General features: G+C 46.8%; 46 protein-coding genes (1 of these 46 running past the window's edge). 18 read left to right on the top strand and 28 right to left on the bottom strand.

The window, feature by feature from the left end:
• The 6 genes from mnmE to rpmH form a co-directional block, all read right to left on the bottom strand.
• Nucleotides 1-1,301, bottom strand: a 1,301-nt coding sequence (mnmE, locus tag Q0Z62_RS01085; protein WP_298050247.1) for a tRNA uridine-5-carboxymethylaminomethyl(34) synthesis GTPase MnmE, incomplete at its 3' end; no start/stop codon positions are given.
• 45 nt (nt 1,302-1,346) lie between these two features.
• Nucleotides 1,347-2,792, bottom strand: coding sequence for a catalase (locus Q0Z62_RS01090; protein ID WP_298050248.1), 1,446 nt, complete (start codon nt 2,790-2,792; stop codon nt 1,347-1,349).
• 171 nt (nt 2,793-2,963) lie between these two features.
• Complete coding sequence (yidC, locus tag Q0Z62_RS01095; protein ID WP_298050249.1) at nt 2,964-4,634, bottom strand: membrane protein insertase YidC; 1,671 nt, start codon at nt 4,632-4,634, stop codon at nt 2,964-2,966.
• A gap of 91 nt (nt 4,635-4,725) precedes the next feature.
• The gene (yidD, locus tag Q0Z62_RS01100) at nt 4,726-4,947 is read right to left on the bottom strand and encodes a membrane protein insertion efficiency factor YidD (RefSeq protein ID WP_269900948.1); all 222 of its coding nucleotides are present in this window, start codon (nt 4,945-4,947) and stop codon (nt 4,726-4,728) included.
• A complete protein-coding gene (gene rnpA / locus Q0Z62_RS01105; RefSeq protein WP_298050250.1) occupies nt 4,947-5,309 on the bottom strand; it encodes a ribonuclease P protein component in 363 nt (120 codons plus the stop codon). Before rnpA ends, yidD begins: the two co-directional genes overlap by 1 nt.
• Nucleotides 5,310-5,357: 48 nt before the next feature.
• Complete coding sequence (rpmH, locus tag Q0Z62_RS01110) at nt 5,358-5,492, bottom strand: 50S ribosomal protein L34 (protein WP_269900946.1); 135 nt, start codon at nt 5,490-5,492, stop codon at nt 5,358-5,360.
• Nucleotides 5,493-5,870: 378 nt separating this feature from the next.
• Between rpmH and dnaA the strand changes: the two genes are divergently transcribed.
• The 5 genes from dnaA to panD all read left to right on the top strand — a co-directional run bounded on the left by dnaA (nt 5,871) and on the right by panD (nt 12,283).
• On the top strand, nt 5,871-7,310 hold the full coding sequence (dnaA, locus tag Q0Z62_RS01115) for a chromosomal replication initiator protein DnaA (protein ID WP_269900945.1): 1,440 nt from the start codon (nt 5,871-5,873) through the stop codon (nt 7,308-7,310).
• Nucleotides 7,311-7,312: 2 nt separating this feature from the next.
• Nucleotides 7,313-8,422 (top strand): DNA polymerase III subunit beta, encoded by a 1,110-nt coding sequence (dnaN, locus tag Q0Z62_RS01120; RefSeq protein ID WP_269900944.1) that lies wholly within the window; start codon nt 7,313-7,315, stop codon nt 8,420-8,422.
• An 80-nt stretch (nt 8,423-8,502) separates the two neighbouring features.
• Complete coding sequence (gyrB, locus tag Q0Z62_RS01125) at nt 8,503-10,950, top strand: DNA topoisomerase (ATP-hydrolyzing) subunit B (RefSeq protein WP_269900943.1); 2,448 nt, start codon at nt 8,503-8,505, stop codon at nt 10,948-10,950.
• A gap of 17 nt (nt 10,951-10,967) precedes the next feature.
• Entirely contained in the window at nt 10,968-11,678 is a 711-nt protein-coding gene (locus Q0Z62_RS01130; RefSeq protein ID WP_269900942.1) for a pseudouridine synthase, read from the top strand.
• A gap of 56 nt (nt 11,679-11,734) precedes the next feature.
• Nucleotides 11,735-12,283, top strand: a complete 549-nt coding sequence (panD, locus tag Q0Z62_RS01135) for an aspartate 1-decarboxylase (protein ID WP_269900941.1) — start codon at nt 11,735-11,737, stop codon at nt 12,281-12,283.
• 64 nt (nt 12,284-12,347) lie between these two features.
• Here the strand turns inward: panD and Q0Z62_RS01140 are convergent, their stop codons facing one another.
• From Q0Z62_RS01140 to Q0Z62_RS01160, 5 genes are read right to left on the bottom strand one after another with little or no spacing between them, the layout of a single operon-like run.
• Nucleotides 12,348-13,337 (bottom strand): ABC transporter ATP-binding protein, encoded by a 990-nt coding sequence (locus tag Q0Z62_RS01140; protein ID WP_298050251.1) that lies wholly within the window; start codon nt 13,335-13,337, stop codon nt 12,348-12,350.
• A complete protein-coding gene (locus Q0Z62_RS01145) occupies nt 13,334-14,305 on the bottom strand; it encodes an ABC transporter ATP-binding protein (protein ID WP_298050252.1) in 972 nt (323 codons plus the stop codon). The genes Q0Z62_RS01140 and Q0Z62_RS01145 overlap by 4 nt, the downstream gene beginning before the upstream one ends.
• A 1-nt stretch (nt 14,306) precedes the next feature.
• The gene (locus Q0Z62_RS01150; RefSeq protein WP_298050253.1) at nt 14,307-15,218 is read right to left on the bottom strand and encodes an ABC transporter permease; all 912 of its coding nucleotides are present in this window, start codon (nt 15,216-15,218) and stop codon (nt 14,307-14,309) included.
• A complete protein-coding gene (locus Q0Z62_RS01155; RefSeq protein ID WP_298050254.1) occupies nt 15,218-16,204 on the bottom strand; it encodes an ABC transporter permease in 987 nt (328 codons plus the stop codon). Before Q0Z62_RS01155 ends, Q0Z62_RS01150 begins: the two co-directional genes overlap by 1 nt.
• A 56-nt stretch (nt 16,205-16,260) precedes the next feature.
• Nucleotides 16,261-17,835, bottom strand: coding sequence for an ABC transporter substrate-binding protein (locus tag Q0Z62_RS01160; RefSeq protein WP_298050255.1), 1,575 nt, complete (start codon nt 17,833-17,835; stop codon nt 16,261-16,263).
• A 119-nt stretch (nt 17,836-17,954) separates the two neighbouring features.
• On the opposite strand from Q0Z62_RS01160, the gene dinB reads away from it, so the two are divergent.
• The 4 genes from dinB to Q0Z62_RS01180 all read left to right on the top strand — a co-directional run bounded on the left by dinB (nt 17,955) and on the right by Q0Z62_RS01180 (nt 22,488).
• A complete protein-coding gene (dinB, locus tag Q0Z62_RS01165) occupies nt 17,955-19,115 on the top strand; it encodes a DNA polymerase IV (RefSeq protein WP_298050256.1) in 1,161 nt (386 codons plus the stop codon).
• A gap of 90 nt (nt 19,116-19,205) precedes the next feature.
• Nucleotides 19,206-20,396, top strand: coding sequence for an acetylornithine transaminase (locus Q0Z62_RS01170; RefSeq protein ID WP_269900934.1), 1,191 nt, complete (start codon nt 19,206-19,208; stop codon nt 20,394-20,396).
• 229 nt (nt 20,397-20,625) lie between these two features.
• On the top strand, nt 20,626-21,573 hold the full coding sequence (locus Q0Z62_RS01175) for a 3-carboxyethylcatechol 2,3-dioxygenase (RefSeq protein ID WP_298050257.1): 948 nt from the start codon (nt 20,626-20,628) through the stop codon (nt 21,571-21,573).
• Nucleotides 21,574-21,624: 51 nt separating this feature from the next.
• Nucleotides 21,625-22,488, top strand: a complete 864-nt coding sequence (locus Q0Z62_RS01180; RefSeq protein ID WP_298050258.1) for an alpha/beta fold hydrolase — start codon at nt 21,625-21,627, stop codon at nt 22,486-22,488.
• A 77-nt stretch (nt 22,489-22,565) separates the two neighbouring features.
• Here the strand turns inward: Q0Z62_RS01180 and Q0Z62_RS01185 are convergent, their stop codons facing one another.
• Nucleotides 22,566-24,725 carry a malate synthase G gene (locus Q0Z62_RS01185; protein WP_298050259.1) on the bottom strand — a complete coding sequence of 720 codons (2,160 nt, stop codon included), beginning with the start codon at nt 24,723-24,725 and terminating at the stop codon, nt 22,566-22,568.
• Nucleotides 24,726-24,972: 247 nt separating this feature from the next.
• On the opposite strand from Q0Z62_RS01185, the gene Q0Z62_RS01190 reads away from it, so the two are divergent.
• Nucleotides 24,973-26,466: an AMP nucleosidase gene (locus Q0Z62_RS01190; RefSeq protein WP_298050260.1), complete on the top strand. Its 1,494-nt coding sequence runs from the start codon at nt 24,973-24,975 to the stop codon at nt 26,464-26,466.
• A gap of 92 nt (nt 26,467-26,558) precedes the next feature.
• Here the strand turns inward: Q0Z62_RS01190 and Q0Z62_RS01195 are convergent, their stop codons facing one another.
• Nucleotides 26,559-27,140: an SET domain-containing protein-lysine N-methyltransferase gene (locus Q0Z62_RS01195; protein ID WP_298050261.1), complete on the bottom strand. Its 582-nt coding sequence runs from the start codon at nt 27,138-27,140 to the stop codon at nt 26,559-26,561.
• A gap of 9 nt (nt 27,141-27,149) precedes the next feature.
• Complete coding sequence (locus Q0Z62_RS01200; RefSeq protein WP_298050262.1) at nt 27,150-29,759, bottom strand: DNA topoisomerase III; 2,610 nt, start codon at nt 29,757-29,759, stop codon at nt 27,150-27,152.
• A gap of 63 nt (nt 29,760-29,822) precedes the next feature.
• Here Q0Z62_RS01200 and Q0Z62_RS01205 point away from each other — a divergent pair, with 63 nt between their 5' ends.
• A complete protein-coding gene (locus Q0Z62_RS01205; RefSeq protein WP_298050263.1) occupies nt 29,823-32,387 on the top strand; it encodes a GDYXXLXY domain-containing protein in 2,565 nt (854 codons plus the stop codon).
• Nucleotides 32,388-32,391: 4 nt separating this feature from the next.
• Here Q0Z62_RS01205 and Q0Z62_RS01210 read toward each other — a convergent pair whose 3' ends face one another.
• The 7 genes from Q0Z62_RS01210 to Q0Z62_RS01240 form a co-directional block, all read right to left on the bottom strand.
• Nucleotides 32,392-32,853, bottom strand: coding sequence for a DUF494 family protein (locus Q0Z62_RS01210; RefSeq protein ID WP_298050264.1), 462 nt, complete (start codon nt 32,851-32,853; stop codon nt 32,392-32,394).
• 90 nt (nt 32,854-32,943) lie between these two features.
• A complete protein-coding gene (locus Q0Z62_RS01215) occupies nt 32,944-34,962 on the bottom strand; it encodes an acetyl/propionyl/methylcrotonyl-CoA carboxylase subunit alpha (RefSeq protein ID WP_298050265.1) in 2,019 nt (672 codons plus the stop codon).
• Between the two features lie 17 nt (nt 34,963-34,979).
• Nucleotides 34,980-36,587 carry a carboxyl transferase domain-containing protein gene (locus Q0Z62_RS01220; RefSeq protein ID WP_298050266.1) on the bottom strand — a complete coding sequence of 536 codons (1,608 nt, stop codon included), beginning with the start codon at nt 36,585-36,587 and terminating at the stop codon, nt 34,980-34,982.
• Nucleotides 36,588-36,675: 88 nt separating this feature from the next.
• A complete protein-coding gene (locus Q0Z62_RS01225) occupies nt 36,676-37,857 on the bottom strand; it encodes an acetyl-CoA C-acyltransferase (RefSeq protein ID WP_298050267.1) in 1,182 nt (393 codons plus the stop codon).
• A 10-nt stretch (nt 37,858-37,867) separates the two neighbouring features.
• Nucleotides 37,868-39,718, bottom strand: a complete 1,851-nt coding sequence (gene aceK / locus Q0Z62_RS01230) for a bifunctional isocitrate dehydrogenase kinase/phosphatase (protein ID WP_298050294.1) — start codon at nt 39,716-39,718, stop codon at nt 37,868-37,870.
• Between the two features lie 26 nt (nt 39,719-39,744).
• Nucleotides 39,745-40,923: an isovaleryl-CoA dehydrogenase gene (locus Q0Z62_RS01235; RefSeq protein WP_269900922.1), complete on the bottom strand. Its 1,179-nt coding sequence runs from the start codon at nt 40,921-40,923 to the stop codon at nt 39,745-39,747.
• Between the two features lie 72 nt (nt 40,924-40,995).
• Nucleotides 40,996-41,382, bottom strand: coding sequence for a MerR family DNA-binding transcriptional regulator (locus Q0Z62_RS01240; RefSeq protein WP_269900921.1), 387 nt, complete (start codon nt 41,380-41,382; stop codon nt 40,996-40,998).
• 74 nt (nt 41,383-41,456) lie between these two features.
• Here Q0Z62_RS01240 and Q0Z62_RS01245 point away from each other — a divergent pair, with 74 nt between their 5' ends.
• From Q0Z62_RS01245 to Q0Z62_RS01255, 3 genes are all read left to right on the top strand, one after another.
• Nucleotides 41,457-42,539, top strand: a complete 1,083-nt coding sequence (locus Q0Z62_RS01245; protein ID WP_298050268.1) for an MBL fold metallo-hydrolase — start codon at nt 41,457-41,459, stop codon at nt 42,537-42,539.
• Complete coding sequence (locus tag Q0Z62_RS01250) at nt 42,539-43,732, top strand: PLP-dependent aspartate aminotransferase family protein (protein ID WP_298050269.1); 1,194 nt, start codon at nt 42,539-42,541, stop codon at nt 43,730-43,732. Before Q0Z62_RS01245 ends, Q0Z62_RS01250 begins: the two co-directional genes overlap by 1 nt.
• A gap of 87 nt (nt 43,733-43,819) precedes the next feature.
• Nucleotides 43,820-45,856 (top strand): LTA synthase family protein, encoded by a 2,037-nt coding sequence (locus tag Q0Z62_RS01255; protein WP_298050270.1) that lies wholly within the window; start codon nt 43,820-43,822, stop codon nt 45,854-45,856.
• An 85-nt stretch (nt 45,857-45,941) separates the two neighbouring features.
• Here the strand turns inward: Q0Z62_RS01255 and Q0Z62_RS01260 are convergent, their stop codons facing one another.
• The 4 genes from Q0Z62_RS01260 to Q0Z62_RS01275 form a co-directional block, all read right to left on the bottom strand.
• A complete protein-coding gene (locus tag Q0Z62_RS01260; protein WP_269900917.1) occupies nt 45,942-46,577 on the bottom strand; it encodes a thiol:disulfide interchange protein DsbA/DsbL in 636 nt (211 codons plus the stop codon).
• Nucleotides 46,578-46,613: 36 nt separating this feature from the next.
• A complete protein-coding gene (locus Q0Z62_RS01265; protein ID WP_298050271.1) occupies nt 46,614-47,330 on the bottom strand; it encodes an SPOR domain-containing protein in 717 nt (238 codons plus the stop codon).
• A 17-nt stretch (nt 47,331-47,347) separates the two neighbouring features.
• Nucleotides 47,348-49,033 (bottom strand): arginine--tRNA ligase, encoded by a 1,686-nt coding sequence (gene argS, locus Q0Z62_RS01270; RefSeq protein WP_298050272.1) that lies wholly within the window; start codon nt 49,031-49,033, stop codon nt 47,348-47,350.
• Nucleotides 49,034-49,124: 91 nt separating this feature from the next.
• The gene (locus Q0Z62_RS01275; RefSeq protein ID WP_298050273.1) at nt 49,125-52,706 is read right to left on the bottom strand and encodes an RHS repeat-associated core domain-containing protein; all 3,582 of its coding nucleotides are present in this window, start codon (nt 52,704-52,706) and stop codon (nt 49,125-49,127) included.
• Nucleotides 52,707-52,805: 99 nt separating this feature from the next.
• On the opposite strand from Q0Z62_RS01275, the gene Q0Z62_RS01280 reads away from it, so the two are divergent.
• Together Q0Z62_RS01280 and Q0Z62_RS01285 are read left to right on the top strand one after the other, a co-directional pair.
• Nucleotides 52,806-53,159 carry a DUF1840 domain-containing protein gene (locus Q0Z62_RS01280; protein ID WP_269900913.1) on the top strand — a complete coding sequence of 118 codons (354 nt, stop codon included), beginning with the start codon at nt 52,806-52,808 and terminating at the stop codon, nt 53,157-53,159.
• 142 nt (nt 53,160-53,301) lie between these two features.
• Entirely contained in the window at nt 53,302-53,841 is a 540-nt protein-coding gene (locus Q0Z62_RS01285; protein WP_298050274.1) for a TetR/AcrR family transcriptional regulator, read from the top strand.
• Nucleotides 53,842-53,884: 43 nt separating this feature from the next.
• Here the strand turns inward: Q0Z62_RS01285 and leuA are convergent, their stop codons facing one another.
• Nucleotides 53,885-55,576 carry a 2-isopropylmalate synthase gene (leuA, locus tag Q0Z62_RS01290; protein ID WP_298050275.1) on the bottom strand — a complete coding sequence of 564 codons (1,692 nt, stop codon included), beginning with the start codon at nt 55,574-55,576 and terminating at the stop codon, nt 53,885-53,887.
• A gap of 282 nt (nt 55,577-55,858) precedes the next feature.
• Nucleotides 55,859-56,446 carry a hypothetical protein gene (locus Q0Z62_RS01295; RefSeq protein WP_298050276.1) on the bottom strand — a complete coding sequence of 196 codons (588 nt, stop codon included), beginning with the start codon at nt 56,444-56,446 and terminating at the stop codon, nt 55,859-55,861.
• A 203-nt stretch (nt 56,447-56,649) separates the two neighbouring features.
• Between Q0Z62_RS01295 and Q0Z62_RS01300 the strand changes: the two genes are divergently transcribed.
• Both Q0Z62_RS01300 and bfr read left to right on the top strand, forming a co-directional pair.
• Nucleotides 56,650-56,907 (top strand): (2Fe-2S)-binding protein, encoded by a 258-nt coding sequence (locus Q0Z62_RS01300; RefSeq protein WP_269900909.1) that lies wholly within the window; start codon nt 56,650-56,652, stop codon nt 56,905-56,907.
• An 81-nt stretch (nt 56,908-56,988) separates the two neighbouring features.
• Nucleotides 56,989-57,468, top strand: a complete 480-nt coding sequence (gene bfr, locus Q0Z62_RS01305) for a bacterioferritin (protein WP_269900908.1) — start codon at nt 56,989-56,991, stop codon at nt 57,466-57,468.
• A 79-nt stretch (nt 57,469-57,547) separates the two neighbouring features.
• On the opposite strand, the gene Q0Z62_RS01310 is transcribed toward bfr, so the two are convergent.
• Nucleotides 57,548-57,671, bottom strand: partial view of a hypothetical protein gene (locus tag Q0Z62_RS01310; RefSeq protein WP_298050277.1) — the 3' portion only. Its footprint extends 593 nt past the window's final position; the window shows 124 of its 717 coding nt (coding positions 594-717); its start codon lies off the right edge, out of view; it ends in the stop codon at nt 57,548-57,550.

The following is a 57,671-nucleotide window of genomic DNA, read 5'->3' on the forward strand; positions in this document are numbered from 1 at the left end:
CAAAGCTCATTATGAGCAAGTCGTAGTTCTTCGGCGAATAGATCTAAAATCTGATCATCATGTTTAGCGTGGAACTGTGCCATTTTAAGGTGATCGTTACAACGCTCGAGTGCGTGCAAGTGTCGTTCACGAGCAAGCCACGGAGACTCTGCATTAGCTGACCAACCTGCTATCTGGAGTAGGCGTTGACGTAATTCATCTAAACCCATCCCTGTTTGCGCTGATATTTGTAAATGATTCTTATTATCGTTTGGTAGTGCGTTTTGTTGGTCTGCACTTAATAGGTCACATTTATTAAATATCTGCAGAGTAGGAGTGTGTTTAGGCAAACGTTCCATAATGTCATGGTCTGAGTTGTCATTAGGTTGCCGTCCATCCAATAAATGCAAGATCACGTTTGCTTTAGCAATCTCTTGCCAGCTACGTTGTATACCAATACTTTCGACGGTGTCGTCGGTTTCACGCAAACCTGCCGTATCCACGATATGAATAGGAATGCCTTCGATATGAATTAATTGTGTGACTCGGTCTCTAGTGGTCCCCGCGATGTCTGTCACAATTGCAATATCATCCCCGGCTAAAGCATTAAGTAAGCTGGATTTACCTACATTCGGTTGTCCTGCTAAGACCACATGCAGTCCGTCACGCATGACTTGGCCTTGTTTAGCTAAAAGGCGTAACTGCTGAAGTTGTCCATCAATATGACGTAATTGATCTGCCGCTTGGTATTTTTCTAGGAAATCAATTTCCTCTTCGGGAAAATCAAGCGTTGCCTCTACTAGCATCCGTAAATGAATAATTTTATCTGCTAAGTTATTGATTTGTTGAGAAAAAGCACCGCTTAATGAAGCCATAGCCCCTTTGGCAGCAGCCTCTGAGGAGGCATCAATTAAGTCAGCAACGGCCTCTGCCTGAGCTAAGTCAAGACGGTCATTGAGAAAGGCGCGCTGTGTGAATTCACCGGGAGCGGCGTGGCGTAGGTCAAATGCGGCTCCGACCTCAAAGCATCGGTTTAAAACACGTCGTAGAACGGCTGTGCCTCCGTGACCTTGTAGTTCTAGAATGTCTTCGCCGGTATAAGAATTTGGCCCTTTAAAATACAGCGCAATCCCCTCGTCGATGGCTTGGCCGTCAGCATCAAGAAAGGCTAAAAAATGGGCATGGCGGGGACGTAGTTCTTGGGCAAAGAAAGAGTGGATAAAGCCGCTGAGATCTGGGCCAGAAATACGAACTATACCAATACCACCGCGACCAGGGGCGGTGGTAATGGCAGCGATAGGATAAGACGTGATTGCGCTCATAGGGTAGTATCAGTGCAGAAACGACATAGTCCTATGGAAATACGGTTAGGCGTTGCGTTTAGCAAGCGCGTGGCGTACCCCTTGGGCGTAGGCAGGATCTGCTAGGTGAAAGTGTTGGAGTTGACGCTCAATAATAGCATCTGCTACCCCTTCCATGGCTGCAGCAATATTATTAAATAGTTGCTGTTGCTGATCTGCGTTCATGAGTCGAAATAGATCCCCTGGTTGTGAATAATAGTCACTGTCTTCTCTGTGATCCCAGTGCTCTGCGGCTTTGCCATCTAAAGCTAAAGGAGGCTCTTGGTAATGAGATTCTTGCCATGTGTTTTCGCTATTAGGCTCATAGTTAGGCTTGTTGCTCTGATTGTCATCAACACGCATGGCCCCATCACGATGGAAGCTATTATGGAAAGGGCAGCGGGGGGCATTGACTGGAATTTGATTGTGATTGATACCCAAACGGTAGCGTTGTGTATCGCCATAAGCAAACAAACGACCTTGTAGCATTCGGTCCGGAGAATAGCCGATACCAGGTACGATATTTGCAGGCGAGAAGGCGGCTTGTTCGACTTGAGCAAAGTAGTTATCAGGGTTTTGGTTGAGCTCCACAACCCCTACATCAATTAAAGGAAAGTCGCCATGAGGCCATACTTTGGTTAAGTCAAAGGGGTTTAGATGGTAGTTCAAGGCTTGCTCTTCGCTCATGACCTGAATGCGTAGATTCCAACGTGGGAAATTGTTGGCTTCGATGTTTTCATATAAGTCACGAATAGCACTTTCTCGGTCTGATCCCACAATTTTTTCAGCTTCTTCGTTGGTGTAATTCGCAATGCCTTGCTGGGATTTAAAGTGAAATTTAACCCAGTGACGTACTCCTTGAGCGTTGATTAGGCTGTATGTGTGTGAGCCAAAACCATGAATTTGGCGGAAGTTTTTGGGTAGACCTCGATCACTCATTAGAATTGTGACTTGGTGTAATGATTCAGGGCTAAGTGACCAAAAATCCCATGCCGCATTCATATTACGTAAATGAGTATGAGGCTCCCGTTTTTGAGTGTGAATAAAGTCAGGGAACTTTAGGGGATCACGGATAAAGAAGACTGGGGTGTTATTTCCCACCATATCCCAGTTGCCTTCGTCAGTATAAAATTTAAAAGAAAAACCACGTACATCACGCTCGGCATCAGCCGCACCCGCCTCGCCTGCAACCGTAGAAAAACGGGCTAATAAAGGAGTTTTTTTGCCCATTTTAAATACGTCAGCACAGCTGTATTGGCTAATGTCATGGGTGACAGTAAATGTTCCAAATGCCCCTGCGCCCTTGGCATGTACGACGCGCTCTGGAATACGCTCACGGTTGAAGTGAGCGAGTTTTTCCAGTAGCCAAGTGTCTTGCATTAACACTGGCCCTCGGGGGCCTGCCGTCATTGAGTTGTTATTGTGGCTTACAGGTCTGCCTGCAGCTGTAGTGATAGTGGATTTTTTTGTCATGTCAGTTCCGAGTAATAAGGGGTGGGTTTTCATCGTTAGTGTAAGTGATTGTTCCTGATAATGAAAATTAAATAAACTAAACAGGCCGATAGTTAATAACTAATGATTAGTCAAAAAAATAGCCTCAGCTGAAGATGGCTGAGGCTATTTTGAGTACGTTAAAACCGGTGATTAACCGACTTTTTTCGCTTGTTCTGAGTTGGCTATTTTACGGTTGATGTATTGCTGTTGAGCAATGGACAACGCGTTGTTGACTACCCAGTAAAGCACCAAACCAGCAGGGAAGAAGAACATCATTCCACCAAAAACAAGTGGCATGATCATCATGACCTTAGCTTGCATTGGATCTGGAGGAGTGGGGTTCAATTTGATCTGCAAGAACATGGTGAGCATCATTATAGCAGGTAGAATCATCCATGGATCACGAGCGGATAAGTCGTGAATCCATAGAGCCCATGGAGCCCCACGCATTTCGACACTACCCAGTAAGACCCAGTACAGAGCAATAAAGACCGGAATTTGAATAACCATAGGTAAACAGCCACCTAATGGATTAATTTTCTCATTGCGGTATAGCTCCATCATGGCTTGGTTTTGTTTGACTTTGTCACCTGCATGCTGTTCTCGAATGGCTTGCATACGAGGAGTCACTTGCTTCATTTTAGCCATTGACTTGTAGCTAGCAGCAGACAAGGGGTAGAAGGCTAATTTGATTAAAACGGTTAGCAATACAATGGCCCAACCCCAGTTACCAATCAAGCTGTGTAGCCATGTCAAGATGGTGAATAGGGGTTTGGAGATAATGGTTAGCCAGCCATAATCAACGACCAAATCAAGGCCTTTGGCAACGGAGCTCATGGCTTTTTGATCTTGAGGACCAACCCATAAGTCAGCGGTTAAGGATTGAGATTGGCCTGCGGCAATAGGGCCTGCTGGCACAATCGTACGAACGGCGTATAAATTATCGGCAACACGTAGAAGTTCGTTTTTACGTTCGACCCCATTTGCTGGCACCCATGCGCTAGCAAAGTAGTGCTGCACCATGCCGACCCAGCCGTTATTCGCGGACTGTGTGTATTTTGCTTTACCTTTGTCTATGTCAGAGAAGTCGACTTTTTGAAATTTATCAGCCTCGGAATAGACGACTGGACCTGTATAGGTACGGTATAGCTTAGACGAGTCCGAGGGGCTGTTTCCATCACGATACAGCTGTAGATAGACAGAAGGAGTAATGGTTTGCTCACCTTGGTTTTCGATGGTGTGCGTTACTTTAATGTCGTAGCTGCCCTTTGTTAGGGTGTAGGTCTTGATGACTCGAACCTGGTCAGCGGTAGCTTCAAACACGACATCTAAGGTATCACCATTCAGTATTGTCTCATTGGAGATCAAACGGAAAGGGGTTAGATGTGTAGGGTAAGATTGACCTGCCGGAGCATTCACTACACCGGTTTGAGCCATATAGGTCGATTGTGCTGAGTTATTCAAAAGCAGCATGTGCTCAGTATTTTCGTCAGGGGAGGCAAATTGAGTTAATTCGGCCTTAACGAGTTGAGCGCCTATGCTATCAAAGCTCAGATTGTATACATCGGTACTGACTGTAGTGATCTCAGAGGCGGTGCTGACTGAACTAGGGTTAGGTAGGTCAGGGGTGCTTGAGGTCGGAGCGATTCCTTGAGGAACAGCCGGGTCAGCTGCAGCTGTTGAAGACGTATTAGCCTGCTCTTCAGCGGCTGGCGTGTTAGCAAACAAAGAGGGTTTGCCGTTGTGCTCTTGCCAGTTGTTCCAAAGTAGCAGGAGCGAAAAGGAAAAGATCATCCAAAGGATGGTGCGTCGAATGTCCATAGCGCCTGTTTATACAAAGAATAAGCCAAAGTCATTATTTAGGTAGTATTGAGTACGACTCATGGGCGGCTTGTAGGGTAGATGAATTGAGTTAGTGCTTTTTGTGTGGGACAGGATCATAGCCGCTGTCGCCCCAAGGGTGGCAACGACTAATGCGTTTAATACCTAACCATACCCCACGCCAAGCACCGTGTGTTTCAATGGCTTCGATAGTATAGGCTGAACAGGTGGGTAAATACCGGCAATTACGACCAAGCCAAGGGCTTATCGCTATTTGGTAAAAACGCACACAGCCTATAAAGAGGATTTTCATTACCGCACCTTTTGCAATAAACCATCGACTTCGTCCCGCACTTGCTTGCGTAGTTGGCGTAAAGATAACTCAGGCACTTTACTGTGCAATCTAAAAACCAGATCTTTGTGGGCTAAATCAGGACGTCGTAACCTAAAGGCTTCGCGGATGACGCGTTTTATGGTGTTGCGTGTAACAGCTTTCGCTGCCAGGCGTTTGGGAATGATTAAGCCAAGCCTTGCCGTGTCTTGTGAACTAGGCGTTGGTTGACGAGGAGTATTAATTACGAACAAAGCCCCTCGTGCTATACGCTTGCCCTTTAGGGCTAAGGCGTATTCGGAGGGGCGATGTAATCGTGCAGAGGCTGGATAATCAGTACGCATTAGATGATGCGACCTTTCCAGTATGTGCCCAAAGGCACCTGCAGCCGATTAAACGGCTAAACGCTTGCGGCCTTTGGAGCGGCGAGCGTTAAGTACGGCACGGCCGCCACGGGTTTTCATGCGGATGCGAAAACCGTGCGTGCGTTTGCGACGGGTAACTGATGGTTGATATGTGCGCTTCATGGTTAGTCCACAAATAAAAGTGCCGCCAGAAAACGCCTTAAAGACCGAACCTAACCCCTGAAAAAACGCTTTTTATTGATGATAAATCATAAATAGGATGGCGTTTTGCAGCAAAAACTAGGTTTCTGGCAACAAAAATTCTACAAAAGACTATTATTTCAGCAAGTTTTAGCTATTTAGTCAATAGTAAAAGTCGCAAAGCTAATAGAGTACCCGGCATTTTACCTTAAAGCGCGACAAAGCCCTATGTATTTTGTTGTTTGTAGGGAAAGGAATTATAAAAAAATCAGCCTGTGGATAAAAGAGCCTTAATCATGACGTGGCTGTGGATAAGTCTGTGGTTAAGCGGTAGAATTAAGGTTTACTATAGTGAAAAAAATGAACGAGTTTTGGCTTTCCTGTGTACAACGTCTAGAGCAAGACCTGCCTCCTCAACAAATCAGCGCTTGGATTAAACCCTTAGAGCCTTTGGGCTTTGATCAGGATCAGTCCGTGCTGCGCATGTCTGCGCCTAATCGTTTTAAGTTAGATTGGGTGCGAAAAAATTTTTCGCACCGCATCCAAGAAATTGCGACCGAGTGGTTTGGTGCGCCAGTAGAGCTTCAACTAGAGCTAGCTCAATCTACGGCTGCGCCACAACCGCTGATAACCGCACAAGGCATACAACAGGCACGTATACAGGCTCAGTCGGCAACCGGTGATATTCCTGCAATACCTACCGTGTTTTCTCCAGAGCAAGCCATTCCCGCTACCACTGTCGCCGCTAGCTCGGCTGTGGGTGGGGGGAATAACAATCAATCACGTCTTAATCCGGATCTTAGTTTTGATAACTTTGTCACGGGTAAAGCCAATCAATTAGCTCGCGCTGCCGCCCTACAGGTCGCTGAAAACCCAGGCACGTCTTATAACCCGCTGTTTTTATATGGTGGGGTTGGCTTAGGCAAAACGCATTTGATTCATGCGGTGGGTAATGCCATGGTAGCTCGGGGCCGAGGCGTAAAAGTACGTTATGTACATGCAGATCAGTATGTGTCGGATGTGGTTAAAGCCTATCAGCGTAAGGCTTTTGATGAGTTCAAACATTATTACCACTCGCTAGACTTATTATTAATTGATGATATTCAATTTTTTGCGGGTAAAAATCGTACCCAAGAGGAATTTTTCTATGCGTTTGAGGCCATGGTGGCTCAACGCAAACAAATTATCATCACGTCGGACACATATCCCAAAGAACTATCGAATATTGAAAGTCGTTTAATTTCGCGTTTCGATTCCGGTTTAACAGTGCATATTGAGCCTCCGGAGCTAGAAATGCGGGTTGCCATATTACTGCGAAAAGCGCAGCACGATGGCGTAGCAATGCCTAAAGAGGTCGCTTTTTTTATCGCTAAACATTTACGTAGTAATGTGCGTGAACTAGAGGGCGCGTTACGCACGGTGGCGGCTTATGCTCGATTTCACGAGCGGGATGTATTAACGGTTGAAATCTGCAAAGAGGCATTGAAAGATTTGCTTTCTGTGTCGAATGGTCAGATAACAGTCGAAAACATTCAGAAAACGGTGGCGGACTTTTATAAAATTAAAGTTTCTGACATGTACTCTAAGCGTCGTCCCGCTAATATTGCCGTACCGCGTCAAATTGCGATGTATTTGGTTAAAGAATTAACCCAAAAAAGCTTGCCGGAAATTGGTGATTTATTTGGTGGAAGAGATCACACCACGGTACTGCATGCAGTACGTAAAATAGGGGATGCTCGTCGCTCAGACAGCGAACTCAATCATTCTTTACACGTTTTAGAACAAACCCTAAAAGGATAACTATGCTACTCGTACAAGCCTCGCGTGATGCGCTGCTCAAGCCTTTAACGACAGTCGTAGGGATTGTCGAGCGTCGTCATACCTTGCCTATTTTGGCAAATATCTTATTGCGCAAAGAGGGCAGTCGTGTGTCCTTTATTGCTACAGACCTAGAGGTACAGATCACTACACACGCTGACTTTGGTGTGGGTGATGAGATGGTTTCTACTACAGTAGCTGCACGTAAATTATTGGATATTTTGCGTGCTTTACCGGGTAGCGGTGACGTCTCCCTCACACTAGAAGACGGTAAATTATTAGTTCAATCAGGACGTAGCCGCTTTGCGCTGCAGACGATGGATGCTGGCGATTTCCCCACATTAGCTCAGCCTGCTCAGTGGGATGTTTCTTTTGCGTTGCAGCAAAAATCCTTTAAGCATTTATTAAACTCTGTGCATTTTGCGATGGCACAACAGGACATCCGTTATTATTTGAATGGCATGCTGTTTGTGTTTGAGCCCGGCGTAGTCCGTACAGTGGCTACCGATGGTCACCGACTTGCACACCATGCCGCAGATGCTCAAGGCATTGATGACCGTCACGATGTCATTGTTCCACGTAAAACAGTGCTAGAGCTACAGCGTCTCTTAGGTGATACCGATGTGCCGGTACAAATCGAAGTCGCTGCAGGTCAAATGCGTTTTTATTTTGATGGGGTAGAGTTAATTACGAAATTAGTCGAAGGTAAATTCCCCGACTATACGCGTGTTATTCCAACCTCCTACACCCGTCATTTCGTGATTAACCGCGAAGCATTGCAAGGTAGTTTGCAGCGGGCTGCGATTTTAACTACGGATAAATTGCGTGGGGTACGTATTCAATTAGGTGAAAACCTAATGAAAATCTCTGCATCTAATGCAGAGCAAGAAGAAGCCCGCGAAGAACTTGAAGTGGATTATGCGTACGAGTCTTTAGACGTAGGTTTTAACGTCAGCTATCTGTTGGACGTATTGGCTAATACTAAAACCCAAGATATTCGTTGGTCGGTACAGCCCGATTCCAATGCATCTGTATTAGTCACCCTACCCGAAGAAGACGCATTTAAATATGTAGTCATGCCGATGCGTATTTGATTGGTTTCATACTGATTAACGCAGCCGTAGCTACGCCTATATAGGCGTAGCGTTATGACTCAAAACAGGTAACTATATTCATGGCAGATCAAACAACGACTAACCAACCCGATTACGGTGCGGATTCTATTAAGATGCTTAAAGGGCTAGAGGCGGTTCGTAAACGCCCTGGCATGTACATAGGGGACACCTCCGACGGTACTGGTTTGCATCACATGGTGTTCGAGGTAGTAGATAACGCCATTGACGAGGCTTTAGCTGGTCATTGTGATGACATTGTGGTCACGATTCACTCTGACAATAGTATTTCAGTCCGTGATAATGGGCGTGGTATTCCTACGGATATTCACCGGGATGATGAAGAGCACCGTAGTGCTGCTGAAATTGTAATGACCGAGCTGCATGCCGGTGGTAAGTTCGACCAAAACTCCTATAAGGTTTCTGGTGGTTTACACGGTGTGGGTGTGTCATGTGTAAACGCCTTATCCGAGTGGTTAGAGCTAACAATTTGGCGTAATGGTCATGAGCATCAATTACGCTTTCAGCGTGGAGAACGTGAAGCTCCATTGCATATTGTGGGTGAAACAGAGCAAAGCGGGACTCTAGTTCGTTATTTGGCTGACGGCGAAATTTTTACAGATATAGACTATCACTACGATATTTTGGCAAAACGCCTACGTGAACTGTCTTTCCTAAATAATGGCGTTAAAGTTCGTTTGGTGGATGAACGTCAGGGCAAAGAGGAAAACTTTGCTTTTTTAGGTGGTGTAAAGGGCTTTGTTGAATACATCAATAATGGCAAAACGGTTTTACATCCGAACGTGTTCTCAGTGACTACCGAGTCTGAGGCGGGCGGTACGCTAGTCGGCGTAGAGATTGCTATGCAATGGAATGATAGCTACGCTGAAAATGTATTGTGTTTTACCAATAATATTCCACAGCGTGATGGGGGTAGCCACCTAACAGGCTTGCGTGCCGCCATGACCCGTGTGTTGAATAAATACATTAATGATAATGATCTGGCTAAACGCGCCAAAGTCGACACCACGGGTGACGACATGCGTGAAGGTTTAGCATGTGTTCTGTCGGTAAAAGTTCCTGAGCCTAAGTTCAGTAGCCAGACCAAAGATAAACTGGTTTCCAGCGAGGTGCGTCCAGCTGTAGAGGATGCGGTCGCCAGAACCTTAGAGACCTGGTTGCTAGAAAATCCGGCTGATGCGCGTGCTGTATGTAGCAAGGTCATTGAGGCAGCTCGAGCCCGTGAGGCGGCCCGTAAAGCCCGTGAGGTAACTCGCCGTAAAAGTGTCCTAGAAGGGGCCGGTTTGCCAGGAAAACTGGCAGACTGTCAGGAAAAAGATCCTGCAAAATCTGAATTGTATATTGTGGAAGGGGACTCGGCGGGTGGCTCTGCCAAACAAGGCCGAGACCGTAAATTCCAAGCTATTTTGCCGTTGCGCGGTAAAGTACTAAACGTAGAAAAAGCGCGTTTTGATCGTTTGATTGCCAGTGAGCAAATTACCACGTTGATTACAGCTCTGGGTACGAGTATTGGGCCCGATTTCGATATTGATAAGCTGCGTTACCATCGCATTATTATCATGACGGATGCGGACGTGGATGGTGCTCACATTCGTACGTTATTGCTGACGTTGCTTTATAGACAAATGCCTGAACTGGTAGAGCGTGGTTACATCTATATTGCTCAGCCTCCTCTTTATAAAGTGAAAGTGGGTCGTACCGAGCGTTATCTGAAAGATGATGCCGAAGAAGCCCAGTTTATGTTGTCTTTAGCGCTGAAAGGTGCCGTGTTAACACCTAAAGCCGGGGCGGAACCGATTACGGGTGATACCTTAGAGGAATTAGTTCGTCAGTACATCTTGGCTGATCAGGTCATCAATCGTCAGGGGCGTTGGTTCGATAGCGAGGCTTTATCTGTGGTGGCTGAGGGCTTGCAAATTGACTTGAGCTCAGAGCAGGCAGCGGTGCAGTCGGCCCAAGCCTTACAGGATATGTTGCAAGACCCCGCTAATCCTCATCACGTGGCGGTGCGAGCCGAGCTAAACGAAGAAAATGACACGTGGCAAGTCATTGTGCGACGTTTGCATCATGGTAACCATCGCGTCAGTGTTTTTGATAAAACCTTTGTGTTGAGTGCTGATTACCTCACCTTAAAGCGTGCCGGTGAAACCTTCTTAGGGTTGATCGGTAAAGGCGCTAAGATCGCTCGTGGAGAGGGCGAAAACCCCAAAGAACAGCCTATCGAGGACTTCCGTGATGCGGTGCAGTGGTTACGTGCCGAAGCAGAACGAGGCGTATCTAAACAGCGATATAAAGGTCTAGGTGAGATGAATCCGGATCAGCTATGGGAAACCACCATGGACCCATCCGCGCGTCGCTTACTACGTGTGCAGATCGAAGACGCTATCTCTGCCGATCAGGTCTTTACGACGTTGATGGGTGATGAGGTTGAACCACGTCGCGCCTTTATTGAAAAGCATGCTTTGCAAGCTGGCAATATTGATATTTAGATTTTAATGGAAATAGAATGCGTCTGGACAGGTTTTTAAGTGAAAGCACCGACCTTAGCCGCTCTGATGCACGTAAAGTGCTCAAGAGCGGTGAAATCACGGTGAATGGAGAGGTCATCACCAAAGGGGCTTATATCCTTAACGAGGATGATGTGGTGATGTGGGATGAGGAACCTTTGGCCTTGGTGGGACTACGTTACCTGATGCTAAATAAACCGGCAGGCTATGAGTGCAGCTTAAAAAATAGCCTGTATCCATCCGTAATGACGCTTTTAGACATCGAAAAACGTGAGCGGTTGCATACCGTAGGTCGACTGGATGTGGACACCACGGGTTTGATTCTAATCACCGATGATGGTCATTGGACGCATCGAATTATTTCCCCCAAACAGGAATGCGACAAGGTCTATGTGGCGACCTTAGCAGAACCCTTGCCCGATCACGCCGAGCGCTTATTTCAGGAGGGGGTGTTGTTAAATGGGGACGATAAACCCACATTACCCGCTGTGCTTGAGCGCATTGATGAGCGTACCGCCCGCTTGACCATTCAAGAGGGGCGTTACCACCAAGTCAAACGGATGTTTGCTTCGCTGGGGAATTTGGTTTTGACTTTGCATCGCGAGCGTATTGGGCCGGTGGCCTTAGATGCGGATTTAGCTCTGGGCGAGTCCCGTTATTTAACTCCCGCAGAGGTTCAAGCCTTAGTAAGCGATGAGTTTTATCCCTAGCTTGCCGTTAAATTCGTATAATTAAGGCCATTCGCTTTCTTCTTAGTGTGATCTTCATGAAAAAAATTGTTCGAGCAAAGCTGCATGGTATTACGATTACGGGTGCAGATTTGAACTACCACGGTTCTATTACCTTGGACCCCGATATGTGCGCAGAGGCGGGCATTCTACCCATGGAATTCGTCGAAATTTGGAATAAAGACAGTGGGGCGCGCATTAGCACCTATGTGATTTATGGCGAACCGGGTTCACGTTGTTGTATTTTGAATGGCGCTGCTGCACGAACCTGTCAGCGTGGTGACCAAGTCATTATTTGTGCTACCGAATATATAGAAACGCCTCAATTGTTTGACATTGAACCAGTGGTGTTAACGTTTGATGCGCAAAATAACATTGATGAGGTTATGCGCTATCAGGTGTATTCCACGCCAGAGCGAGAGTTCAATTTTCGTATTAAACGTGAAGATCGCCCAAGCGGTGCAATCCGACAATTGGTGGATGTGAATGTGGACGCATTAGCTGCTGATTTACGCGCACGAGGTTTAGATGATCGTGCGATTGCAGATGTATTGTCTTGTCATTTGAATACTTTTGCCGATAAATAATAGTCGCTATAAAAATAAAAAAGGCACCATTGAGGTGCCTTTTTTATTGTGTAACGATCTTGAGTTAAGAGCGTCCTTCTTCTACGGCATGACAGGCTATTTGAATGCCATTATGTTGGCGTAGTTCCGGTTTTTGTTGTTTACAACGGTCATTCGCTAAGGGGCAGCGAGGGTGGAAGGTACACCCAGCAGGAGGGTTAAGTGGGTTAGGGACCTCTCCTGCGACAGGGATACGTGCCTTGCCGCTACCACTCATGTCAGGAATGGCACCAAGTAGCATCTGTGTATAAGGGTGCAGTGGGGTTGCAAACAGAGTATCCCTATCTGCGATTTCTACAATCCGGCCTAAATACATAACACCCACTCGGTCTGCGACATGGTGTACAACAGCCAGATTATGCGAGATGAATAAATAGCTAAGGCCCAAGCGTTGTTGTAGGTCTTTCATCAGGTTGAGTACCTGAGCTTGCACCGATACATCTAAGGCTGAGGTTGGCTCGTCACATACAATAAATTCGGGGTTGAGAGCTAGAGCGCGTGCAATGGAAATACGCTGGCGTTGCCCCCCCGAAAATTGATGTGGGTACCGATTCTGATCCGATGGGTTAAGGCCGACTTGTGTGAGCAGTTCGCTGACGCGTTCTGCTTGCTCGGTCGCACTGAGTTTGGTGTGCGTATTTAAGGGTTCTGCAATGATGCGACCTACACGCCAACGTGGATTTAGGCTTGCGTATGGATCTTGAAAAATCATTTGTAAACGGCGACGCATTGCTTGTTTTTGGCTGTGGTTCATGGTGGCTATATTCATGCCATCAAATTGAATAGAGCCATGGCTTAGGCCATATAAACCAGTGAGCAATCGAGCCACCGTGGATTTACCGCAGCCAGATTCGCCAACTAAGGCTAAGGTTTCGCCTTTTTTGAGGGTGAAACTTACCCCATCTACGGCACGTAGTAGAACCTTAGGTTTACGATAAACAGTGCGCTCTAACCACGAAGGCGACACATCAAAATAACGCGCAGCGTCTTTGACCTCGACTAAAGGCGTATTCATAGTAGTTCTCCTTCGTGTAACCAACAGGCCACTTGGCGCCCTGCGACCTCCATGAGCTCTGGGCGCTCCACCTGACAACGTTCCATGACATGTTTACAACGGGGGTTAAATGCACAGCCTTTAGGGATCGCATTTAGGCGAGGCATACTACCTGGGATTTGTTCTAGGCGTTTTACATCAGGCTCTAGGCCGGGTATAGAACGCATTAGGCCCGTGGTATAGGGGTGTAAAGGGCGCTGTATCACGTCTTGCACTGGGCCGATCTCAATGATTCGTCCTGCATACATAACCGCAACACGGTCTGCGGTTTCTGCAATAACACCCATGTCATGGGTAATTAACATCACAGATGTGCCGTGGACTTTACAGAGATTTTTTAATAGATCAATGATCTGGGCTTGAATAGAAACGTCTAGGGCTGTGGTGGGCTCGTCTGCCACAATGAGTTTGGGCTCTGCTGCTAGAGCTAAAGCAATGACGACCCGTTGACGCATACCGCCTGAGAACTGATGTGGGTAATGGTCAATACGCTCACGAGCAGCTGGTATGCCTGTGGACTCTAAAAGCTCTATTGCGCGTTCACGCGCTTGTTTGTGCGTGAAGTCCAAATGCGTTTGGATGGTTTCAGTGAGCTGTTGCCCGACAGTGTATAACGGATTTAATGAGGTGAGTGGGTCTTGGAAAATAGCGCCAATTTCACGCCCGCGTATGCGGCGCATACGTGCCTCAGATAAATTGTCTATACGTCTACCGTTAAAGTGAATTTCACCCCCAGCAATGCGCCCAGGGGGATCAAGGAGTCCAATGATGGAGCTGCCGGTTAAGGATTTGCCCGCACCTGATTCTCCTACTACGCCTAGCACTTCCCCATTGTTAATACTAAAGGAAACGTCATTTAAGGCGGTGAGAACCCCACGACGAGTGGGGAATTCAACGTTTAGATTTTTGACTTCGAGTAAGGCGCTCATATCAGTTCAATCGTGGATTGAGCGCATCGCGCAACCAATCACCTAGTAGGTTCACAGAAAGGACAAGTAAAATTAAGACCAGTCCCGGGAAGATGGTAATCCACCATTCACCTGAAAAAAGGAAGTCATTTCCTATGCGAATTAAGGTTCCTAATGAGGGTGAAGTCGGGGGGACGCCTACGCCTAAAAAGGAGAGCGTTGCCTCGGTAATAATGGCTGTGGCTAAATGCACTGTGGCTAATACTAAAACCGGCCCCATGACGTTTGGTAGCACATGATTAAACATAATGCGTGGGCCAGATACGCCAATGACTTTGGCTGCTTGTACATATTCTCGGTTTTTTTCCACCATGGCAGAACCACGTACTGTACGAGCATATTGAGGCCAGCCAGCTAAGGCAATTGCGCCGACTAAGACGGGAAAGGCAATGATCTCAAGCAGCTCTTGAGGTACAGCAGCCCGAGCTACCCCGTCAATTAAGAGGGCAATTAAAATAGCGGGAAAAGAGAGCTGTACATCGGCGACGCGCATAATAAACGCATCGATACGCCCACCGGCGTAGCCTGCAATAAGCCCAAGTATAATTCCTACCACCATGGCCAGTGCTACTGACGCAATCCCAATTAAAAGTGAAATTCGCGTACCGTAAAGCAAGGACGAGAAGAGATCTCGACCTTGGCTATCTGTGCCTAAAAGGTAGGTGCTGATGCCATCGTCCTCCCAAACCGGAGGCAGTAGAGCATCCATTAGGTTAATCGAGGCGAGATCAAAGGGGTTGTGTGGGGCGACCCAAGGCGCACCAAAGGCGCCTATAAATAAGAGGGCCGTCATTACCGTACCAAAAATGGCAACCGGTGAATGACGCCAAGCCCAAGCTAAATCACTATCCCAAAAACGGTGTAATGCACCCATTAGTGATTCCCCCCACGGTTTAAGCCCACGCGCAGACGGGGATCAACAGCAAAGTAGAGCAAATCTACGATTAAGTTAATACAGACGAACACTAAAGCAATTAAGCACAGATACGCCGCCATAACGGGAACGTCAGCAAACTGGACGGCTTGGATAAAGAGTAAACCCATACCCGGCCATTGGAATACGGTCTCGGTAACGATAGCAAAAGCGATAATGCCACCCAGTTGTAAGCCGGTGATGGTAATGACAGGGACCATGGTGTTTTTTAGGGCATGGCCAAAATGGATGGCACGTTGACTTAGGCCCCGTGCGCGAGCAAATTTAATGTAATCGCTGCGTAAAACCTCTAGCATTTCAGAGCGCACCAATCGCAAAATTAAGGTCAGCTGAAATAGAGAGAGGGTAATGGCGGGTAGGATTAAGTGTTTCCAGCCATCAATGGATAGCATGCCAGTGCTCCACCAACCAAAGTACGAGACGTCTCCGCGACCATAGCTGGGCAACCAGCCTAGCTGTACGGACATCACCAAAATGAGTAGGATTCCGATTAAAAAGGTAGGTAAGGAAATGCCTAGAAGCGAAAAGGCGAGAATGGCTTGTGAGATCATGCCATTACGATTTAACGCGGTGTAAACGCCTAAGGGCAGACCAATGACTAAGGCTAAGATAGCCGCTACTACAGAGAGCTCTACGGTAGCAGGAAGCCGGTCTTTAAGTAATTCTGAAACACTTTGACCTTGACGTAAAGACAGGCCAAACTCGCCATGAATGGCATTTTGTACAAAGTGCCAGAACTGGACTAAGGCGGATTGATCCAATCCCAAACTAGCGCGTAGCGCAATACGATCTGCGTCAGTCGCATCTTGACCGAGCATAGCGGTGACAGGGTCACCAATATATCTAAACAAAATAAACGCCAGCAAGCTAACGGTGAGCATCACCAACACAGCTTGAAACAGGCGTCGAATAATAAATACCAACATACGGGGGCGACTCGTGGGGTGAACGGTAAGCCCACCACCACGATCCTATTCAGTTATTAATCAATGGTCACCCAGTGCGGAGTGAGACGGTTGTCTGCTCGGTGCACTACGTTTACGTTTTTGCCCATCGCCCAAGGGATTACCTGGTCATGTAGCGGGATATGACCGACTTCGTCGGCATGTATTTTAAGCACTTTATGAATTGCTTCGGTACGTTTGGCCTCATCGGTCTCAATTTTAATTTGATCAATGAGTTTATCTACCTCGGCGTTTTCATAGTTACCAAAGTTAAAAGAGCCGTCGGCGCCTTCACCTTTACTGTGTATTAGGCTTTGAATGGTGTAGAGCGCATCAAAAGTGGGTACGCCCCAACCAAACATATAGGCGCTGGAGTCAGCCGATTGTACTTTAGGGAAGTACGTGGCACGAGGCATTGCATTTAAGTTGGCTTTTACACCCGCTTTAGCCCACATTCCCACGACGGCCTGACAAATAGCTTCGTCATTAATATAACGATTATTGGGGCAGTCTAAAGTGAAGCTGAGCTCATTTGGCCCATAGCCTGCCTCTTTGAGCAGGGATTTGGCTTTGTCCAGATCTGGAGCAGGGCGTTTAGCGAGTTCTTCAGTCCAGCCGTTGACCTGAGGGGCGATCATCGTACCGGTTGGTAAGGATGAGCCGCGCATGACGGCTTTTTTAATGGCCTCGGTATCTATGGCTAAATAGAGAGCCTGACGAACTCGCAAATCAGCAAAAGGGTTTGCTCCTTTTACAGAGCTGTATTTTAGTTCTGGACTTTTTTGATCTAAACCAAGGTAAATGGTGCGGTATTCGTTGCCCTCAACGACTTTGGCTTGTTGCTTGATACGATTCAAGTCTTGAGCGGGGGGGTCGAGAACAAAATCGATCTCACCGGATAACAAGGCAGCAGTACGCGTCGCGTTTTGTTTGATCGGGGTGTAGACGATTTTAGTCACATTACCCGGTTTGGCGTCTTTGCCCCACCAGTCTGTGTTTTCTACAAAGGTAGTACGGATATCGACCTCACGGCCCTCAAGTTTGTAGGCCCCTGTGCCATTCGTATTACGAGCAGAAAAGGTTTCTTGTTGATTGGCAAAGTCTTGTGGTGCGGTGGCGTTATTAGCCTCAGACCACGCTTTACTCATAATGAATACGTTGGTTAGCTGACGTAATAACACGGGGTTTGGGCCTTCGGTTTCTAGTTCTACCGTGTGGTCATCAACTTTGCGTACCTCTTTAATGCCATTGACATAGGCTTTAAAGTTAGAGGTGGGGGCTAAGGCGCGCTGGATAGAGAATACAACGTCATCAGCAGTAAAGTCTGAGCCATCGTGAAACTTGACCCCCTCGCGTAGTTTAAAGCGCCAAATGGTGTCTGAAGTGTTCTCCCATTCTGTAGCCAGCGCAGGTGTTATTTTAAATTCTTGATCGTATTCGACTAAGGGTTCATAGACATAGCTGCTAGCAGCAATGGTCATACCCTCGTTTTGGGCATGCGGGTCTAAGGTTAAAATATCACCTTGGCTTGCCCAGCGTAACGTTTTGGCTTGGCCAGCAACAGGTAAAAAGAGTGCTGCAGTTAATGCAGCAACTAAAAGCTTTTTATGCATAGAGGCATCTCCTTGGGTGTATGAATTGATTTTTTCTCATAGTGCCTTAGCCTAATATAAGGCGTCAACGTTAAGCATAGACGATTCACACATATAGCGGGTTAACTAGAGGGTAATTCATGATAAGCATGCGACGCATTGCTCATTTGGATATGGATGCATTTTATGCCTCGGTAGAGTTATTGTATTATCCCGAACTAATAGGAAAAGTGGTGGTAATTGGAGGGCGTAATATTGATAAGCCAAGACAATTATCGGATGGTTCATGGCATTACGCCCGATTAGGTGATTATGTTGGACGCGGTGTAGTGACCACGGCAAGCTACGAAGCCCGAGCTTTAGGGGTTTTTTCAGCGATGGGCTTAATGAAAGCGGCACAATATGCGCCTGATGCTTATTTGTTGCCAGCCAACTTTAATGCCTATAGGCATTATTCTCGATTATTCAAACAGGCTGTTGCTAGAATCTCTGATCGAATTGAAAATAGAGGTATTGATGAGATTTATATTGATTTAAGTCATTTAGATCAAGATTCAGCACAATTAGCTTGCTTGTTGCAGCAGGCTGTATTTAATGCCACGGGATTAACCTGCTCTATAGGTATTAGTCCAAATAAATTATTATCAAAAATTGCTTCTGATTTACATAAACCAAATGGGGTTTGTATATTAGATGAATCAGATGTGTCACGAGTTATCTGGCCTTTGGCGGTGTCTAAGGTCAATGGCATTGGGCCTAAGTCCCAAAGAAAATTAGCCGATCTAGATATACATACGGTGGGAGACATTGCTGCCGCTGATCCGGCTGTTTTACAACAGCATTTTGGATTGAGCTATGCGCAGTGGCTAAAAGAGGCGGCTCAAGGCATTGATTCTCGGCCGGTTGTACTGTCTTCTGAGCCTAAATCCATTAGTAGAGAACGCACGTTTTCTCGGGATTTGCATGTGGGGCGTGATAGAAATGAATTATCGAGAATGCTGCAGGCGATTTGTGAGCAGTTAGAGCAGGATTTGCGACATAAGGGGTATAGAGCGCAAACGATAGGGATTAAATTGCGGTTTGATGATTTCTCCATTCTAACTAGAGATATCACCGTTGATGCTCCGGTGGTGGCTGCGGCAGAGTTGATTCATTATGCGCGACAAAATTTGCGTCGAACGCAGATTCGACATCGTAAGTTGCGTTTGATCGGTGTGCGTGCTGCAAAACTGATGGCAGAGGCGGATTGTGAGGCGATGGATTCTCAGCCGGTGCAATTGGCTCTGGGGGATTTCCTCTAGAATGATACAAAGCGCAGTGCTTGAGCTAAAATTATGGGATGAGCACTTAACTTGCTCTTTCGTTCTCTTTTTTATACAGGGTTTGCCGTTATGCAATTTGATCAGGTTGGTGCTGACGCACTGATGGAAATTACCTCTCGTCCAGATTTGGTTTTTGTGCGTGGCCAAGGCTCTTGGCTCGAGGATCACAACGGTAAACGATACCTGGATATGATCCAAGGGTGGGCGGTCAATGCGTTAGGTCACAGCCCTAAAAATGTCGTTGAAGCCATGTGTAAACAGGCGTCTGAACTCATGAATCCATCGCCTGCATTTTATAACGCTCCGATGATGGATTTGGCTAAGCTCATTACACAAAACTCGTGTTTTGATCGTGTGTTCTTTGCCAATAGTGGTGGAGAGGCTAACGAAGGTGCGATTAAATTAGCCCGTAAATGGGGGCAGCTGCATCGCGCCGGAGCCTACAAAATTATCACCTTTGAACATAGCTTCCATGGTCGTACATTAGCGACGATGTCAGCTTCCGGTAAAGCCGGTTGGGATACGATTTTTGCTCCTCAGGTGGATGGGTTCCCTAAAGCACAGTTAAATGATATTGATTCTGTACGTGCTTTAGTTGATGAAAAAACGGTCGCTATTATGCTCGAACCAGTGCAGGGCGAGGGTGGCGTGATTCCGGCCGATCCCGCTTTTATGCAAGCGCTGCGTGATATTTGTGATGAATTTGGCATGTTGCTGATCGTGGATGAGGTACAAAGTGGTATGGGCCGTACGGGCAAGCTATTTGCTTACCAACACACTGGTGTAGAACCCGATATTATGACTCTAGGCAAAGGGATTGGTGCTGGTGTGCCGTTATCTGCTTTGTGTGCCAAAGAATCCGTATCGTGTTTTTCCCATGGGGATCAAGGTGGTACCTATAACGGTAATCCCGTGGTGACGGCTGCTGGTGTTGCTGTGATGCAAACATTAACGGCTGATGGCTTTATGGATAGCGTTAATGAGCGTGCTCAGCAGTTGTCGGATGGTTTACTGGCCCTTAGTGCAAAATGGGGTTTTAAAGGCGAGCGTGGTCAGGGTTTATTACGTGCATTAATTCTAGATCGAGATGATGGCCCTGCTTTAGTTGCGGCAGCGCGTGACCGTGATCCTGAAGGGATGCTCTTGAACTCTCCGCGCCCTAATTTATTGCGTTTTATGCCTGCTTTAAATATCACCAAAGAAGACCTTGATACAGCACTACAAATTTTAGACGAACTCATCGCTCAAGTTCGCCGATAGGCTTAGATGTTGTTTCACATGAAACCGACCTTATAGGTCGGTTTTTTTATGCGTTTAAATTCACCCCTTTTAGGGACGATCTTGTTTACTGTATGAACAACCTGAAAGACATGAGGTAGGAACTAAAGCGGGCTGTGCTAATCTCTAGCCGGAGTGAAATGCTTCACTATTAGCTAAATCTTTAAAAGAAAAAACGAGAAAGCAATTAGGATATTTGAGGAGTGTTTGTATGACGGTGCGCTTGAAATGTTTGTCTCATACCCCTTTACGAGGATTGTATGATCCAGATGCCACCACTGTTTCTGAGGTTCAGGCGGTATTAGCTGCTGCAAAAAAAGAAGTCGAAGAGTTTGACCCAGAGCTGATTATTCTGTTTGCCCCCGACCATTACAACGGTTTGTTTTATGATTTAATGCCGCCTTTTGTCGTTGCAACAGGAGCTGAATCGGTAGGTGACTACAATACTCCTTTAGGTAATTTATCGATCCCCGCTGATTTAGCTTTAGATTTGGTACGTTTTATTCATGAGCAAGATGTGGATGTGGCCTTGTCACATCGCTTGCAGGTGGATCATGGCTGTACGCAGATTCTGGATGAAACCACAGGTAGCCTAACCCGCTATCCCGTTATTCCTATTATCATTAACTCGGTTGCACCACCCTTTAACCCATACCGTCGTATCCGTAAATTAGGCGAGGCGGTGGGGCAGTTTATTGCAAAGCTTAATAAACGAGTGTTGATTTTAGGGTCAGGTGGTTTATCACATGAACCGCCAGTGCCTTTGCTGAGTGGTGCGGCTTCAGAGGTAGCGGAGTTCTTAATTTCAGGTCGTAATCCGACCCCCGAAGCCCGTGCAGCTCGCGAAGCCCGCACAGTGGCTGCAGCCAAAATTTTTGGTACCCCTGAGTGTGGGTTAACCCCTTTGAATGCTCAGTGGGATCAAGCCTTTATGGATTTATTGGCCAGTAATGAGCTACACAAGGTCGATGACTTTGAAGTAGAGGTAATCTCTAAGGAAGCTGGTCGCTCTACGCATGAGGTGCGTACGTGGGTTGCAGCGTTTGCTGCCTTATCCGCTATGGGTAAATACACGACACGCCAAGATTACTATAAGCCGGTCAATGAATGGATTGCGGGTTATGGCGTGATGAGCGCTGAACTAATTAGAGACGAATAAGTCCACTCAATTAACACGCTTATTTTCAAATTTAATTAAAGGATAGGTAGGATGACAGCTATTGTAATTAGTGAAGAACAAAGCAGCCGTTTTGTGGATATCGCCGAAGGCGATCTAAACGTTAAAGTGCATTACAACGACTTTGGTGCTGGTGATGAAGTTGTGATTATGTTGCACGGGTCTGGTCCAGGAGCTACTAGCTGGGCTAATTTCTCCCAAAACGTTGAGCCTTTAGTTAAGGCAGGCTATCGCGTTATTTTGTTAGATTGCCCGGGTTGGGGTAAGAGCGATCCTATCGTATCCAAAGAATCCCGTTCGCACCTTAATGCGCAGGCGTTAAAAGGTACGATGGATGCCTTAGGTATTCAAAAAGCACACTTGGTTGGTAATTCAATGGGTGGTCATAGTGTGACCGCGTTTACATTGGATAACCCAGAGCGAGTAGGTAAGCTGATCTTGATGGGTGGTGGTACGGGTGGCTTGAGTACATTTACACCGATGCCTACAGAGGGGATTAAACGCCTACAGGCTTTATACCGTCAGCCTACGTTAGAAAACTTGCGTGCAATGATGGATATTTTCGTTTATGACCCAAGCAGCTTGACGGATGAGCTATTACAACTACGCTTGAAAAACATTTTGGCTCGCCAAGATCATTTGGATAACTTTGTTAAAAGCTTAGAAATTAACCCACGCCAGTTCCCTGATTTTGGTGCTCGTTTAAGCACCATTACGGCTCCAACCTTAGTGATGTGGGGGCGTGATGATCGCTTTGTACCGATGGATGCTGCGCTACGTTTGGTTTCTCATATTCCGAATTCTGAACTGCATTTGTTTAACCGTTGTGGTCACTGGGTACAGTGGGAACATAAAGACCGTTTTAATGCCTTAGTTTTAGATTTTTTAGCTGTTTAATAGATAAACATACGTTATAAGAAAAAGCCGGTTCTTTGAACCGGCTTTTTTATGGGCATTCTTAAGACTGACAGGAATTAAGCGCCTTTTAACTCTAAACGCCAGTGATGTAACAAGGGCTCGGTATAACCATTGGGTTGAGCTAATCCTTTAAAGATTAAATCTCTTGCGGCGATATAAGCTTTAGATGTATTGAAGTGGTTGGCCATTGGCTGGTAGGCGGCATCGGCTTGGTTTTGTTGATCCACAATAGCTGCCATACGCTGTAGCGTTTCATCAACCTGCTCGGCACTAACGATGCCGTGCAGCATCCAGTTGGCAATGTGTTGGCTAGAAATACGTAGGGTGGCACGGTCTTCCATTAAGCCGACATTGTGAATGTCTGGAACTTTAGAGCAGCCTACACCCTGATCAATCCAACGAACCACATATCCTAAGATGCCTTGGACGTTATTGTTGAGCTCTTGTTGTATTTCCTCTGGTGTCCAAGTGGGGTTTTTAACAACAGGAATCGTCAAGATATCCTCAAGAACAGCGATATTTTGTCCTTCCATGCCTTTTTGAACGGCTTGTACATCAAGTTGATGGTAGTGCAGGGCATGTAGGGTGGCAGCCGTCGGAGAGGGAACCCACGCGGTATTGCCCCCAGCTTTGAGATGACCAATTTTTTGCTCTAGCATATCTGCCATTAAGTCAGGCATCGCCCACATCCCTTTACCTATTTGCGCACGACCTCGTAAGTGACAGTCTAAACCGACTTGAACGTTATTGCGTTCATACGCAGGTAGCCACGCTAAGGTTTTGATGTCATTTTTGCGAGCAACAGGGCCAGCATGCATACATGTGTGGATTTCGTCGCCTGTGCGGTCTAAGAAGCCCGTGTTAATAAACACAACACGCTCATTCGCGGCTTTGACACATGCTTTAAGGTTTACGGTGGTACGTCGCTCCTCGTCCATAATTCCCATTTTTAAGGTATTGCGTGGGATATGTAGTAGGTCTTCGGTGCGTGCAAATAGTTCGTCGGCAAAAGCCACCTCTTCTGGGCCATGCATTTTAGGTTTAACAATATAGACAGAGCCTTTTTCAGAGTTTTTCTGTAAGGATAAGTCGCGCATGGCAATGAGGTTGGTGATAACCGCATCCATAATGCCTTCGGGGATTTGATTGCCCTCTTTGTCCAAAATAGCCGGGTTGGTCATCAGATGACCTACGTTACGAATGAACATTAACGAGCGACCAGGTAGTTTTTGGTTTGTGCCGTCTAAGTCGGTGTATTCGCGATCCGCATTTAGGCGGCGCGTGATGGTTTTATCACCTTTTTGAATGGTTTCGCTAAGATCACCTGTGATGAGGCCTAGCCAGTTTTTATAGGCTAAGGTTTTGTCCTCGGCATCTACCGTAGCAACGGAGTCCTCACAGTCCATAATAGTAGTGACAGCGGATTCCATTAGGATGTCTTTCACGCCAGCCAAATCGTCTTTGCCAATGGCGTGAGTACGATCGATTTGTAGCTCGAAACGTAATCCGTGACGAGTAAACACAATGGCTTCAGGTTGAGAGGCATCACCCCGGTAACCCAATAGCGTATTCGTGTCTTTTAAGCCCGTCGTTGAGTCATCCTTGAGACGAACCACGAGGCGTTTATTTTCGATGCCATAGTGGGTGGCATCGTGATGGGAGCCGTTTTCTAGGGGAATGGTTTCATCTAAAAAACGACGAGCAAAATCGATGACTTTTTGACCGCGTAGGGGGTTGTAGCCCGCTGTGATGTCGGCGCCGTCAGTGAAAGGGATTGCATCGGTGCCGTATAAGGCGTCATATAGGCTTCCCCAGCGTGCATTGGCTGCATTTAGGGCATAGCGCGCATTGGTGATAGGCACAACCAATTGAGGGCCTGCTTGCTGGGTGATGGCTGTGTCAACCTGAGTGGTGTGTACGGTTGCGTCATCAGGTTGTTCTACTAGGTAGCCAATCTCTTTGAGAAAGGTTTGGTAGGCGGCCATGTCTTTGATGGGGCCGGGGTTCGCTTTGTGCCATGTATCAAGGCTTTCTTGAAGTTGATCACGTTTGGCTAAGAGCGCACGGTTTTTCGGGGCTAAATCATGTACTAATTGACTAAAACCTTGCCAAAAATCATCTGCATTTAGATCTGTACCTACTAAGGCGTGGTTTTGGATGAAGTCATACAGTTGGTTATCAACCTGTAGCTGATGGCATTGAGTGCGGTTTGTCATGATAGAGCCTCTGAAAGTCATAAGATTGATGGGTGGTATTTGCTATGATGTTTTTAGGCAGCGGTGCTGCTTTGTTATTCATTATGGCTGCTAAGTTTTTGATATTGAATAGCTGTTTTGGTTAGTTTATTCGATACTTAAAGTATCGAATGGGCAGCTAAAATAGAAAAACCTACGATAAATCATTCAGATTTTGTCCTGAATCCTGATTAAATAAGAGAAGCTGAAAGGGCAAAGGATACTTTTTATGCAAGACAACACTCAGTCCAGTATTGTGACTCAGCTGCCGCCTACTATTGCCTACGAAGGCTTTATGGATGCGCAGGCAGCGGCGCAGCGATTGCTTACTATTTACAGACGTAATACCCAGTTCATCCAAGAAAATTTCATGCATTGCATGCAAAATGGTTTCCCCGAAGGGGTGCGGTTTAGGGCATGTTACCCATCAATACGTATACGAGTAGACACCTATCAAGAGGTGGATAGTCGCTTGTCATACGGGCACGTGGTTGAACCTGGCTTTTATGCATCGACGATTACTCAGCCAGATTTATTTTTTGATTACTTGGTTGAGCAAATTGGTTTGCTTATTAAAAATCATGGCGTGGCTGTGGAGATCGGAGAGTCAAGTCAGCCTATTGCGCTGCATTTTTGTTTAGGGCCGAATGCGGGGCAGGAAGCCATGTATCCCGAGTCTTCGGGGCACAGTTTACGAGATCATTTTGATGTGCCGGATCTGGCTCATATGGATGATGCCATTGTGAATGGCACATGGCAGCCTAAAAGTGGAGAGCCACTACCTTTGGCACCGTTTACGGCCCCGCGCGTGGATTACTCATTGCATCGTTTGCAGCATTACACGGCTACACGTCCGGCGAACTTTCAGAACTTTGTGCTGTTTACTAATTATCAGTTTTATGTGGATGAGTTTTGCGCGTGGGCAAAATCCATGTTGGCCGAGGGCAAGGGAGGCTATACCGCACTGGTTGAGCCTGGGAATGTAATGACTTATGTGGGCGGACATACCGAAGGTGCGCCACCCACACGTCAGCCGCAGATGCCTTCCTATCATTTGATGCGTGATAAACACAGTGGGATTACGCTGATTAATATTGGGGTGGGGCCATCAAATGCAAAAACAATTACAGATCATGTAGCGGTGTTACGTCCATCGGCTTGGTTGATGTTGGGGCACTGTGCTGGCTTACGCACCACTCAGCGTTTAGGGGATTATGTATTAGCTCATGGTTATGTGCGCCAAGACAAGGTTCTGGATGATGACTTGCCTACTTGGGTGCCGGTGCCTCCCTTGGCAGAGATACAGATTGCCTTAGAGCAAGCTGTGGCAGAGGTAGCGGGTTTATCCGGTTGGGAGCTCAAAAAAATTATGCGTACTGGTACGGTGGCTTCTATTGATAACAGGAATTGGGAATTACGAGATCACTCAGAGCCTGTGCAAAAACTATCTCAATCAAGAGCTATTGCGTTGGATATGGAGTCGGCAACGATTGCTGCAAATGGATTTAGGTTTAGGGTTCCCTATGGAACATTATTATGTGTTTCTGATAAACCGCTGCATGGCGAGTTGAAATTACCAGGGATGGCCAATGCGTTTTACAGTACTCAGGTAGGGCAGCATCTGCATATAGGGATTAAGGCGTTAGAGTTGTTGCGAGATATGCCGCCAGAAAGACTTCATTCTAGAAAGCTACGTAGTTTTATTGAAACTGCCTTTCAATAGGCGTTTTTCGTAGGGGCTAGACGAGATCTGCGGCCGACAAAAAGGGCGATTCATCATGCGAATCGCCCTTTTTGTATTGATCGTTGGTTTTTTTACATATTACATAAAAGATCTTTAATTGATTTGAGCTCTTTTCGGATTTCTTTACGTATTACTTTTTTAATCCATTTTTTTTGCTTTAGTTTTTCTTTTTGCTCTTTGGTGGCCTTGGGTAAAGCCAGCATCGTACCACGGCAGGAGTCGGCCCCACACCAGCATGCATATTGTTTTTTTAGGGTTTTGGTGAGCTTATCATCAATCGTAAGCGCATAGTCATACAGCAGCTCATCGCCTTTTTCTATGTCTTTCATGGCGACGATAAAGACTTTGTCGCCATTATCACTTTCATGCCCTTCACAGTTGGGTTCACAGGAGTGATTGATAAATCGAGAATCATTCCCATTTTGCCCACCATCAATAATCATGCCATTGCCAATAGCAAAGAAAAAGGTGTGAAAAGGATCATCTGGGTTAGTGGGTTCCTGAGCATCGGCTTCGTCCGGCGTGATTCGTACCCCTTCGTATTCCAAAATATAGGTGCCTTTAGGAATAGGACGACGGGCAAAGACACCGTTGCCATGTAAATCAGAACGACGTACTTCGTGCCACGGGCCTAAGCCGGTTTTTTTGCTCATTCGATTCCTTTAGTCTTCAGTGATGGTTTTAGTCGCTTTCTTTGCGGCCTTTTTAACTGCCTTTTTAGCTGCGGTTTTAGTGACTTTTTTAGCGGCTTTCTTTGCTGCTTTTTTAGCTACGGCTTTGGTTGCAGCCTTTTTAGCTGCCTTTTTAGCGGTAGATTTTGCGGCGCGAGGCTCAAACTCAAAGGATACCTTGCCCTTGTCGTCACGCGTTAAGAAGGCTTTAAATTTACGATTGGTGCGATTCGATACAAAGTTTTCTAACAGATCCGTTTTGCTATCAACCAATAGCTTACGCATTTGGTCTCTGTCGATTTCCTGTTGCAATATGACTTTATTACTGCGGAAGTCACATGATTTTTCTGGGCCTACTGATTTTTCGCATACATAGCGTATACCATGCTCAAAAACAGAGGACTGGCATTTGGGACATGGGCCTACGGGCTCTTGGCCCGAGAAATCAACAGGCTCGTTGTCTTCTTCTTCATTTTGTCCAAAGTCGAACTCTAGCTTGTTTTCCTCGTTGATGCGTAAGATCGCGGCAAAAGGGCGGCCCATTTTGCTGATAAAACCGGTTAACGGACCAATGGTTTTATGTTTAAGTAATTCTTCTACCTCTGGGATTTCCAGTGTTTTTCCGCCAGGGTGTTTACCAATAGAGAATTCGCAGCTGGTGCAGGCATAACGACGGTAGTTTTCCTTTACTACGCTACCGCACACAGGACAGGGGGTTGCTAAGGTGACGTAGTCGCCAGGTACTGTGTCTCGCTCGTATTCTTTGGCGCGGCGCACAATCGCATCCGTCATGCTTTCGATTTTGGCCATAAAGGCCTCTCTATCGAGTTGCCCTTGTTCGATTTGTTTTAAACGATGTTCCCATTCACCAGTTAACTCTGGAGAGGTGAGCTCGTTCACCCCTAAGCCAGATAAGAGCGTCATCAGCTGTTTGGCTTTGGCGCTAGGAACTAATTCACGGCCTTCTCGGCGTAGATAGCTTTCATTGAGTAGGCCCTCAATGATAGAGGCTCGGGTGGCTGGTGTGCCTAAGCCTCGTTCAGACATGGCTTCGCGTAATGCATCATCATCGACCAGTTTTCCAGCACCTTCCATGGCTGAAAGGAGGGTCGCCTCTGAAAAGCGTGCGGGTGGTTTAGTGGCTAAAGCTTTGGGCTCTACCAGATCAACCGTTACCGTTTCATTATCTGTTACGGCAACTAGGGTGTCATCGCTGCCTTGAGCCTCACGGCCATAAATACTGAGCCAGCCTGGATTAACTAAGACTTTACCTTCGGTCTTGAAGTGGTGTTCTTTAACCTGCGTAATACGCGTCGTAATACGGAACTCTGCCGCTGGGAAAAACATCGCTAAGAAGCGACGAGTAATGAGTTCGTAAATTTTGAACTCAGCATCGCTGAGCTCGCGAGGAATTTGCAACGTCGGAATGATCGCAAAGTGATCAGACACTTTTTTGTTGTCAAAGACCCGACGAATGGCTTTAACCCAGTCGTTGTCACATACCTGTTGGGCAAAAGGTTGCACAGAGGTGGATGCGGGCGTGTCGGCCTGAGCAAGAGCCTGCATGGTGTCTTTGACTGTTTGTAGGTAGTCTTCGGGCAGGTAGCGAGAGTCGGTACGAGGGTAAGTCAAGGCCTTATGGCGTTCGTACAGTGTTTGGGCTAATGAAAGAGTTGTTTTTGCAGAGAAGCCAAAGCGAGAGTTAGCTTCGCGTTGTAGCGTTGTTAGGTCAAACAGAGCGGGGGATTGTTGTTTTGAGGGCTTGGATTCCTCGGTGACAGTACCTGTTTGACCAGCACAAGCGGCTGCGATGGCTCTCGCTGCCTCTGCGGTCCAAACCCGAGAGTCTCTTTTCTCTGCGTCGGATTCGTCTTTTTTGAATGAGGGATCAAACCAACGGCCATGATAAGTGCCTGCGCTGGCTTCAAAGTCAGCATGAATTTCCCAATAGTCTCTGGAAACAAAGCGGCGAATGGCTTCTTCGCGCTCGTGTACTATGGTTAGCGTTGGGGTTTGCACTCGACCTACGGGTGTTTTGAAAAAACCGCCGTCCTTGCTGTTAAAGGCTGTCATGGCACGCGTGCCGTTAATACCGACTAACCAGTCAGCCTCGGCTCGAGAGCGTGCGGCAGCCTCTAGGGGCTTGAGTTCTTCGTCTTCGCGTAGGTTTTCAAAGGCCTCCCGAATGGCTTCTCGCGTCATTGAGCGCAGCCATAATCGTTTGATTGGTTTATTGACCTTGGCGTATTGCATAATATAGCGGAAGATCAGTTCACCTTCACGTCCCGCGTCACAGGCGTTAATAACGGCGGTAACATCTTTGCGCTTGAGCAGTTTGACTAACAGCTTTAATCTTTCTGCTGATTTTTTGTCAGATGGGTTTAGCTCAAACTGAGGCGGGATGACGGGTAAATGTGTAAAACTCCATTTGCCTCGTACTGGGTCGTTAGGGGCGATTAGACTGAGCAAATGGCCAATGCTGGCTGCCAGTACGAAGTGTTCGCTTTCAAAATAATCCCCTTCACGGGTAAAGCCTCCTAGGGCACGAGAAATGTCTAGTGCAACAGAAGGTTTTTCGGCAATGATTAGAGTTTTAGTCATGGGTGTACCGTCACAGCAAGTCCGCGTTAATTAGCGCAGATCATACGAGGTGAGAATCGCATTATGCAAGTAAAAGAGTTAAATCAATCCATTCTGGACTTACCAGATTGGGCACAGTTTTTACGGCGCAGCAGCGTAATGATCGCTGCCGTACTGTTAGGCAGTGCGTTGATCATGGCGATTGCCGCGAATTGGTTAAGTTGGCCCAAAGTGGGTCGGGTTGCATTATTACAGGCCACTATAACAGCACTGGTATTATTTGCATGGTGGCGCGGGCAACGAAAGCCTAAAGATTGGGCTAGTGCCTACAGCCTGTCAAGCATAAGCATTAATTTGGCAGCAATTGCTATTGGGGGTCTGCTGGCTCTGATTGGTCAAAGTTATCAAACAGGGGCCGATCCTTGGCAGCTTTTTGCTCTTTGGGCCGTGTTGCTTTTGCCTTGGCTAATTGCACAGCGCTCCTTATTTATCATACTGCTTGTTTTGATATTAACAAACGTTGCCTTATACCTTTACTTTGAAATGCCGAGATTTCTGGGGTTTGGGGGCTTCTCATCGCGTTTTGCTCACAGTGGCGGTATTGTGGTTGCTGTTAACGTAGTGGCTTTAGGGTTAACGCATGCTCTGCGCTCTTTCTTTGATGATCCGCATTTAGTCACTAGACGTTTTAGCATGCTGTTTTTAACCAGTGGTGTGGTGTGGTGGCAGGTACGGGCCTGGTTAGATGGCGCTGATGGCGCGACCTTACAAAATTTGTTTCTTTTAGCAGGGATGTCGGCAGCCGTGTGGTTTTACCTGCATAAATTGCGGGATATTTTCTCGGGGGCATTGGCTTATGGGGCGATATATGTGCTGCTATCTGGATTAATGATTTATGAAACCATTGATTCATTTGACTCACTGCTACTGCTCTTTTTTTGGACTGCGTTAATTGGTGCGGGTGTTATTTATGATTTGCGTAGGGTCTGGAAACAGAGACCGGTTACGGTCTCTACCTCTGCCTCTGCCTCTGCCTCTGCCGAGGAAAAGGAGCCGTGGTTTCTGCGGTTGTTTTTCCTTGGGCTGCAGGTAATGGTTACGGTGTTTTTCCTACTTACGTGGTTTGTGACATTTGGAGAGCCCTCTGAGCTGATGCAACACCTTTTTATTTTGGTTGCGTTGGCAGGTGTGATTTATTTCCAGCGCTCTAAAAATAGGATGGCAACACAAGACTTACCGTTGTTTTTGCTATTAAGCAGTGTTTTTATTGGGGCGTTAATGAGCCAGTTGCGAGCAGATAATACGTTATTGCTAGCTTGGTTTCTATTGCTGAGTGTGGTGATCTATGTTTTTAGTACCAAAGCATGGCTAGTACGTTTTATCAGTGGTGGTGTGGCGACAGTTCTGCTTCTTCATCTGCTGTTTGAGCCTCAAGAAGTTATTTTCGGTGGGTGGGCTTATTCTTTAGATGTGATGGTGACGGGGTTGTTGTGCGCTACTGTTGGCTTAGCTGTTTGGATAAGAAAACAGCCCGCAAAAAATGCTCTGTATTCTCCATTGTGGTGGTCATGGGCGCTATTGATTATTGGCTTAGGTCGATTTTTAGAACCCTCATACAGCATGGATTGGGATATGGTAAATATCCAGAAGTCCTCGATGCATCTGTACTTTAATTATTGTGCAGCGTTGTTGCCGCCCTTGGCTTTATTTAGCCTATTAAGATCAAAAAACACACTGGTGTTTAGTTTGGGCTGTGCAGTGGCTTTAGGTGTTCTGAGCTGGTTTTTATTGATGCCTGCCCCTTTGGCTAATCTTGCGCTTAGCGCGTGGGTCTGGGCCTATGCACAACGAGACAGAGTCTTGTTTTGGTGCTCGGTGGTGCTGCTGAGTTTTGCGCTGGCGGTGCATTATTATTCTTTGCAGTGGCTCTTGATTCATAAAGCGATGGCCTTAGGTGCAGGGGGGGCATGGTTAGCTTTTGGAGCCTTCCTTTTGCAACGTGTCGTCATTAAAGATCATGCGTCGTCTGATTCGGTTGATGCGCTCCCTATGACCAAGCCTTCACTGCTTTTCTCTTCCTTTTTTTGGGTAGGCTTAGGGGCTGTGCTTTTGATTACCATTCAAGACGTGGCTCGTAAGGAAAACCTATTGGCGAATGGTACTCCGGTAGTTTTGGCATTAGCTCCGGTTGATCCGCGCTCTTTGATGCAAGGCGACTTTATGGCGCTGAATTTTTCTTTATCACAAGAGGTGGAAAGATTGGTGCGCAAGCAGGAAATGGCATATAACACTCGCCAGTCTTTTCTTGCTTATTTACAGCCAGATGCCGCAGGTGTATCCATCTTAGCCGCTATACAAAACCCTACCGATGGACGTGTGCTATTTAACGATCAACAAAAAGGTGGTTGGCAGTCTGCTTCAGACGTTGATTTGACAGGACTGATAGCGTTAGAGGTAACCAGAAAGAAAGGTCGTTGGTTGCCAAATGGGGTGGATGCGTGGTTTTTCCCCGAAGGGCAGGCTGAACACTTTGAGCAAGCGTTATATGGCGAGTTTAAGGTGAACGAAAAAGGCAAAGCCTTGTTGTATAGAATGTTAGATGAAAAAGCGCAGCCTGTAGCTGCGCCTGCCGAGATTCTAGATAACTAGGTAACTAATGCGATAAGCGGTCTTCGTCATCGGTTAAGAGTTCTTCAAATACCAGGTGATCAATTTCAGCTTCGTGGCTCCAGAGTACCATTAGGGCCACGATTTTGATTTTGGTCAGAGGGACAGGAGACTCGTCGATGGCTTGGGCGCGTTCGATCAATACCTCGCGTAACGCAGGAGGTAAGACGCCGGAGTTTTCTAAAAATCGGATAAAACCAAGGGCTTCGTGACCTAAGGTTTGGATTTCATGATTAGTAAAGACGCGGATACTATCCGAGTGATATTGTGCGTTTAGAGGGTGGTGCATTGCGGCGGACTCGCTGAGTCCATGCAACCAGCTGAGGGCTTCGTCGATTTCATCGTCTTCGAAGCCAATGGCAGCGAGTTTGTGAGCTAGTACCTCGGCTTTAGGACAAGCCTGTGGGTTGTAGTAGGTTTCAAACAAGTAAACCAAAATATCGAACATGTATGTATTACCATCAAAAAAATGCGCGGCCAACGTAAAGACTACACGGTTTTAAGTAGACTTTACGCTGAAAATGGCCGGGGTGCAAATTTAGTTATTGTCGATTTCTATGGCTAGCAGTGCTGCTCCTTCGGTGACTTGTTCTCCGGTAGCAAAGAAAATCTCAGTGACAGTTCCAGCATGAGGTGCGGTAATGGAGTGCTCCATTTTCATGGCCTCAAGAACCACAACTAACTGTCCTGCCTCGACCGTGTCCCCTGTTTTTACCGCGATAGATAATACTTTTCCTGGCATGGGAGCCGTTAATCCACCGGCGTTTTGGTCTTCTTGCAAGGGATCTATAGCGAGAGGGTCTAGGTAAGAAATATGGCGTTGAGTGTGTGGATAGCGAATCTCGAAGTGCGGATTTGCCCCGTAAATAATAGCGTGTAATAACTGGTCATTGAGTGTCACTCGTACTGATAAATTACCAGCGGGTTGTGCGCTGACAGACCAATCAAACGAGACGATTTCCTCATTGTGTTGCAGTTGCCAACAATGATTTTCGTGGCGTAAATACACCGTATAAGTCTGTTCATCATGCGTAAAAACAAAGGGGCGTGCCAGTAAAGCATTGCCACGCCAGTAGTCACGCTGATCCCAAGGGTCCGTTGTTGTGGTTACAGACTGATTCGAGGCCAACCCAAGCTGATAAAGCTGGGCGGCTAGGGCAACAGCTAGGTCTAGGGTTGAGATGGGCGTAGCGGCTGGAAAAAGCTGCTCGTAGCGGCGCTCAATAAAGCCGGTGTCTACATCCCCCGCCATAAAAGCCTCGTCACTGGCTAAACGATGCAAAAAACGCAGGTTTGTATGTAAGCCAGAGATATAGCTTTGATCTAGAGCTATTTGCATCTTTCGTAAGGCATCCTCACGATCTACCCCATGCACAATCAGTTTAGCGATCATGGGGTCGTAAAACGGGCTGATGCTGTCCCCTTGACCGATGCCACTGTCCACGCGTACTGGGCATAAGGTAAAACTATCATGCGCAGGAAAAATCAGTTGATCTATGGTCCCAATAGAGGGTAGAAATTGGTTGTCTGGGTTTTCTGCGTAGATGCGAGCCTCAAAAGCATGGCCATTGATACGTAGTTCGTGTTGTTTAGCGGGTAGAGCTTGCCCTGCGGCGACCCGTAGCTGCCACTCGACTAAGTCAAACCCAGTGATTTGCTCAGTGACGGGGTGTTCCACCTGTAAGCGAGTGTTCATTTCCATAAAAAAGAAATCGTCACCTTCGCAGATGAATTCAACCGTACCAGCGCCTACATAGTTTACTGCTTGCGCTGCTGCTACTGCCGCTGAACCCATGGCTTGGCGTTGGGACTCGGTCATGCCGGGAGCCGGGGCCTCTTCGATGACCTTTTGATGGCGTCGTTGAACGGAACAGTCCCGTTCAAATAGGTGTACTGCGTTACCTTGGGTATCTGCAAAAACTTGGATTTCGATATGGCGGGGTTTTTGTAGATAGCGCTCAATCAGTACATGGTCATTGCTAAAACTGCTTTTGGCCTCACGTTGACATGAGGACAGTGCCTCTAGGAATTGCGAGCTAGTCTCCACAATGCGCATCCCTTTACCACCACCACCGGCACTGGCTTTGATCAGAACGGGATAGCCCATTGCATCGGCTTGTTGGTGCAAAAAGGCGGGGTCTTGGTTATCACCATGGTACCCAGGGACTAGCGGGACCTTTGCTTTTTCCATCAGCTGTTTGGCTGCGGATTTATTGCCCATAGCGGTAATGGAAGCGGCAGAGGGGCCAATGAAAGTGATGCCATTATCGGCACATGCTTTTGCAAATTCGGCGTTTTCAGCTAAGAAACCATAGCCGGGATGTATGGCCTGAGCGCCTGTGCGTTTAGCGGCAGCAATAATGGCTTCAGCATTTAAATAGCTTTTTTGAGGTTCGGCTTCGCCGATCCAAATAGCGTCATCCCCTGCTTTGACATGGAGGGCATGCGTGTCTGCACTGGAATAGACCATAACAGTGCGAATGCCCATACGTTGGCAAGTGGCAGCGATACGTCGTGCAATTTCGCCTCGATTGGCGATGAGTACAGTATTAAACATAGTAGGTAGGCTCCCGATTACATGCGGAACACACCGAAGCGTGACTCTTCGATGGGGGCGTTTAGGGTGGCAGATAGGGCAAGAGCTAAGACTCGCCGAGTTTCGGCGGGCTCAATAACCCCGTCATCCCATAAACGGGCAGAGGCATAGTAAGGGTGGCCTTCGTGTTCGTACTGATCACGGATCGGGGACTTAAAGCTTTCTTCGTCTTCGGCTGACCACGACTGACCGGCTTTTTCTAGGTTATCGCGGCGCACAGTGGCAAGCACACTGGCGGCTTGTTCGCCCCCCATCACAGAGATGCGAGCATTGGGCCACATAAAAAGGAGTCGAGGATTGAAGGCTCGACCACACATGCCGTAGTTGCCAGCACCAAAGGAGCCGCCAATAATAACGGTGAGTTTAGGTACTGCGGCTGTGGAGACAGCGGTTACCATTTTCGCGCCATGTCTGGCGATGCCTTCATTTTCGTATTTACGCCCCACCATAAAGCCGCTGATGTTTTGTAAAAAAATGAGGGGGATTTTTCGTTGGCAACAGAGTTCAATGAAATGCGTGCCTTTTTGGGCGGCCTCGGAGAATAAAATCCCATTATTGGCAATGATGCCCACAGGCATGCCGTGTAAGTGAGCAAAGCCAGTGATTAAGGTGGTTCCAAAGCGGGCTTTAAACTCTTCGAATTCAGAGCCATCTACAATCCGTGCAATGACCTCGCGTACATCATAAGGTTTGCGCGTGTCGTTGGGGATAATGCCGTTGAGCTCAGCCGGGTCATAGATGGGTTCTATGACGGGCTTGGTTGGCCAGGGATAGTGCTTTTGGTGGGTGAGACGACCAACGGCTTGGCGTGTGAGCTGAAGGGCATGGTCATCATTTTCAGCAAGGTGGTCTGCTACACCAGACAGGCGAGTATGTACATCGCCGCCGCCTAAGTCTTCTGCACTGACCTCTTCGCCAGTGGCGGCTTTTACCAATGGGGGACCGGCCAAAAAAATCGTGCCCTGATTACGCACGATTATGGATTCATCACTCATGGCAGGGACGTAGGCCCCTCCGGCAGTACACGAGCCCATCACAGCAGCAATTTGTGCAATCCCCATTGAGGACATTTGTGCTTGATTGTAGAAGATGCGGCCAAAGTGATCTCGGTCTGGGAAGACTTCGTCTTGATTTGGGAGGTTGGCGCCGCCAGAGTCGACTAAGTACACACAAGGTAAGCGATTTTGTTGGGCGATTTCTTGGGCTCGTATGTGTTTTTTGACTGTCATGGGGTAATAGGTTCCCCCTTTGACGGTAGCGTCATTACATACAATCATGCAATCAATGCCGTTAATGCGTCCTATGCCCGTAATAATCCCCGCACCTGGAGCATCATTGTTATAGAGGTTATAAGCAGCTAAAGGAGAAAGCTCAAGAAAGGGAGAGCCGGGGTCAAGCAAACGTTCAACGCGTTCACGGGGCAAGAGCTTGCCTCGGTCTATATGCCTTTGACGAGCTGCAGTGCTGCCACCTTGGGCGATTTGGCTGCGAAGTTGTCGTAGGTCTTTGATTTGCTCGAGCATAGAGGCTTCGTTTTCCAGAAAGCCAGCCGAGCGTGATTGGATTTTACTTTGGATAATACTCATGTCTGTGCTGCCACCTAATTTAATTATATTTTGGGCCGGCAAGCCCTGAGGGCTTGCCGGGTCTCCGACACAGATTGTCGCTAAAGGATTAGTCCATTAGTTCGACGGCCATCGCTACACCTTCGCCACCACCAATACATAAAGAGGCAATACCGCGTTTGCCGCCTTTTTGTTGTAGGGCGTTGATTAGAGTTGTGACGATACGAGCACCAGAAGCACCGATAGGGTGGCCTAGAGCGGTAGCACCACCGTATACGTTTACCTTGTCATGAGAGATGTTTAGGTCTTTCATGGCAGCCATGGTGACTAGAGCAAAGGCTTCGTTAATCTCAAAGAGATCAACGTCGGCTACCGTCCAGCCTGCTTTGTCCATGAGTTTTTGCATAGCACCAACAGGGGCGGTTGTGAACCACTCAGGGGCATGAGCATGCTGAGTGTGACCTACGATTTTTGCTAATGGTTTTAAGCCCATTTCTTTGGCTGTGGATTCGCGCATTAGAACCATTGCTGCCGCCCCATCAGAGATGGAGGAAGCATTAGCGGCCGTGATCGTGCCGTCTTTTTTGAAGGCAGGACGCAAAGTAGGGATTTTTTCAGGCATGGCGCGAGCTGGGGATTCATCCGTATCAATAACGGTATCGCCTTTGCGGCCTTTGATTGTGACTGGAGCAATTTCGGCTTTGAAGCTGCCGTCTTCGATGGCTGCGCGAGCGCGGCGTAAAGACTCAAGTGCGTATTCATCTTGCTCTTCGCGAGTGAATTCGTATTTGTCCGCGCAACGCTCAGCGAGTACACCCATGGCGATGCCTTCGTAGGCGTCTTCTAGGCCATCTAGAGCCATGTGGTCATACACCTTATCATGACCATAACGGTAGCCTGTACGGCCTTTTAGGAGCAGATAAGGCGCATTTGACATGCTTTCTTGACCACCAGCAACGACAATGTTGGCACTGCCTGCTTTAAGCATATCGTGGCCTAACATAGCAGACTTCATTCCTGAGCCACATACTTTGTGTACAGTGGTACATGGAGCGCCATTAGGTAGACCTGCACCTAGGGCGGCTTGGCGGGCAGGGGCTTGGCCTTGACCTGCCTGTAATACGTTACCCATGATGACTTCGTCAACTTGCTCTGGGCTCACGCCAGCGCGCTCTAGGGCTGCTTTAATAGCAACGGAACCCAGTTCGTGAGCAGCTAAAGAAGATAGGCTGCCGGTCATAGCACCCATAGGGGTGCGAACTGCGGACACAATTACGATGGGATCTGACATAATTTGACTCCTAATGCGGTAAAACCGTAGTGGTGTTGCCTGCCCGACGATTGGGCAAGCGTTTTGATAAATCGTAAGGATAGATGTTTTCTAGGCGGCCTTGTGACACGTGATCGCGACACGCAGCCCACCAGTTAGCATCCAGTAACTCTGCATGATATTTCATAAATGCACGACGAATACGTTGATCACCGAGCAAAAACCAGCGGAATTCCTCTGGGAATACGTCGTTGGGGCCAATCGGATACCATGGCTCGCTTGCCATTTCGGCCTCCTCGTTGGGAGCCTCTGGGATATAACGGAAATTCATTTCAGTCATCGTTTGAATTTCATCATAATCATAAAAAACCAGACGGCCTAAACGGGTGAGACCAAAGTTTTTGTACAACATATCACCAGGGAAAATGTTGTTTGCGGCGAGCTCGCGGATGGCATCCCCATATTGTTTAATGGCCAGTTCGAGTGCTGATTCAGACGCACGGCTTAGGTATATATTAAGCGGTAACATACGCCGTTCGATATAAACATGACGTAATACAATTAAATCACCGGATTCTTCGATTAAATTTGGCACCTCTTTACGAAGCTCATCAAGCAGTTCTGGAGCAAAGCGGCGTTTAGGTAAGGCAACCTGTGAGTATTCCCAGGTGTCCGCCATACGGCCAGCACGATCGTGTTTTTTAACCAGTAAATAGCGACTTTTGACAATGCTGTGATTCATGCCGTCTTTAGCAATGTTGTCTCGGATCATTTTAAAGACATAGGGATAGGAGGGCAGGGTAAACACAGTCATCACCATCCCTTTAATACCGGGGGCTAGCTGAAATTGATCGGTAGAGTGGCCTAAGTGATGCAGGAAATCCCGATAAAATAGGTTTTTACCTTGTTTTTGTAAGCCTATGGCATTGTAGAACTCGGCGGCGGATTTACGAGGCAGCAAGGACTGTAAAAAATGTACATAAGCAGAAGGAACCTCCATGTCCACCATGAAGTAGGCGCGCGTAAAGCTAAATAGCGTACTGAGATCATCTGCATTGTCTAATAGGGCATCAATCTCGATGTGATTGCTTGGAGTATGGACGAGCGCAATCGCAAAAGGATGGATGCTGGTGTGATTGATAAATCGACCGACTATATACGCCCCCTTGTTGCGAAAAAACAAGGTGTTAAGTACCTGTATTTGGCAATCTGGGCCTATACGTAGACCTGGATCTATAGGCAAACGTTCACGTAAGGTACGTACTGCCCGACGTGCTAATAAGCGCACATCCGCTGGTAGGTCTGAAAATGGGCTAGCTAGACCAAAATCACTAATCATCTCGGTTAAGCTAGAAAGTAGACCTTGTTCGAGTGGGTAATAGGCGCGATACGACGGTAAGGCACTGTCTATGTATTCCGTTGCGATGGCGGGGCGCACGAATAAAAAATCATTGTTGAAGTAGGTTCTAGATAAGACTCGACACGACACCGAGTTAAAAAAGGTTTCTGCACACTCGGGTTGTTTGTGACCCGCCAGACTGTGTGCAAACTTGGTTTTGACCTGTTGCCAAAACTGCTGTTGTTCCTCGCTAAGCTCCGTGCTTTCGGTGTAGGGCGTGAGCGTGTTTTTTTTTAGAACTGGCGCAAGTAGTGCGGCGCATTCTCGGACACGCATATCGTAATACTCGATACGTTCACGAGATAGTTGTTGAATCCCATGCCAATTGGCTGACTCGAATAAGACTTTGGCTCGTTGGGCACTGTATCTAAATAGTGAATAGTGACGGTCAAAACCTTGGAGAATCATCAAGGCAACGTGTTCGGCACTAGGTACCGGACGTTGAGCTGGTTGGATGATGGAGTGATCAGAGGCAAAAGGCATGGTGTTCATCATATCAAGTTACTGTATTAAGCCGTTTCGTTAAAAAGCTCACGTCCAATGAGCATACGACGGATTTCGCTGGTTCCAGCCCCTATCTCGTATAGTTTGGCATCGCGCCATAACCGTCCAGTAGGAAATTCGTTAATGTAGCCATTGCCACCTAAGATTTGAATGGCTTCGCCTGCCATCCACGTGGCTTTTTCTGCGCTAAATAAAATGGCGGCTGCACAGTCTTTACGAACAGTTCTAGAGTGGTTATCGCCCAAAGCATCTAGGTGCTTGCCTACGCTATAGCATAAAGCACGGCTGGCTTGATGGGTGGTGTACAGATCAGCGACTTTGGCTTGAATGAGCTGAAATTCACCAATCGCTTGGCCAAATTGCTTGCGTTCATGTACATAGGGCATCACGACATCCATAACGGCTTGCATGATTCCTAAAGGGCCACCCGTTAGGACGGCTCGTTCATAGTCTAGACCGCTCATGAGTACCTTAACGCCACCGTTAAGTTCACCTAAGACGTTTTCTTTGGGTACACGGCAATCAGTAAAGACAAGTTCACCGGTATGGCTACCTCGCATACCGAGTTTGTCGAGCTTTTGGGCTACAGAAAACCCGGGGAAATCTTTTTCGATGATGAAGGCGGTAATACCACGCTGATTGGCCTCGGGGTCTGTTTTGGCATAGACAATCAAGGTGTCGGCATCCGGCCCATTGGTGATCCACATTTTGTGGCCATTGAGCAAATAGTGATCGCCTTTGTCTTCGGCACGTAAGCGCATGCTAACTACATCAGAACCGGCTCCGGTCTCACTCATGGCCAAAGCCCCAATTTGGGTACCGTCAATTAAGCCTGGTAGGTATTTTTCTTTTTGTGCTGTGGTGCCGTTGCGATAGAGTTGATTGACGCAAAGGTTTGAATGAGCGCCATAGGAAAGCCCAATCGATGCACTGGCTCGGGAGATTTCTTCCATGGCGATCATATGGGCTAAATATCCCATATTGGCGCCACCGTATTCTTCGGAAACGGTTAAGCCAAGCACACCTAGTTCACCGAGTTTGGGCCATAGATCCATGGGGAATTGATCAGAATGATCAACGTGTTGGGCTAAAGGGGCGATTTCATTCTCGGCAAAATGGCGCACGGTGTCGCGCAACATGCCAAGTTCTTCGCTGAGATCAAAATGTAGTCCGGGCAGATTCATAAGTCGTCTCCAACCAAAAGTACCGCTTAATTATGTAAATCAGGCAAGCCTGATCGTGACGGATAATAGTTATTAATTACTATTTCTTTGTTCAAGTTGCTGTGTGCAATGCTGCTGTTGTACTTCGATTTCTGCTAAGGTTTGTTGTAGATCTTTAAGTTGGTTCTCAAGTTTTTGTCTATAGTGATCGAGTACGTTTTGGTATTGTTGTAGCTGCAGCTGTGTGCTGCCGGGACCATCGTACATATCAATCAAACTACGTATATCAGACAAAGTAAAGCCCATACGTTTACCGCGCAGGGCCAGTTTGAGACGGGTTCTATCACGTGGGTGATAAATGCGCTGCATACCAACACGCTCAGGGCTGAGAATGCCATGATCCTCGTAGTAACGCAGCGTGCGTGGCGTAATATCAAATTCTTTAGCTAGATCAGAGATAGACCACGTTTTTGGGCTCATAATACATAAATTCAGTTGACGTTAACGTAAACTAACATGTAGAACGCTATCATACAAGCAGGGAGAACACGGAGATGAATATGAAAAAAGAATGGCTCTATCCTTGGGAAAAAGAAATCCCAGCACCCGCGCAGTTAAAACAAGTCGCTCCCGGTGTGCATTGGTTGCGCATGCCTTTACCTTTTGCCTTAGATCATATTAATTTGTGGTTACTTGAGGATGAAATACAGGGACAAAAGGGATGGACAATTGTGGATACGGGTATTGCCCGCGCCCCTGTAAAGGCGCTTTGGGAGCAGGTCTTTGCTCAGCAGTTACAGGGCTTGCCGATTTTGCGAGTCATTGTGACTCATATGCATCCCGATCATGTGGGATTAGCAGGCTGGATATGTGAGCGTTGGGGTGTGCCGTTGTATATGAGCCTAAGTGATTATGTGTTTGCCTGTATGTGGTCAAATCCAGCTAAAGGTAATGATAGTCTTGGGGCTTCAGGGGGTATGGCTGCTGCGGCACATTTTGCACGTCACGGTCTAGTTGATGAGGCGGCTCAGGAGCAAATCCGTCAACGTAGTTCTTATTACTCAGATTTAGTGGAATCACCACCCCGTGATTATCGCCGCTTAATGGATGGGGATCAGCTTGAGATAGCAGGAAAAAAATGGCAATGTATTGTGGGCTATGGGCATGCTCCAGAACATATGGCTTTATTTTGTGCTGATCTACATGTATTAATTTCAGGCGATATGGTGTTACCGACTATATCCACGAATGTGAGTGTGTTCGATTATGAGCCAGAGGCGGATCCGTTACGTTTGTATTTAGCGTCCTTAGCTCGGTATTTAGCGTTACCCCCTGAGACGCTAATTCTGCCTTCACATGGGCGACCTTTCATTGGGTTGCACGAACGAATTGCGCAGCTACAAGAGCATCATAAAGAACGTCTGGCAGAAACCGTAGAAGCATGTCAACGTGAGGGGGGCTGCAATGCGGCTCAGTTAATCCCGATTTTGTTTAAGCGCCAGTTAGATATGCATCAGTTAACTTTTGCGATGGGCGAAGCCATTGCGCATTTGCATGCGCTGTATTTTCAAAATCAGGTAGAGCGTCGTTTGACGACCGAGGGTATTTATCAATTTTATGCAGTGAAGGATAACTAATGAGCGCAAAACAGCATTTACATACGTTCTTACAACATGCGGGACAGGCAGATTTTGATGAGCGCACAGGGGCAGCCCCCGTTGCCTTGCCTTCGATGCGAACCAGTACCGTTCGTTTTAAAACCTTAGATCATTTAGATCAAGCAGCGACAGATCGCAGTGCGGGTGGGCGCAGTGTTGTGTATGGGCGGGCAGGGATGGATACACATCGAGCCTTAGAGGATGTGTTTTGTGCGCTAGAGGCTGGTGAGCGTGCTTTTCTCGTGCCTTCAGGTATGGCAGCGATTACCTTGGCGGTGATGAGCGTGGTCAGCCAGGGCGATCATGTGTTGGCGGCAGACTGTGCGTATGGCCCGGTACGCACTCTAGATCAGAATGTTTTACAACGGATGGGGATTCAAACCACTTATTGTGAACCTACCGTTGAGGCATTTAGCGCAGCATTAACACCGGCTACTAAGGTGTTGTATGTAGAGTCCCCGGGGTCTTTACTGATGCAGATGCTAGATATGCCTGCACTAGCAGCCTTTGCTAAGGCGCATGATTTAATTTTGATTGCAGATAATACGTGGGGCTCAGGGTTAAGCTATCAGCCCTTGTCATTAGGGGCAGATGTATCTGTAGTGGCAGGGACTAAATACGTAGGCGGTCATTCAGATTTAATGTTGGGAGCGGTCATAGCAAAGGATAAGGTCATTGCTGACAAAATAGATGCGTGTAATTATGCATTGGGATTTTCCGTAAGTGCCGATGATGCGTGGCTAGCGTTGCGTGGTGTACGTACTATGCCATTGCGTATGCGTGAAACCGCCGCTAATGCGCTAAAGGTATGTGAAGCATTATCTCAATGGCCAGAGGTCAAAACAATTTATCATCCTGCTTGGAAAGAGGACGCATATCATGAGTTATGGCAACGGGATGCGACGGGGTCTAATGGCATGCTGTCGTTTAGCTTAACCATTGACTCTGCCCGAGCTAGGCGTTTTGTGAATGCGTTAACTCTATTTGGTATCGGCTTTTCTTGGGGCGGATTTGAAAGCTTAGTGCAGTTAGTGGATAAAAATAGCGTTGCGTCCCACTCTTATTGGGGGCATGATGACGCTGTGTTACTTCGTTTACATATTGGTTTAGAAAATGTAGATGACTTAATTGCTGATTTAACGCGTGCATTTAGCTTATCTTTACAAAAATAATAGAATAGGCTTTACGTTATAGATACCGCAGGGCGTAAACTCTGCGGTATTTTTATTGCTCAAAATAACAACAGTATCATTGACAGAATGAATTCAAAAAATAAGCAATGGGTGCAATGGCACCGAACATTTTGGGCCATTTTGGTCTTAAGTGTAATGGGGTTGAGCCTTGCAAGGTGGGTTCTGTTTTATGGGCATACACCAGGGCTGGAAGAGGCATTTAGTACAGATGTAAAAAAGGTATTTTGGCTAGGATTGCGCTTTGACGTTAAAAATGCCGCGATTTTTATTGGGCCCTGGTTGCTTATTAGTTTGTTTTTTTACTCTGCCTCTAGTGCCGTTTGGCGTGTGTTTACTCGTGGATTTAGTGCTTACGCTTTTGTGTTTTTAAGTGTGGTGAATCTACTTAGTGTGGTGAACTATTACTATTTTACGTTCTATCAAAGTCCAATTAATGCACTGATCTTTGGCCTAAAAGAAGACGATACCCAAGCTGTATTACAAACGCTGTGGTCTGATTTCCCTGTGATTAGGTTGTTATTACTGGTGTTGGGATTTAGTGCGATACAACTGGGTTTGGCGCGTGCGTGGGGGCGTAGGGGGGCGGCTTTTTATTCGACCTCTGGCTGGGTGGCAATGGTGGTAGTCAGCATTTTTGTCGTGGTGTTGCTAGGTCGCGGTAGCGTATCAAAGTTCCCACTACGTGCAATGCACATGACCGTATCTAGCCATGCTTTCTTAAATCAACTTGTCCCCAGTGGTCTACATGCCTTGTTATTGGTGAGAAAAGAGCGTAAACGGAGTCAGTTAGGCGATGATGAAAACGTGCTAATCAAGGCGTTTGGTTTTGAAAACTGGCAACAGGCGGCATCGCAGTGTTTGAATGCTCCGATCAAGGATTACGCAGGCTTACAGCAGGTATTGCCTGTGCACTCCTATGCCAAGGAATCCCCGCCTCATGTGGTGCTGACTATCATGGAGGGATGGGGGCGTCATTTAGTGGAGTTTGATGATCCGGTAGCCAATGATCTGTTAGGGGCATTGCGACCATGGGTGCAACAAAAAGCAGATTATTTTGGACAAGCGCTTTCTATTCAGCACGGGACTCATCCTTCATTGGAGGGGCTATTGTTAGATACGCCGATTACCCCATTAACGCAAAGTATATATGGCTACGTAAACTATGATACGGCGCGCATGTTGCCTTATAAAAAAGCAGGCTATAGAACGGTGTTTTTGACCGCTGGGCCGGGCAGTTGGCGCCAACTCAATACGGTTTTGTTAAAGCAAGGCTTTGATGAGGTTCATGATGAAACGGCTATTCGACGAGCTTACCCCGAAGCAAGCACGCATACATGGGGTGTAGATGATGAATGGATGTTTAAGTATGGATTTCAGCTCTTGCAAGAGGCAGATGCCCGCGGAGAAAAAGTCGCCTTAGTGATGTTATCCGTTACGAATCATCCTCCGCATCGTATCCCGTCTCATTACCAGCCTTTTTCGTTGGACCAGAATAAACTACAAGCACAAGCGGCTACAAGTGCGGTAGATACGCTGGCCATATTGCAGACATATCAATATGCGAATCATGCATTAGGTGAGTTTTTAAATGACTTAGAGCGTAGCCAGTTATTATCTAGAACCCTATTTGCAGCGACGGGCGACCACAATACACGGATGATTTTTTCGTATCCTGATAATAAAAATTTACATAATAAATACGGTGTGCCTTTGTTGTTTTATATCCCTGAGGCATATCGAGTCCCTAGTGATGTAGTACCAGCACGGTCTTGGGCGGGGCATAGTGATATTTTTCCCACCTTATGGGCGCATTCCTTATCTGAGGTCGAAGTTCCACTAAGCCAAGGTCATAATTTATATCAATCAGAGCCACTAAGTGTGTTGGGTACGATGAGTGAGCAGGGCGGGGACGGGGTCATTCTGAGTCGTTTTGGGGCAATAGCTAATTTGAGTAGACCTGTTTTTTATGAATGGGCGGATGGGGGGGAACTAGAGCATACAGAAAACCCTTCTATCGAGTTACAGCAAGTATTAGTGCGGCAACGCTCTTGTTTTGCCTTGAGTGATTGGCGTATACGAAGTCAGGCTTTGGCCGTGAAATAAATAAAATCAGCCCCAATAATTGGTGCTGATTTTATGTGTGTTGCCTAGGTTCGTTCACCGCGATTACATGGGTCAAAACGGAGAGTTATTTAGCGACTTGTTTTAATAAGGCATCGGCCACGTTAATGGTTTCATCGTAGCTATTGGTAAAAGCCGGTGAGGTCACGTATTGACCCCCTACCGCTAAGCTAGGTGTGCCTTGGATTTGATATAAGCGGATTAGATCGTTTGCACGGTTTGCTTTAGTTTGAGTGCTGAAGGAATCAAAGGCTTTGTCGAAGTCATCTCCGGTTATGCCATTATTTTCAGCCCATTTACGAATGGCCTTTTTATCAAATAAAGCGCGCTTTTCTTGGTGAATGGCTGCAAAAAGCTTTGGGTGTAGATCTAAACGATCTAAAAACTCAAAAACGAAGTAGGCGCGTTGTAGATCACCCATCCCAGCGTTAAATGCAACGGGAACGCGCTTTAAGACCACACCTTCATCAAAGTTAGCTGCCCATTTTTCGACCAAAGGTTCCATTAAGGCGCAGTGAGGACAACTGTAGGCAAAAAACTCGAGGACTTCGGTCTTTCCTACGCTATCAGCGGGAATGGTTTGCCCTAAGGTAACGTAAGAATTAGGCGCTACCTCTTGGGCTTGTGCCATTGGGCTTAGAAAAACACTGGCAGCTAATGTCGCCGTTGCCGCTAAACGGCCAAATACATGTAAATATGACATAAAGGGTTCCTTTGTCTCTAGTAGATAGTGGTATGACTAGGGACGTACCACAGAAGTTTCAATTTTCTCTTTGCCTAGTGCTGACCGAGCCCGATTCATTTCGTCTATGCCTTTAAATGGGCCAACGCGGACGCGGTTAATGGTGCCCCCATTGTAAGGACCAGATTGTACGTTAGCCTCTAAGCCCAACATTAAAATACGGGCTCGCACAGCCTCTGCGTCGGTAGCTGACCTAAACGCACCTGCCTGTAGGTAGTAGGTGGAAACAGCGGCTGCAGCCACTTGATTGGGGGCTGGGCTGGGTGTGTTGGCTCTGGGGGCAGCAGGGGGTGGTGCAACTAAAGAGGAGGAGGCTTGATTCGTATTTGGGTTGGGCAGTTGGGCAATTAAATTGCCGAGGGTATCAGCGCCCTGATTGATTGCAGGCGGCAGAGTAGGAGGTGTGATAGTCACCGGAGGTGGCGTAATCACATTGCCTAACTCTTGGGCCCATTGAGCCTCTTTGCCTGAAAATACAGGGGCTTCGCCTACAGATCCACCATATAAACCGATATTGGGGTCTGGGGCATGACGTACATCTGGCAGCAAAATATTTTCAATTTCGCGCGAGGCTTTGTCCATAAACGGCATAGGCGCTTTATTGATATAAAACGCCACGGCCACCGCAGCGGCAAGTCCGATAACTAGACCAATGATAAGGCCGGAGAACATACCGGCACTGGGTTTAGCTGAAGTTTTTCGACGGGTGGCCATAAAAGTATACAAATAATTTACATTTTTTCTGGAGCGCTTACGCCCAGTTTATTTAAGCCGTTGGCAATTACCTGTGCTGTGGCTGCTGCTAGGGCCGCACGTGCTGCTTTTAGGGCCTCATCATCAACTAAAACCCGTTCGCTGTTGTACCACGTGTGGAAATCAGCAGCACAGTCGCGTAGCCAGAAAGCGACCTGATGGGGAGCTAAGTCTTTGGCGGCTTGGCTTAGCATAGCGGGGTATTCCGCCAAACGTTGTAACATTTTGAGTTCGCTGGGTGCCGTTAATAAGCCAAAGTCAGCAGAGGTAAATGAGGTCGCGTCTACACCCGCCTGACGTAATACCGAGTGAGCACGGGCATGAGCATACTGGATATAGTAGACCGGGTTTTCTTCGCTTTTTGATAAGGCTAAATCAATATCAAACACAAACTCAGAGTCAGCACGACGCTGTACCAAGAAAAAGCGTACTGCATCTAAACTCACCCATTCGACTAGGTCACGTAGTGTTACATAGCTGCCCGCACGTTTAGAGATTTTGACCTCTTCGCCACCGCGTACGACCTTAACCATACTGTGTAATACATAGGCGGGAAAGTCAGCGGGAATCCCAATGTTCAAGCCTTGCAGACCTGCCCGTACACGGGCAATGGTGCCGTGGTGGTCGGTGCCTTGGATATTGATGGCATGTTTAAAGCCACGCTCCCATTTGGAAACATGGTAAGCCACGTCGGGTACAAAATAGGTGTAGCCGCCTTCGCGCTTACGCATGACACGGTCTTTGTCATCGCCAGTATTGAGCTCGGTAGTACGTAGCCAGAGAGCACCTTTGGATTCGTAGGTGTGGCCTTGATCGGTTAAGGCGGTTACGACTTGATCTACACGCCCATCAGAGTAGAGTGAGCTTTCTAAGTAGTAATTATCAAAAACGAGGTTGAATGCTTTGAGGTCTAAGTCTTGTTCATTACGTAGATAAGTGACAGCAAAACGACGAATATCCTCTAGGTTTTCAATGTTACCGGTAGCCGTAACAGGTTCACCATCAGCGGCAGAAACAGTGTTTTGCGCGATAAAGGATTTGGCGATTTCCATGATGTAGTCGCCTTTATAGCCGTCTGCAGGAAAATCGGCACTATCAGGCTCTATACCTTTGGCTCTAGCTTGCACACTGATAGCTAGGTTATCAATTTGATTACCTGCATCGTTATAGTAGAACTCGCGACTAACATTAAAGCCTTGGCTATCAAATAAGCGACAAAGCGCATCACCTAGCGCGGCTTGGCGCGCATGGCCCACGTGTAGAGGACCTGTAGGGTTAGCTGATACGAACTCTACCATCAGTTTTTCGCCGGTTAGGTCTTGATCGCCAAAGCGTTGGCCTTGGCTAAACACCTGTTTTAGTACAGCCTGATGGGCCGCATTAGTTAGGCGGAAATTGATAAAGCCAGGACCTGCAATCTCAGCAGATGCAATCAACGTTTTGGCTTCTTGATCTGCCAAAATAAAATCCACAATACCTTGGGCTAGTTCGCGTGGGTTGCGTTTAGCAGGGCGAGCCAACTGCATGGCTACGTTCGTTGCAACGTCACCATGAGCGGCGATATTAGGACGCTCTAGGGCTATCGTTGGGGTAGCGTCCGGTACGAGGGATTGGACGGCGGCCTGAATTAAGGCGCTGAGCTGTTGTTGTTGCTGAGCAAGCATATGATTTTATCGAGAAAGTGTGCAGAAAAAAGGCGAGCCTAACGTATATACATCCAGCTCGAGCCTAGACGATTAGGCTTACATAATAACGTTAATCGGGCCGCCAGTGTAGGGTTTGGTCTAGCCAGCGATAGTAAGCCTCTAAATCAACTTTGCCTGATCGGTTATGTTTTTGCTCGTCGGGTGTTAGTGCATAGTCAATTGCAGGTCGTACCTGTGTACGGGCTTTTTGCCCATAAATCGGGTGTAAGGTTTGTTTGTTACGTAGGTCACGATCACTGGTAAAGGGAAAGGGATAGTTCTCAACGAGCCTATCGCCCATGATGCCTAAGCTTTCATCATGCATATAGGCGTAGTTCCCTTGTTTTAGGTCTATATGATTAAATTGCATGCCTTGCGCCCGAGCATTCCATAATATCCATTCGAGTGCGACATCACTAAGCGGCTTAGTATTGGGTTCATTTTCAATGGGGTACCCCCCGCCTAAGTCACCATGTGCGCCAATAAAACCTGTTTCTAAGCTGTTATTAGCTGATCCAATAGAGTACAGAGGAAAAAGGTAGCGAGATTCGTGCATAGCTACGCCATGGACGACCCACTGCCACGCGGGAGATACACTAAAATCATATAAATGATTTTTAGCACCTAGTATCCCCATTTGAGCCACGTTATCTAATAAGCCCATAAAACGAGGTTGTATACAGGCTTTAACCTGATCCCCGTACCGATCGGTATAGCTAAATAGACCTTTGTTCGTATGGGCGATAATTTGATTAGCAAAATGTAAGGCAATGGCGGCGCCTCGGGAAAAGGCAATGATATCGATAGGAATAATGGCAGTAGGGGTGTTCGCCTGCGCATAGTGCAAATAATAAATAAGATTAGTCCATTGCTGCTGCACGATTTGATCGGTGGTATAGGAAATCGCAGCATCTAAATCAATACTGTCAGGGTTGCCAGGACCTGCTACGTAGAAACTGTCGTCCTTGGCAGCTTTATGCAATAGATATACAACCCCACCGCTGCTTTCATCATAACGTGTGCCATCAAAGGCAAAGAGAATGAGTCCCCACGGGTCTGTGTGATTTAAAGGCTGTTGTTCTGCATAACCGAACAGTTGTGTGGTTGGGTTTGGCCCCAGTGGGTCGGGTTCTAAATACTGCCCTTGTTCTGGTAGGTAGATTCGTAATAGATTGTCATGCCAGCCGGTAGCTATGTCATAGTATTGCCCCTCACGACGAAGGTGAAACTCCATGTCTTCTTTTAGCAGGGTTGCCATGCCAAACGCATCATACTGAGCAGCCCAGCGCAGTTGTTGTTGTGCGTCTGAAATCATATGCACAGCGCCTAAGTGATCGCTGTGCATAACTAATAGCTCTCCCTGTGGTGTAGATTGATAATCAATTAGGCCCACGGGTTGATTGTGTAGGTAAATATAACGCTTGCTAATAGGGTGAGCCGCATGAATAGGGAGTTTAGCGGATAACGGGGTGGTGTATTCTGCAACAATTTTTTTATTATGATAGAGAAAAAACTGTTGCGTAGCCTGTGGATAATGTTGTGCATAAACCCTAAAACCATAGGCATTATGGCTGTTTTTTTGTACAGTTTTTTTGTCGTTATACACTACATCTAGTCTTCGCATTGCGTTATAACGCAGCATATAGTTATGTGGTTTTTTTGATAGCTGTTGAACTAAGCCGGACAGATCACGTGTTAATTGAGGTAGGGCTTGTTGGTTGTGCGCTGCCAGTTCGCCAGTTTGATGCCAGGCGTAAAAACGGGGTGTTTTGCCTGTGGATTGCTCCATAATAAGTTGTTTTTGAGCATTGTAAACATAGCGTTCTGACTGCGTTTTTGTATCCAGTAACGGGTGGCGATTTAGGCGGGTGGTGATTAAGCCTGCCTGTCTGTGCAGGTGTTGTTGCCACCAAATAGTGTGATTGGACTGTAGTTGCTGCTGTATTTTTTTGGGGCTGAACACATAGTGTTGGGTGAGGCCATTACCATAATGATAGGCATGGGGCTGTTGTTCGACGACGAGCTGACGAATGCCAGCTTTATTTTCCCATTCTATCGTTTTGAGTTGTTGATCTTGCCAGACATAAAGTAGGGCTCCGCCCTCTGGTAAGTCATGACGCACCACACGGTGTTGTTCGTCATAGCTAAATTGCTCTGCATAGTGCCAGTGGATTTCACCAGTAGGGGTCTGTAGATGGCGTTGCACTTTACGTTCAAGTAGTTTACCCACAGCGTTAAAGGCCAATTGCTCGTCTTCAGTCGGATGGGAAACATGGAGGTGTAAAGGGCTAGGGCGGTGTAGTCGCGTTGTTATGAGCTCTGTTTGATTACTGTATTCAATGCTGACGACCTGTTGTTGTGGGTTATACGAAACACGCTGTTGGTCGCCATTTGGATGTGTTATCTGACTGGCTCGACCCGCTGGGTCATAAAACAGCGTGGTGGGGTGTTGGGCAGCATTTTTCCACTGGGTCAGCTGTCCATGTGAGTTGTAACTAAGCTCTAAGTCAGGCCACCCTGGGAATTGTCCTGAAATTTTTTTGATTTGTTGTTGTGCGTCATGTTGTAGGCTGAAATGTGCAAAAGAAATGCGATCGGCTTGACGCGTAAAGGTAGGTGGACAGGCCCAACATGAAGCCCCATGAACAGACTGTATAGAGCGTTCAGCATCTGCACTAAAGGTAATGTAGGTGAATCCGTTCGTGCTCTGAAGTCGAGTTTGTAAAGGGTGTTCAGCCGAAGGGTACTGTAGACGAACCCATTGTTCTGAATCAGCCATGATAAAAATAGCACGGCCTTGGCTGTCATAGACCCAACTGCGAACCCGATGTTGGAGAGCAGAGGCATGCTGTTGTATGCTTTTTCCGGTGATGGCCCAGTGATTGCCCGACTGATAGCTGGGCTCATAATGATAGTAGAGACGACGCTGATCGGGGTATTCAATGTGTTGTAACTGAGGCAAATCAGAGCCTGTGGTGACGTTGTAGTGATACTGAATGACTCCATTAGGTGTTTGGATATGACTCAGTAAGATCGGCTGCACGTCCTCCGATGAGTAATGCAGATGTAGGCTGTGGTTGTTTTGACTAATTTGTTTGGGGCGGTGTAGTAAAGGGCCTTGCGTATAGCGTTCAATCCGCAGAATCGGTTGATGTAGGCGATGGATTTGAATGAGCCAGCCAGCCCGATTAAAGTGCCATTTATCTCCATTTGAAAAGTGCCAGATCCAGCGATCGATGAGTGTCTCTAGATGCCCGTGACGAGGCTGTAACTCTCGTAGATTGCCATTGGCTTGATGAAGTTGGATTAGCGAACCCCTGATAATAAGCTGGGCATCATAAGATAGACGCCACGACCCGCCCGTTATGCCGTAGTGAGGACTCATTGAGTTGTAATGACGTACTACCTCTAGTTCGGGGGCGGCGGGGTGTGGATACCAATCCACATCGCGCAAGTATTTGTTACCACTAAATAGATCAATAGGGTTGAGCGCACTACGAGGCAGTAGCGTTTCGGTAGAGCCAGATTGATCAATGTCCTGACTATTACAGGCATTTTGTATAGGCTGAGGTGTGCAGCTAAGGGTTTGCGCTATCGCCTGTGAGCAGATTGCACACAGGCCCCAAAACAGCAGAGTAAAAATCAGACGCATAAGGAATCCTTATTTAAGAGGCGTTGTGTGTTATCTTGACGCTAAAGACATCGATTTTTATCTGTGTTGTGAGCAAACTATCCTAGAGGGAAAACCATCATGTTAATTAAATTTACATCTAATGCTTCAGGCTCTATTTTGATGCTTGGTGAACATGCTTTGCCCGTGTTGATTGCTGCAGGTAAGGTTTTTGCTGATGGAGAGCTACCAGAGCGTGGTGTGTTCACTGCGCAACAATTGCCAGCTGCTATAGCAGGTCTAAAAGAGGCAATGGAAGAGGCCCCCGAGCTAAGTGATGATCTGGATGAAGATGATGACAGTGAGGTGAAGCGTCACCCCATGAGTCAGGCAGTTGGTTTTAAACAGCGTGCCTATCCGCTTTATGAAATGTGTATAGAGTCGTTGAAGCAAGATGAGCAGGTGATGTGGGAGCCAGCGGATAGCGCTTGGTAGAAATAAGCGGATTAAGTAATTAAAAAAGCGACATTTTAAAAATAAATGTCGCTTTTTTATCGCCTTATTTGGATTAGAATAGATTTTTTTGAAATGAAATTGATTCATTTGGTGTTGGAATGAATAATTAGGATCATAAAGAATGAAATCCAAAAAACAGCAGCGTTTTGACCGACTGGTATTAGCACTTATCAATAATCCCAGTGCAAGTTTATTAGAGCTAGCTGAAGCGGCAGACATCAGCAAGACAACGCTTTATCGTTTAGGGGGCTCCAGAGAAAACTTAGTACATAAAGCCATTACGTATGCGGTAGAGACAGCAAATAATATCCTAGATAGTTTTGTGCCTGATGTGAACGATGCTCAGGGTAGCTTGCTTTATTTGGTTCAAAAAGGGCTAGAGCAGGCGGAATCCATGCAGTTGATTATTTCTTGTAAGCACCTACGTACCGAGGCGGTTCAATGTTTGGCAAGCCGTTGGAATGAGAAAATTGATCATTTTTTCTTAGAAGGCCAAAAGCAGGGCGTTTTTTGTATGGAGGTCAGTGCTGCAACACTAACGGAAATGTTGGGGGCGTTGATTACCGGGTTAATCGAAGCTGAACAACGAGGTCGAGTAGCCAAACAAGACATTTTGACTGCTATAGAAAAAAGTTTTTTGTATGGTGTGTTGGTGAAATAAAAAAGACCGCTTAATTAAGCGGTCTTTTCATTAGTAGCTAGCTTTAGATGTTGATTTTGCCATCATGTTGTAGGGCGTGACGGTTAATGGCACTCAAGATCGCTTTGAATGAGGAGGTCAAAATGTCTTGGTGTATACCCACGCCAAAACCGCTTGGGTTTTCGCCTATGCGCATCTCAACATAGGTCGCTGCACGGGTGTTCGTACCAATGCCAATAGCATGCTCGCTGTAGTCCATTACACGGATTGGAATATCGAGTGCATTAATGAATGCAGCCAAAGCCCCTTCACCTGTACCGTGTAGTTTAATAGGCTCACCATTTTCTAGCATATCGATTTCAATATCGAATTGCTGAGAGTTATCGCTGGTTTTAGGCTGGCTGGTAATTTTATGCGTGATGAGTTTCCATGGGCCTTCAGTGCGTAGGTACTCTGTTTCAAAAATACCAAATACTTGCTCTGGATTAACCTCTTTACTAGAGGTGTCAGTAACGCGTTGAATAGCGCGGCTGAACTCGATTTGTAAGCGACGTGGTAGGACTAAACCATGCTCTTGCTCTAAGAGATAAGAGACCCCACCTTTACCGGATTGACTATTGACTCGGATGACTGCGTCATAGTTACGGCCTAAGTCAGCCGGATCAATAGGTAAGTAAGGCACAGCCCAGATATCATCTGATTTTTGAACAGCAAAGCCTTTTTTAATGGCATCTTGATGTGAGCCAGAGAACGCAGTAAACACCAAGTCGCCAGCATATGGGTGACGGGGATGCACTGGAAGCTGGTTACACTCCTCTACGGTACGACGCACTTCGTCAATATCAGAGAAATCCAAACCTGGGTGTATTCCCTGAGTGTAAAGGTTCAATGCCAAGGTGACTAAGCAGACGTTACCTGTGCGCTCGCCATTCCCAAATAAACAGCCTTCAACGCGATCCGCCCCGGCCATTAAGCCTAGTTCAGCCGCTGCAACACCTGTGCCACGGTCATTGTGTGGGTGCAAGCTGATAACGACACTTTCGCGATTATCGAGGTTGCGGTGCATCCATTCGATTTGGTCTGCGTACAAATTAGGTGTGGTGGCCTCGATGGTAGCAGGCAAGTTTAAAACCAAAGGATCTTGTGGGGTGGGCTGCCATTCAGCGATGACAGCATTGCTGACTTCTAGGGCAAATTCAGGCTCAGTGGTGCTAAAAACCTCGGGGGAGTATTCGTAACGCCATTTGGTTTGAGGGTACTTTTTGATGGCCTCTTTAACCATACGTGTCCCGTTAATCGCGATTTCACGGACCTGATCTTTTTCCATATTAAAAACAATACGACGGAAAGACGGTGCGCACGCGTTATAAAGGTGAATCATGGAGGTTTTAGCCCCAGCCATGGCTTCTGCGGTGCGTTCGATCAAGTCTTGGCGAGATTGGGTTAAGCCAATAATCGTGACGTCATCAGGAATACGTTTTTCATCGATGAGTTTACGAACGAAATCAAAGTCGGTTTGGGAGGCAGAAGGAAAGCCAACTTCGATTTCTTTAAAGCCAATTTTGATTAACTGATCAAAGAAACGTAATTTGCTAGCCACATTCATGGGCTCGATCAAGGACTGGTTGCCATCACGCAAATCGGTGCTCATCCAGATAGGTGGGTGAGTGATGCGTTTAGAGGGCCAAGTGCGATCGGAGAAGTCCTGAGTAAAAGGACTAAAGGGGACGTATTTTGAAGCGGGATTGGAAAGCATTAGATACACCTGTGGGACAGAAAAGATAAAACTTTTCGCCGCCACCTGTACCACTAAAAATACTTGAATATGCCGGTGACGGCGCTCAAATATGTGGCTGTGTATATGGCTGCCGGACTGCCACTAGACTCTAGGCCCGGCAACCGGGCGCTAGTAGGAGGGGCAGTAGGGAGATAGAGTTTGAGTACGCACGAGCAGGGGCGCAAGGGCTAAAGCCATTGGCGTAAATGCTTCGTAAAGAGAGTGTGCGTAAATAATCCATACCTGTAATAAACCATAAAACTACAGATGATGCAAGGGTTCGCGGTCTTTTGGTGTGGACTGCAAATGGTTTTGTAACTGTGACTCTTGTGCTTTTGCTAAACAAATCAACGAGTAACGGTTTGCTCTGAGTTGGGTAGTAGCTTGTTGCAAAACACCGACGGTAATAGGGTGTCTGCGGTTTTTCCAAGCCCATGCAATGACTTGGGATGTAGAGGGGGAAATGGTATTTAGCAGACTTCCTAGGTCGGTTTGACTGACTATTTTTTGACTGGCTTTTTTTCTGGTGTTTTGTACAAATTGGAAGAGTAAGTAACTGACGAGTAAGGTACAGATAACCACTACAGTCCACCAAAAAAATGGGTTGTATCGTTTGATTAACGCGGCATCAATGCCCAAGGCTTCTAAGCCTGAATAATCCAAAGTGCGACCAAAATGCAAAATACGATTGATGACCGTAATCCATACCAGAGCACCAATAATAACCACTACCGTTGCTACGCTTTTATAAATAGCAGTCAGTCGTAAAATGGTTTTATGCACCGCATAGATGTCTTTTATGGTGGGGTTTGCCAGTGGAGTTTCGGTATGGTGTATGTCGGAACGCATGGTGTCTAACCTGTACAACAAGAGGTGAATGTATATCGCTGCATTGTAGGCTAAATGCGGTGTGAAAGCCGTTGTTTTGGTGTTAAGAGATGAAAAGACAGCAGTGAATCCTAGGTAAAACCCCAGAGATGCTGATGGCCCCTTGTCTAATTCCCTTTTCAATGATATGGTTAGCTTTCGAATGTTAAATGATAATGATTCTCATGTATATTTGTATCTGTAACGCAATTACTGATCGTCAAATTAAAGAGGCCGTGGCGAATGGTGCTACGACTCTAGGCGACCTACAGTTTGAGCTAGGTGTAGCGACAGGCTGTGGACGATGCATGGAAAGTGCAATGGAATTATTGCCTACACCGGCTTTTGAGTGTAGTTTGCATGCTACCGAGATTTCTCGATCTAGACGCCAAGCTGCTAATGATATGCAGCTAGAAACGCCTGCTGTAGCTGCTGCATATTAGTTTTACTGCCTGAGCAGTCCTTGATCTATACTTATAAGGGCTGCACTATAATGGGCAGATTAAGACTTACCGGAGGCCGCGATGAAAGGCGATAAACAAGTTATTTCTTTTTTAAACCAGCAGCTCAAAAACGAGCTAACTGCAATTAACCAGTATTTTTTGCATGCTCGCATGTTAAATCACTGGGGATTCGACAAGCTTGGTAAGGTTGAATACGAAGAATCCATTGGCGAAATGAAACACGCTGATTTATTGATTGATCGTATCTTGATGCTAGATGGCTTGCCTAATCTACAAGACTTACACAAAATCAACATTGGCGAAGATGTGCCTGAAATCTTATCCTGTGATTTGGCCTTAGAAACCGCTGCTCATAAAACGGTAGTTGATGGTGTGAAGCATTGCGAAGCCGTGGGTGATTTTGTATCTCGTGACCTATTGATGGTTATTTTAAAAGATACCGAAGAACATATTGACTGGTTGGAAACACAACAGGAATTAGTAGAAAAAATGGGACTACCTAATTACCTGCAAAGCCAGAGCAGCACGCCTGCAGAATAACGTTATTTATTTGTACAAAAAAACCGTCTACCACTACAGTAGACGGTTTTTTTATGCGTTATTTTTGGATTAAAGCACTTTAGAAGCTTTTAGCTGGGCAGTTGGGAACCCGACCCCAGGCATTATTGGGGCCACAGTATTTGTTGCGGGCATCCCATTTACAGCTGGGTGATTTAGTGAAGCCCAATGCCTCACAGGCTTTA

The organism is uncultured Paenalcaligenes sp., assembly GCF_947630565.1.
GTDB lineage: Bacteria > Pseudomonadota > Gammaproteobacteria > Burkholderiales > Burkholderiaceae_B > Paenalcaligenes > Paenalcaligenes faecalis.

What these genes read in the sequence shown, in the direction of transcription:
- Q0Z62_RS01090 (WP_298050248.1), bottom strand. Translation starts at nt 2,792, where the DNA reads ATGACAAAAAAATCCACTATCACTACAGCTGCAGGCAGACCTGTAAGC.
- yidC (WP_298050249.1), bottom strand. Translation starts at nt 4,634, where the DNA reads ATGGACATTCGACGCACCATCCTTTGGATGATCTTTTCCTTTTCGCTC.
- yidD (WP_269900948.1), bottom strand. Translation starts at nt 4,947, where the DNA reads ATGAAAATCCTCTTTATAGGCTGTGTGCGTTTTTACCAAATAGCGATA.
- rnpA (WP_298050250.1), bottom strand. Translation starts at nt 5,309, where the DNA reads ATGCGTACTGATTATCCAGCCTCTGCACGATTACATCGCCCCTCCGAA.
- rpmH (WP_269900946.1), bottom strand. Translation starts at nt 5,492, where the DNA reads ATGAAGCGCACATATCAACCATCAGTTACCCGTCGCAAACGCACGCAC.
- dnaA (WP_269900945.1), top strand. Translation starts at nt 5,871, where the DNA reads ATGAACGAGTTTTGGCTTTCCTGTGTACAACGTCTAGAGCAAGACCTG.
- dnaN (WP_269900944.1), top strand. Translation starts at nt 7,313, where the DNA reads ATGCTACTCGTACAAGCCTCGCGTGATGCGCTGCTCAAGCCTTTAACG.
- gyrB (WP_269900943.1), top strand. Translation starts at nt 8,503, where the DNA reads ATGGCAGATCAAACAACGACTAACCAACCCGATTACGGTGCGGATTCT.
- Q0Z62_RS01130 (WP_269900942.1), top strand. Translation starts at nt 10,968, where the DNA reads ATGCGTCTGGACAGGTTTTTAAGTGAAAGCACCGACCTTAGCCGCTCT.
- panD (WP_269900941.1), top strand. Translation starts at nt 11,735, where the DNA reads ATGAAAAAAATTGTTCGAGCAAAGCTGCATGGTATTACGATTACGGGT.
- Q0Z62_RS01140 (WP_298050251.1), bottom strand. Translation starts at nt 13,337, where the DNA reads ATGAATACGCCTTTAGTCGAGGTCAAAGACGCTGCGCGTTATTTTGAT.
- Q0Z62_RS01145 (WP_298050252.1), bottom strand. Translation starts at nt 14,305, where the DNA reads ATGAGCGCCTTACTCGAAGTCAAAAATCTAAACGTTGAATTCCCCACT.
- Q0Z62_RS01150 (WP_298050253.1), bottom strand. Translation starts at nt 15,218, where the DNA reads ATGGGTGCATTACACCGTTTTTGGGATAGTGATTTAGCTTGGGCTTGG.
- Q0Z62_RS01155 (WP_298050254.1), bottom strand. Translation starts at nt 16,204, where the DNA reads ATGTTGGTATTTATTATTCGACGCCTGTTTCAAGCTGTGTTGGTGATG.
- Q0Z62_RS01160 (WP_298050255.1), bottom strand. Translation starts at nt 17,835, where the DNA reads ATGCATAAAAAGCTTTTAGTTGCTGCATTAACTGCAGCACTCTTTTTA.
- dinB (WP_298050256.1), top strand. Translation starts at nt 17,955, where the DNA reads ATGATAAGCATGCGACGCATTGCTCATTTGGATATGGATGCATTTTAT.
- Q0Z62_RS01170 (WP_269900934.1), top strand. Translation starts at nt 19,206, where the DNA reads ATGCAATTTGATCAGGTTGGTGCTGACGCACTGATGGAAATTACCTCT.
- Q0Z62_RS01175 (WP_298050257.1), top strand. Translation starts at nt 20,626, where the DNA reads ATGACGGTGCGCTTGAAATGTTTGTCTCATACCCCTTTACGAGGATTG.
- Q0Z62_RS01180 (WP_298050258.1), top strand. Translation starts at nt 21,625, where the DNA reads ATGACAGCTATTGTAATTAGTGAAGAACAAAGCAGCCGTTTTGTGGAT.
- Q0Z62_RS01185 (WP_298050259.1), bottom strand. Translation starts at nt 24,725, where the DNA reads ATGACAAACCGCACTCAATGCCATCAGCTACAGGTTGATAACCAACTG.
- Q0Z62_RS01190 (WP_298050260.1), top strand. Translation starts at nt 24,973, where the DNA reads ATGCAAGACAACACTCAGTCCAGTATTGTGACTCAGCTGCCGCCTACT.
- Q0Z62_RS01195 (WP_298050261.1), bottom strand. Translation starts at nt 27,140, where the DNA reads ATGAGCAAAAAAACCGGCTTAGGCCCGTGGCACGAAGTACGTCGTTCT.
- Q0Z62_RS01200 (WP_298050262.1), bottom strand. Translation starts at nt 29,759, where the DNA reads ATGACTAAAACTCTAATCATTGCCGAAAAACCTTCTGTTGCACTAGAC.
- Q0Z62_RS01205 (WP_298050263.1), top strand. Translation starts at nt 29,823, where the DNA reads ATGCAAGTAAAAGAGTTAAATCAATCCATTCTGGACTTACCAGATTGG.
- Q0Z62_RS01210 (WP_298050264.1), bottom strand. Translation starts at nt 32,853, where the DNA reads ATGTTCGATATTTTGGTTTACTTGTTTGAAACCTACTACAACCCACAG.
- Q0Z62_RS01215 (WP_298050265.1), bottom strand. Translation starts at nt 34,962, where the DNA reads ATGTTTAATACTGTACTCATCGCCAATCGAGGCGAAATTGCACGACGT.
- Q0Z62_RS01220 (WP_298050266.1), bottom strand. Translation starts at nt 36,587, where the DNA reads ATGAGTATTATCCAAAGTAAAATCCAATCACGCTCGGCTGGCTTTCTG.
- Q0Z62_RS01225 (WP_298050267.1), bottom strand. Translation starts at nt 37,857, where the DNA reads ATGTCAGATCCCATCGTAATTGTGTCCGCAGTTCGCACCCCTATGGGT.
- aceK (WP_298050294.1), bottom strand. Translation starts at nt 39,718, where the DNA reads ATGCCTTTTGCCTCTGATCACTCCATCATCCAACCAGCTCAACGTCCG.
- Q0Z62_RS01235 (WP_269900922.1), bottom strand. Translation starts at nt 40,923, where the DNA reads ATGAATCTGCCCGGACTACATTTTGATCTCAGCGAAGAACTTGGCATG.
- Q0Z62_RS01240 (WP_269900921.1), bottom strand. Translation starts at nt 41,382, where the DNA reads ATGAGCCCAAAAACGTGGTCTATCTCTGATCTAGCTAAAGAATTTGAT.
- Q0Z62_RS01245 (WP_298050268.1), top strand. Translation starts at nt 41,457, where the DNA reads ATGAATATGAAAAAAGAATGGCTCTATCCTTGGGAAAAAGAAATCCCA.
- Q0Z62_RS01250 (WP_298050269.1), top strand. Translation starts at nt 42,539, where the DNA reads ATGAGCGCAAAACAGCATTTACATACGTTCTTACAACATGCGGGACAG.
- Q0Z62_RS01255 (WP_298050270.1), top strand. Translation starts at nt 43,820, where the DNA reads ATGAATTCAAAAAATAAGCAATGGGTGCAATGGCACCGAACATTTTGG.
- Q0Z62_RS01260 (WP_269900917.1), bottom strand. Translation starts at nt 46,577, where the DNA reads ATGTCATATTTACATGTATTTGGCCGTTTAGCGGCAACGGCGACATTA.
- Q0Z62_RS01265 (WP_298050271.1), bottom strand. Translation starts at nt 47,330, where the DNA reads ATGGCCACCCGTCGAAAAACTTCAGCTAAACCCAGTGCCGGTATGTTC.
- argS (WP_298050272.1), bottom strand. Translation starts at nt 49,033, where the DNA reads ATGCTTGCTCAGCAACAACAACAGCTCAGCGCCTTAATTCAGGCCGCC.
- Q0Z62_RS01275 (WP_298050273.1), bottom strand. Translation starts at nt 52,706, where the DNA reads ATGCGTCTGATTTTTACTCTGCTGTTTTGGGGCCTGTGTGCAATCTGC.
- Q0Z62_RS01280 (WP_269900913.1), top strand. Translation starts at nt 52,806, where the DNA reads ATGTTAATTAAATTTACATCTAATGCTTCAGGCTCTATTTTGATGCTT.
- Q0Z62_RS01285 (WP_298050274.1), top strand. Translation starts at nt 53,302, where the DNA reads ATGAAATCCAAAAAACAGCAGCGTTTTGACCGACTGGTATTAGCACTT.
- leuA (WP_298050275.1), bottom strand. Translation starts at nt 55,576, where the DNA reads ATGCTTTCCAATCCCGCTTCAAAATACGTCCCCTTTAGTCCTTTTACT.
- Q0Z62_RS01295 (WP_298050276.1), bottom strand. Translation starts at nt 56,446, where the DNA reads ATGCGTTCCGACATACACCATACCGAAACTCCACTGGCAAACCCCACC.
- Q0Z62_RS01300 (WP_269900909.1), top strand. Translation starts at nt 56,650, where the DNA reads ATGTATATTTGTATCTGTAACGCAATTACTGATCGTCAAATTAAAGAG.
- bfr (WP_269900908.1), top strand. Translation starts at nt 56,989, where the DNA reads ATGAAAGGCGATAAACAAGTTATTTCTTTTTTAAACCAGCAGCTCAAA.